Source organism: Rhizobium sp. BK098 (genome assembly GCF_014193155.1).
GTDB lineage: Bacteria > Pseudomonadota > Alphaproteobacteria > Rhizobiales > Rhizobiaceae > Rhizobium.
In genome coordinates this window covers 1-57,671 of sequence record NZ_JACHYY010000003.1, presented here as the reverse complement: position 1 = coordinate 57,671, position 57,671 = coordinate 1, and the positions used below count along the sequence as shown (strand labels likewise).

48 protein-coding genes and 3 pseudogenes (1 of these 51 running past the window's edge) are annotated in these 57,671 nt (G+C 59.1%); 28 read left to right on the top strand and 23 right to left on the bottom strand.

Features of this window, described 5'->3' with window-relative positions:
* The 4 genes from FHT73_RS09595 to FHT73_RS09580 form a co-directional block, all read right to left on the bottom strand.
* Nucleotides 1-383, bottom strand: the 5' portion of a protein-coding gene (locus FHT73_RS09595; protein WP_183711209.1) for a methionine ABC transporter permease. 271 nt of this gene lie to the left of the window's left edge; 383 of the gene's 654 nt are visible here — the first part of the coding sequence; it begins with the start codon at nt 381-383; the stop codon falls past the left edge of the window.
* Nucleotides 364-1,521 carry an ATP-binding cassette domain-containing protein gene (locus tag FHT73_RS09590; protein WP_112415677.1) on the bottom strand — a complete coding sequence of 386 codons (1,158 nt, stop codon included), beginning with the start codon at nt 1,519-1,521 and terminating at the stop codon, nt 364-366. Before FHT73_RS09590 ends, FHT73_RS09595 begins: the two co-directional genes overlap by 20 nt.
* Complete coding sequence (locus FHT73_RS09585; protein ID WP_183711207.1) at nt 1,509-2,312, bottom strand: MetQ/NlpA family ABC transporter substrate-binding protein; 804 nt, start codon at nt 2,310-2,312, stop codon at nt 1,509-1,511. Before FHT73_RS09585 ends, FHT73_RS09590 begins: the two co-directional genes overlap by 13 nt.
* 357 nt (nt 2,313-2,669) lie before the next feature.
* A complete protein-coding gene (locus FHT73_RS09580) occupies nt 2,670-3,341 on the bottom strand; it encodes a GntR family transcriptional regulator (RefSeq protein ID WP_015343694.1) in 672 nt (223 codons plus the stop codon).
* A gap of 338 nt (nt 3,342-3,679) precedes the next feature.
* Here FHT73_RS09580 and FHT73_RS09575 point away from each other — a divergent pair, with 338 nt between their 5' ends.
* The 13 genes from FHT73_RS09575 to FHT73_RS09515 all read left to right on the top strand — a co-directional run bounded on the left by FHT73_RS09575 (nt 3,680) and on the right by FHT73_RS09515 (nt 15,925).
* Complete coding sequence (locus FHT73_RS09575; protein ID WP_183711202.1) at nt 3,680-4,807, top strand: BMP family ABC transporter substrate-binding protein; 1,128 nt, start codon at nt 3,680-3,682, stop codon at nt 4,805-4,807.
* Between the two features lie 19 nt (nt 4,808-4,826).
* Nucleotides 4,827-5,957, top strand: a complete 1,131-nt coding sequence (locus tag FHT73_RS09570) for an ABC transporter permease (protein WP_183711201.1) — start codon at nt 4,827-4,829, stop codon at nt 5,955-5,957.
* A complete protein-coding gene (locus FHT73_RS09565; RefSeq protein WP_112398939.1) occupies nt 5,957-6,883 on the top strand; it encodes an ABC transporter permease in 927 nt (308 codons plus the stop codon). The genes FHT73_RS09570 and FHT73_RS09565 overlap by 1 nt, the downstream gene beginning before the upstream one ends.
* 11 nt (nt 6,884-6,894) lie before the next feature.
* Entirely contained in the window at nt 6,895-7,608 is a 714-nt protein-coding gene (locus FHT73_RS09560) for an isochorismatase family cysteine hydrolase (protein WP_183711199.1), read from the top strand.
* Nucleotides 7,608-8,663 (top strand): ring-opening amidohydrolase, encoded by a 1,056-nt coding sequence (locus tag FHT73_RS09555; protein WP_183711197.1) that lies wholly within the window; start codon nt 7,608-7,610, stop codon nt 8,661-8,663. The genes FHT73_RS09560 and FHT73_RS09555 overlap by 1 nt, the downstream gene beginning before the upstream one ends.
* A 1-nt stretch (nt 8,664) precedes the next feature.
* Nucleotides 8,665-10,215: an ABC transporter ATP-binding protein gene (locus tag FHT73_RS09550; RefSeq protein WP_183711195.1), complete on the top strand. Its 1,551-nt coding sequence runs from the start codon at nt 8,665-8,667 to the stop codon at nt 10,213-10,215.
* A complete protein-coding gene (locus tag FHT73_RS09545) occupies nt 10,215-10,883 on the top strand; it encodes an isochorismatase family cysteine hydrolase (RefSeq protein WP_112608373.1) in 669 nt (222 codons plus the stop codon). Before FHT73_RS09550 ends, FHT73_RS09545 begins: the two co-directional genes overlap by 1 nt.
* Nucleotides 10,876-11,229, top strand: a complete 354-nt coding sequence (locus FHT73_RS09540; protein ID WP_112410222.1) for a cupin domain-containing protein — start codon at nt 10,876-10,878, stop codon at nt 11,227-11,229. The genes FHT73_RS09545 and FHT73_RS09540 overlap by 8 nt, the downstream gene beginning before the upstream one ends.
* Nucleotides 11,226-13,028: an allophanate hydrolase gene (gene atzF, locus FHT73_RS09535; RefSeq protein ID WP_183711193.1), complete on the top strand. Its 1,803-nt coding sequence runs from the start codon at nt 11,226-11,228 to the stop codon at nt 13,026-13,028. Before FHT73_RS09540 ends, atzF begins: the two co-directional genes overlap by 4 nt.
* A gap of 256 nt (nt 13,029-13,284) precedes the next feature.
* Nucleotides 13,285-14,166, top strand: a complete 882-nt coding sequence (locus FHT73_RS09530) for an NmrA family NAD(P)-binding protein (protein ID WP_183711187.1) — start codon at nt 13,285-13,287, stop codon at nt 14,164-14,166.
* Nucleotides 14,167-14,193: 27 nt separating this feature from the next.
* On the top strand, nt 14,194-14,568 hold the full coding sequence (locus FHT73_RS09525; protein ID WP_183711179.1) for a hypothetical protein: 375 nt from the start codon (nt 14,194-14,196) through the stop codon (nt 14,566-14,568).
* A 68-nt stretch (nt 14,569-14,636) separates the two neighbouring features.
* The gene (locus FHT73_RS09520) at nt 14,637-15,353 is read left to right on the top strand and encodes an SDR family oxidoreductase (RefSeq protein ID WP_183711177.1); all 717 of its coding nucleotides are present in this window, start codon (nt 14,637-14,639) and stop codon (nt 15,351-15,353) included.
* Between the two features lie 110 nt (nt 15,354-15,463).
* Nucleotides 15,464-15,925, top strand: a complete 462-nt coding sequence (locus FHT73_RS09515) for a MarR family transcriptional regulator (RefSeq protein ID WP_112608363.1) — start codon at nt 15,464-15,466, stop codon at nt 15,923-15,925.
* Nucleotides 15,926-16,046: 121 nt separating this feature from the next.
* On the opposite strand, the pseudogene FHT73_RS09510 reads toward FHT73_RS09515, so the two are convergent.
* From FHT73_RS09510 to FHT73_RS09475, 8 genes and pseudogenes are all read right to left on the bottom strand, one after another.
* Nucleotides 16,047-16,205 (bottom strand): annotated as a pseudogene (locus FHT73_RS09510) (redoxin domain-containing protein); the annotation flags it as partial.
* A gap of 177 nt (nt 16,206-16,382) precedes the next feature.
* The gene (locus FHT73_RS09505) at nt 16,383-16,856 is read right to left on the bottom strand and encodes a MarR family winged helix-turn-helix transcriptional regulator (RefSeq protein WP_183711175.1); all 474 of its coding nucleotides are present in this window, start codon (nt 16,854-16,856) and stop codon (nt 16,383-16,385) included.
* Between the two features lie 161 nt (nt 16,857-17,017).
* Nucleotides 17,018-18,331 carry an MFS transporter gene (locus FHT73_RS09500; protein ID WP_112608357.1) on the bottom strand — a complete coding sequence of 438 codons (1,314 nt, stop codon included), beginning with the start codon at nt 18,329-18,331 and terminating at the stop codon, nt 17,018-17,020.
* A gap of 152 nt (nt 18,332-18,483) precedes the next feature.
* Nucleotides 18,484-19,515: a leucyl aminopeptidase gene (locus tag FHT73_RS09495; RefSeq protein WP_112336068.1), complete on the bottom strand. Its 1,032-nt coding sequence runs from the start codon at nt 19,513-19,515 to the stop codon at nt 18,484-18,486.
* A 42-nt stretch (nt 19,516-19,557) separates the two neighbouring features.
* Nucleotides 19,558-20,199, bottom strand: coding sequence for an N-carbamoylsarcosine amidohydrolase (locus tag FHT73_RS09490; protein ID WP_112410215.1), 642 nt, complete (start codon nt 20,197-20,199; stop codon nt 19,558-19,560).
* Nucleotides 20,200-20,210: 11 nt separating this feature from the next.
* Nucleotides 20,211-20,963 carry an Asp/Glu racemase gene (locus tag FHT73_RS09485; protein WP_348648134.1) on the bottom strand — a complete coding sequence of 251 codons (753 nt, stop codon included), beginning with the start codon at nt 20,961-20,963 and terminating at the stop codon, nt 20,211-20,213.
* A 71-nt stretch (nt 20,964-21,034) separates the two neighbouring features.
* Nucleotides 21,035-21,835, bottom strand: coding sequence for an alpha/beta hydrolase (locus FHT73_RS09480; protein WP_183711173.1), 801 nt, complete (start codon nt 21,833-21,835; stop codon nt 21,035-21,037).
* Nucleotides 21,832-22,968 (bottom strand): FAD-dependent monooxygenase, encoded by a 1,137-nt coding sequence (locus tag FHT73_RS09475; RefSeq protein ID WP_112410213.1) that lies wholly within the window; start codon nt 22,966-22,968, stop codon nt 21,832-21,834. Before FHT73_RS09475 ends, FHT73_RS09480 begins: the two co-directional genes overlap by 4 nt.
* 356 nt (nt 22,969-23,324) lie before the next feature.
* On the opposite strand from FHT73_RS09475, the gene FHT73_RS09470 reads away from it, so the two are divergent.
* From FHT73_RS09470 to FHT73_RS09420, 11 genes are all read left to right on the top strand, one after another.
* Nucleotides 23,325-23,849 (top strand): (2Fe-2S)-binding protein, encoded by a 525-nt coding sequence (locus FHT73_RS09470; RefSeq protein WP_183711171.1) that lies wholly within the window; start codon nt 23,325-23,327, stop codon nt 23,847-23,849.
* Nucleotides 23,846-27,394: a molybdopterin cofactor-binding domain-containing protein gene (locus tag FHT73_RS09465; protein WP_183711169.1), complete on the top strand. Its 3,549-nt coding sequence runs from the start codon at nt 23,846-23,848 to the stop codon at nt 27,392-27,394. The genes FHT73_RS09470 and FHT73_RS09465 overlap by 4 nt, the downstream gene beginning before the upstream one ends.
* Before the next feature lie 10 nt (nt 27,395-27,404).
* Complete coding sequence (locus tag FHT73_RS09460) at nt 27,405-30,092, top strand: carbohydrate-binding protein (protein WP_183711159.1); 2,688 nt, start codon at nt 27,405-27,407, stop codon at nt 30,090-30,092.
* A 5-nt stretch (nt 30,093-30,097) separates the two neighbouring features.
* A complete protein-coding gene (locus FHT73_RS09455; protein WP_183711157.1) occupies nt 30,098-32,326 on the top strand; it encodes a trehalase family glycosidase in 2,229 nt (742 codons plus the stop codon).
* Between the two features lie 373 nt (nt 32,327-32,699).
* A complete protein-coding gene (locus tag FHT73_RS09450; protein WP_112608343.1) occupies nt 32,700-33,776 on the top strand; it encodes an extracellular solute-binding protein in 1,077 nt (358 codons plus the stop codon).
* Complete coding sequence (locus tag FHT73_RS09445) at nt 33,766-34,680, top strand: ABC transporter permease (RefSeq protein WP_112608341.1); 915 nt, start codon at nt 33,766-33,768, stop codon at nt 34,678-34,680. The genes FHT73_RS09450 and FHT73_RS09445 overlap by 11 nt, the downstream gene beginning before the upstream one ends.
* A gap of 15 nt (nt 34,681-34,695) precedes the next feature.
* A complete protein-coding gene (locus FHT73_RS09440; protein ID WP_112608339.1) occupies nt 34,696-35,475 on the top strand; it encodes an ABC transporter permease in 780 nt (259 codons plus the stop codon).
* Nucleotides 35,462-36,511, top strand: coding sequence for an ABC transporter ATP-binding protein (locus FHT73_RS09435; RefSeq protein WP_112608337.1), 1,050 nt, complete (start codon nt 35,462-35,464; stop codon nt 36,509-36,511). The genes FHT73_RS09440 and FHT73_RS09435 overlap by 14 nt, the downstream gene beginning before the upstream one ends.
* 2 nt (nt 36,512-36,513) lie before the next feature.
* Nucleotides 36,514-37,110 carry a cysteine hydrolase gene (locus FHT73_RS09430; RefSeq protein WP_112608335.1) on the top strand — a complete coding sequence of 199 codons (597 nt, stop codon included), beginning with the start codon at nt 36,514-36,516 and terminating at the stop codon, nt 37,108-37,110.
* 100 nt (nt 37,111-37,210) lie between these two features.
* Nucleotides 37,211-37,642, top strand: coding sequence for a MarR family transcriptional regulator (locus FHT73_RS09425; RefSeq protein ID WP_246699036.1), 432 nt, complete (start codon nt 37,211-37,213; stop codon nt 37,640-37,642).
* Nucleotides 37,643-37,693: 51 nt separating this feature from the next.
* Complete coding sequence (locus FHT73_RS09420) at nt 37,694-40,039, top strand: glycoside hydrolase family 3 C-terminal domain-containing protein (RefSeq protein ID WP_183711155.1); 2,346 nt, start codon at nt 37,694-37,696, stop codon at nt 40,037-40,039.
* A gap of 162 nt (nt 40,040-40,201) precedes the next feature.
* Here the strand turns inward: FHT73_RS09420 and FHT73_RS09415 are convergent, their stop codons facing one another.
* The 4 genes from FHT73_RS09415 to FHT73_RS09400 all read right to left on the bottom strand — a co-directional run bounded on the left by FHT73_RS09415 (nt 40,202) and on the right by FHT73_RS09400 (nt 46,466).
* Entirely contained in the window at nt 40,202-41,776 is a 1,575-nt protein-coding gene (locus tag FHT73_RS09415; RefSeq protein ID WP_183711153.1) for a carbohydrate-binding domain-containing protein, read from the bottom strand.
* A 187-nt stretch (nt 41,777-41,963) separates the two neighbouring features.
* Nucleotides 41,964-43,256 (bottom strand): calcium-binding protein, encoded by a 1,293-nt coding sequence (locus FHT73_RS09410; RefSeq protein ID WP_112611535.1) that lies wholly within the window; start codon nt 43,254-43,256, stop codon nt 41,964-41,966.
* A gap of 154 nt (nt 43,257-43,410) precedes the next feature.
* The gene (locus FHT73_RS09405; protein WP_112611533.1) at nt 43,411-44,721 is read right to left on the bottom strand and encodes an HlyD family type I secretion periplasmic adaptor subunit; all 1,311 of its coding nucleotides are present in this window, start codon (nt 44,719-44,721) and stop codon (nt 43,411-43,413) included.
* Complete coding sequence (locus tag FHT73_RS09400) at nt 44,718-46,466, bottom strand: type I secretion system permease/ATPase (RefSeq protein WP_112611531.1); 1,749 nt, start codon at nt 46,464-46,466, stop codon at nt 44,718-44,720. Before FHT73_RS09400 ends, FHT73_RS09405 begins: the two co-directional genes overlap by 4 nt.
* 738 nt (nt 46,467-47,204) lie before the next feature.
* Here FHT73_RS09400 and FHT73_RS09395 point away from each other — a divergent pair.
* Nucleotides 47,205-47,981 (top strand): TylF/MycF/NovP-related O-methyltransferase, encoded by a 777-nt coding sequence (locus tag FHT73_RS09395; protein WP_183711151.1) that lies wholly within the window; start codon nt 47,205-47,207, stop codon nt 47,979-47,981.
* 183 nt (nt 47,982-48,164) lie between these two features.
* Here FHT73_RS09395 and FHT73_RS09390 read toward each other — a convergent pair whose 3' ends face one another.
* The 3 genes from FHT73_RS09390 to FHT73_RS09380 form a co-directional block, all read right to left on the bottom strand.
* On the bottom strand, nt 48,165-49,292 hold the full coding sequence (locus FHT73_RS09390) for an FAD-binding oxidoreductase (protein ID WP_112611527.1): 1,128 nt from the start codon (nt 49,290-49,292) through the stop codon (nt 48,165-48,167).
* A gap of 69 nt (nt 49,293-49,361) precedes the next feature.
* Nucleotides 49,362-50,882, bottom strand: coding sequence for an amino acid ABC transporter permease/ATP-binding protein (locus FHT73_RS29710; protein WP_112611525.1), 1,521 nt, complete (start codon nt 50,880-50,882; stop codon nt 49,362-49,364).
* A 71-nt stretch (nt 50,883-50,953) separates the two neighbouring features.
* On the bottom strand, nt 50,954-51,781 hold the full coding sequence (locus tag FHT73_RS09380; protein WP_183711149.1) for an ABC transporter substrate-binding protein: 828 nt from the start codon (nt 51,779-51,781) through the stop codon (nt 50,954-50,956).
* A 184-nt stretch (nt 51,782-51,965) separates the two neighbouring features.
* Here FHT73_RS09380 and FHT73_RS09375 point away from each other — a divergent pair, with 184 nt between their 5' ends.
* Nucleotides 51,966-53,045, top strand: a complete 1,080-nt coding sequence (locus tag FHT73_RS09375; RefSeq protein ID WP_183711147.1) for a LacI family DNA-binding transcriptional regulator — start codon at nt 51,966-51,968, stop codon at nt 53,043-53,045.
* A gap of 142 nt (nt 53,046-53,187) precedes the next feature.
* The gene (locus FHT73_RS09370) at nt 53,188-53,478 is read left to right on the top strand and encodes a hypothetical protein (protein WP_112611519.1); all 291 of its coding nucleotides are present in this window, start codon (nt 53,188-53,190) and stop codon (nt 53,476-53,478) included.
* Nucleotides 53,479-53,759: 281 nt separating this feature from the next.
* Here FHT73_RS09370 and FHT73_RS09360 read toward each other — a convergent pair whose 3' ends face one another.
* Nucleotides 53,760-54,401 (bottom strand): ABATE domain-containing protein, encoded by a 642-nt coding sequence (locus FHT73_RS09360; protein ID WP_112611517.1) that lies wholly within the window; start codon nt 54,399-54,401, stop codon nt 53,760-53,762.
* Nucleotides 54,402-54,451: 50 nt separating this feature from the next.
* Between FHT73_RS09360 and FHT73_RS09355 the strand changes: the two genes are divergently transcribed.
* Entirely contained in the window at nt 54,452-55,411 is a 960-nt protein-coding gene (locus FHT73_RS09355; protein WP_183711145.1) for an EamA family transporter, read from the top strand.
* Between the two features lie 262 nt (nt 55,412-55,673).
* Here the strand turns inward: FHT73_RS09355 and FHT73_RS09350 are convergent.
* The 3 genes and pseudogenes from FHT73_RS09350 to FHT73_RS29435 all read right to left on the bottom strand — a co-directional run.
* Nucleotides 55,674-55,775: pseudogene (locus tag FHT73_RS09350) on the bottom strand (IS630 family transposase); the annotation flags it as partial.
* A 161-nt stretch (nt 55,776-55,936) separates the two neighbouring features.
* Nucleotides 55,937-57,322 carry an amidase gene (locus FHT73_RS09345; protein ID WP_183711143.1) on the bottom strand — a complete coding sequence of 462 codons (1,386 nt, stop codon included), beginning with the start codon at nt 57,320-57,322 and terminating at the stop codon, nt 55,937-55,939.
* Nucleotides 57,323-57,339: 17 nt separating this feature from the next.
* Nucleotides 57,340-57,527: pseudogene (locus tag FHT73_RS29435) on the bottom strand (signal peptide prediction); the annotation flags it as partial.
* Between the last annotated feature and the right edge of the window lie 144 nt (nt 57,528-57,671).

Here is a 57,671-nt window from a genome sequence, read left to right as displayed (position 1 = left end):
CAGCCGATCGCCTGGGCAGCTTCGATCAACCCGCCGTCGACCTCGCGGAGGCTGACTTCGGCAATGCGCGCAAAAAACGGCGTAGCGCTGATGGAAAGCGGCACGACGGCGGCCCACACACCAATCGTCGTTCCGGTGAGCCATCGCGTCAATGGCAACAACGCCACCAGGAGAACGATGAACGGCGTGGCCCGAAAGCCGTTGATGATTGCGGCGAGAATGCCATGCAACCGCGGCGCATGGATGAGGCCGCCAGACGCCGAAAGCATCAGGAAGACGGCAAGAGGAATGCCGGCGATAAATGCGATGAGAGCAGAAGCACCGACCATCGCAATCGTATCGAGAAACGCCTGCCACAGGCGTTCATACATCATGGTCGACATAACCCAATACCCTGACTTGATGAGCAAGATCGGCAAATTGCAAGGGGACCGTCGGATTGCTCCCCGTCCGGCGTACTGCAATCAACAGCCGGCCGTGAACGCGACCCTCAATGCGGTCGAGCGAGCTCTGCAGCAACCGCACGGAAGCGCCGGTCGCGCTGGCTATTCTAGAAAGGTCGGGTTCCAAGCCACCCTCACCAGTATAGACCAGTTCCCAGATAGCCTGCGAATGCTCGTTGCGCGGCGAAGATCGCAGATGCTTGGCTATATCCTCCGGGATTTCGCGGTTGAGGGGTCGCAAGAGCGCCTGCGTGGCAGAATGCTGCGGATTGCCGAAAATGCGCCAGACCGGCCCGGCTTCGGCAATCTCACCCTGATCGAGAACAAGCACGTGGTCGCAGATCTCGCGGATGACGCTCATTTCATGAGTGATGAGAATGATGGTCAGCTTGAGACGGCGATTGATGTCCTTGAGCAGCCCCAGGATGGAAAGCGTCGTCTCCGGATCGAGCGCCGATGTCGCCTCATCGCAAAGGAGGATTTCCGGCCTATGAACAAGTGCGCGCGCAATGCCCACGCGCTGCTTCTGACCACCAGAGAGACGCGAGGGATAGGTGCTCTCCTTGCCCTCCAATCCCACCAGCGACAGGACTTCGGCCACTCTTTCTTCGATCTGCCGGCGCGGCACGCCTGCAACGATCAATGGCAAAGCGACATTGCCCCAGACAGTCTTGGCTGAGAGAAGATTGAAGTGCTGGAAAATCATGCCGATGCGTCGTCGCAACGCGACCAGCGCATCCTCATCGAGCACCGAAATGTCTTGTCCGTCTACCAAGACCTTTCCGCCGGTCGGCTTCTCCAGGCGATTTATAGTCCGCAGCAAGCTGGATTTTCCGGCCCCGCTTCGCCCGATGATACCGTAGATCGCACCCGCCGGCACATCGAGGCTGATGTTCTTGAGGGCATGGACCGGACCAGCCGCCGACGAATAAATCTTCTCGACACCGTCAAAAGCTACCGACCCTATCGGAGAGCCTGACAGCGGCTGACCGACAGCGGCGACGTGCTGCAAGGTGCCGCCGCTCGCCGCCGTCTTGTGTTCCGGATCCTGCCTTGTCCGCTCGATCAATTCAGCCATGGGAGCGTATAAAGCTTCTGATCATTGGCGAATGCTTTGCTGATTGCTGCCCGTACGGCCGGCGAATTCTGATAAAGCGCCACGAGCTCCTTAATCCCGGCATCATTTACCTTTTGTTTTTGTACTGCAAAAATGATCGCAAATTGCTTGTCGTCCACACCGGAATAGATAAGGCCCGAACTCGGATCGAAGGCCTTGGATGCAACGATGAAGTGCGGATAGCCCTGAGCCAAGTCGACATCACCGGTCACGCGCGCAAGCTGCGGACCCTCGACCTCGTTGAAGGTCAGCTCCTTAGGGTTGTCGACGATATCGTCGAGCGTGCCCTTGAAGCCCACGCCATCCTTGAGCTTGATAAGCCCAGCCTTTTGCAGCAGGAGCAGCCCACGACCTTGATTGACGGGATCATTGGCGATCGCAACCTTTCCGTTTTGCGGCACATCGGCAAAATTCTTGTACTTCAAAGAATAGATACCGATATTGGCGAGAACGCCGATGCCTGCGCTGACAAACTCATAGCCCCGTTCTTTGATCGCATTGTTCAGGAACGGCTGATGCTGGAAATAGTTGACATCGATATCGCCGGATTGAAGCGCGATGTTTGGCGTCGTCCAATCACTGAATTCGACAACCTGGATATCCAAGCCCTTGGCCTTAGCCTCAGGGATCACTGCCTCGATGGAGTCGGCATAAACGCCCGGCACAACGCCCACCTTGATTGTCTCGGCCTGTGCAACCCCCGTCGCTGCAAGTAGAATTGCTGAAAAAAGACCTGCAATATGAATTCTCATGGCATCCTCTCGGGTTCAATGACACGAAAGATAAAGACCACAAATTTTATAGGCAAAGACGGAAATACCCACCAACGAGCCTATATGGAATATTTTTTCTCCAGTCCGTCCGATTTGCCATGATGTCTCTCAAAACTGCATAGGTAAAAGCCGCAATCCTTCTTCTGCGCCCTATTGCATCGGGAGCGGGAAAAAGGTGGGCTAGCCTGTCGGCTTCGGCAAGCCGGACGATATCACGTCCCGGCTTCGCGATCGCTTCTGACCATGATGGATGAGGCGTTCCCGCATCGATAATGACGCACTCGCCGTTATGTCCTGTGACCCCTATGGGCTGGCGGTCACCTAGACTTCAAATCGCTAACGATGTTCGACAAAAGCAACGCTGGCATCGCTGACAATGGCGACATGCGAATAGGCCGCCTGTCTGGCAGCCTGGGCGTCTGCGCGCATGATTGCGGTGACGATGATATCGTGCTCATCGAAGGACTTGGCAAGGCGTCCGGGAAGGCGGAATTGTGCGCGACGGAAGGGGGCAAGCCGGGCGCGCGTTTGCGTCACAAGCTCGAGGATATGGTCGTTATGCGCGCCACGATAGAGCTGATTGTGAAACTCGACATTGTATGTGGCATAATCTTCCTCGGCGCCGGCACGCACCAGCCGCGCGGAAGCGTGATGTTGGCGCTCGAGGGTGCGACGTTCATCGACGGTCATTCGTTCCGCCGATAAGCGCGCGCAAATGGCTTCAAGCTCCGCCATTGCCTCAAACATCGAATGCAGATAGGCACCACTAACATTCGTCACAACAGCACTGCGGTTCGGTTCACGGCCGACAAGCCCCATCGCGCCAAGTTCGCGTAAGGCTTCGCGAACCGGGGTCCGTGATACCTCGAAGCGGGCCGCCAGCGTTATTTCGTCAAGCTTCTCGCCCGGCAGGAGCGCTCCCGTCACAATCATATCGGCCACAGCCCGCACCATCTGTTCGACGGTCGTTCCCGGCCTCACAACTTCCCTACGCTTGATCTGCTTCACAGAAATAGGCGAATCCTCAACATCTTGCATACAGATGTATGCACGAACGAACCAAAGTCAATTGTCAATTTAATTAGTTGTTTTTCAATGATATTTTTTAACAGAAAATCTCTGTCGAATTGGTCGTTGCGGCGCTCCTCGCAAAATGAAGATTAAAAAAAGTGCATTGCTTATTTCAGGGCATTATTTCAATAGAATCTGCATACACTTTTTGCGATCAAGATTTCTATTAGAATTTAATACAATGATATCATCTACTTAATATCTGGCATGATGATTGCATACACTTTCATGTGATCCTTTTTACGAACCGGGCGCCAGCCCCAAGGAGCATTCCCATGACCAGACTCCTTCACATGACTCGCCGCAACTTTCTCCAGGCTTCGGCTGCAGGTGCAGTCACCAGTGTGGCGCCGGGCCTTCTGTCATCTCGCGCCTACGCCCAAACCGCCCTCACCGTCGGCTTCATCTATGTCGGCCCAAAAGATGATTATGGCTACAACCAAGCCCATGCCGAAGGCGCTGCCGTCGTCAAGGCGCTTCCTGGCGTCACCGTAGTCGAAGAGGAAAACGTCCCTGAAACCGTCGACGTTCAAAAGACGATGGAATCGATGATCAATCTTGACGGCGCCACGCTGATCTTCCCGACGTCATTCGGTTATTTCGACCCGCATATGCTGGCCATGGCCGCCAAATATCCCAACATCCAGTTCCGCCACTGCGGCGGTCTCTGGCAGGCCGACAAGAACCCGGTCAATACCGGCTCCTATTTCGGTTACATTTTTCAGGGTCAATATCTGAACGGCGTGACCGCCGGTTATGCCACGAAGAGCAAGAAGATCGGCTTTGTTGCAGCCAAGCCGATCCCGCAGGTTTTGCAAAACATCAACGCCTTTCTGCTCGGCGCGCGCTCCGTCGATCCGGCCATCACCTGCCAGGTGATCTTCACGGGCGAATGGTCACTGGCTGTCAAGGAGGCCGAAGCGACCAACGCGCTGATCGACCAGGGGGCGGATGTCATCACCTGCCATGTCGACAGCCCGAAGGTTGTCGTCGAAACCGCCGCCGGCCGCGGTGCCTTTGTCTGTGGCTATCACGCCAACCAGAGCCCCCTTGCACCGGCGAAGTATCTGACTGGCGCGGAGTGGGCCTGGGGGAATGTGTACTCCGATTTCGTCAAGAAGGCGCAGGCCGGCGGAAAGCTCGGCAATTTCGTTCGCGGCGGCCTGAAAGATGGCTTCGTCAAGATGAGCCCGCTCGGCCCCGGCGTTTCGGATGAATCCCGCAAGAAATTCGAGGCGACGCTCGCCGAGATGATGGCGGGAAAATTCTCGGTCTTCAAAGGCCCGATCAAGGACAACAAGGGCAATGTCGTCATCACCGCGGACAAGAGCTTCGCCGAGGACGCAATCGAACTCGAAAGCATGAACTATCTCGTCGAAGGCGTTGTCGGCTCCACGGCCTGATTATCGAGGGAGAACCGTCATGACGGTTGAAGTCAACGAGCCCGTATTGTCGATCGTTCAGCAAAGGCGGGCGCAGCTGCGCCCGGCCCTCGAATGGCTCGCGCGACGGGCCGAGCCTGTGGTGATCACGCTTGGCGCAATCCTGGTCGGCCTCGCACTGTTCTCCCTCTTCATCCTGGCGGTCGGCAAATCGCCGGCCGACCTCTTTCGCTTCATGTATGCCGGCGGCTTCGGCAGCTGGTTTTCCATCCAGAACAGCTTGAGCCGCGCCTCCCCCCTGCTACTCACTGCGCTTTGCGTTGCGCTGCCGGCAAGACTCGGTCTCGTCATCATCGGTGGCGAAGGCGCCGTCGTCCTCGGCGGTGTGGCGGCCGCAGCGATCACATTGCCGATCATCGGCCTGTTGTCGCCGATCATCGTTCTTGTCCTCATGGCGCTTGCCGCCATGACGATCGGCGGCATTTGGATCGGTCTTGCCGGCTTCCTTCGCCATTATCGCGGCGTCAACGAAACCATCTCCTCACTGCTGCTCGCCTATATAGCCATCGCCTTGATGAACCAATTCGTCGAAGGACCGCTGCGCGATCCGGCAAGCCTCAACAAGCCCTCCACCAAGCCACTACCACACGACTATATGCTCGGCAATATTCCAGGCATGGACGTGCATTGGGGCCTCGTCATCGGCATTATCGCCTGTGTTTTCTCGTGGATATTGCTCGAGATGACCAGTTACGGCTTCGCCGCTCGCATCGCGGGCGGCAATGTTCGAGCCGCGCAGATTCAGGGCTTGCCCGTGGGGCGGCTAATTGCCGGTTTCACGGCAATTGCCGGCAGCTTCGCCGGCCTTGCCGGCATGATCGAGGTCGCCGCGGTCCAGGGCAGTGCCAATGCTTCGCTTGCCGCCGGCTATGGTTATACCGGCATCCTTGTCGCTTTCCTGGCGCGTCACAATCCGCTTGCGATCATCCCGGTCGCCATCCTTCTCGGCGGCATCGACGCATCCGGCGGCCTGATCCAGCGCCGCATGGGCCTGCCCGACGCGACCGTGCTCGTGCTGCAGGGCACGCTCTTCATCGTCATCCTTTTTGGCGAAACCTTCTACGGCCGCTTCAAGATCTTCAATCCCGACCTTTGGAAAAGGAGCGCATGATGGACGATACCGCAATCGGTCTCTGGGGCGTGCCCCTTGCCATTCTGGCCGGCGCGATCCGCGTCTCGACGCCCTTCATCTTCGTCAGCCTCGGCGAGACGATCACCGAGCGTTCCGGCCGCATCAATCTCGGCCTTGAAGGCACGCTCGTATTCGGCGCCATGACGGCCTATGCGGTCGCCGTGATGAGCGGTTCGGCCTGGCTCGGCGTGCTCGGCGCGATGGCAACCGGGGCGATCTTCGGCGCTGTACACGGCTGGATCTGCAAATGGCCGAAGGTCAACGACATCGCCATCGGCATCGCCATGATGCAATTCGGCCTCGGCCTCGCTTTCTTTCTCGGCAAGTCCTTCATCCAGCCTGTCGCGCCGCACCTGCCGGCGATCCCCTTCGGTTTCTGGTCAAACCTGCAGCCGGTACAGGCAGCGTTGAACATCAACATCCTTTTTATTCTCGGTGCAGCTCTCGCCCTCGTCCTCTGGTGGGCATTCAGGAACACCAGGATCGGCCTCATGCTGCGCGTCGTGGGCGACAGTACGGACGCGGCGCGCGCCATGGGCATCGACCCCGATCGTGTCCGGCTTCTTGCAACCGCTGTCGGCGGTTCGCTGGCTGCAATCGGCGGCGCCTATCTATCGCTCTACTATCCAGGCTCCTGGAATGAGCGCATCTCCTCTGGACAGGGCCTGATGGCCGTGGCGCTGGTGATCTTTGCGCGCTGGAACCCGATCGGCTGCTTCGTTGCCGCACTTCTCTTCGGCGGTGCCGGTGCGCTCGGCCCAGCTTTGCAATCCGTCGGCGTGACGCAGGGATATTATCTCTTTTACGCCGCTCCGTACGTGCTGACGCTCGTCATCATGATCATCACCTCCTCGCCCACCCGTGCGCTTAGCGGCGCTCCCGGCGCGCTTTCGCTCACCAAATAGGAAGATCAGCCATGAACAGTCTCGCAGCCGCAGCCATCGGTCAGAAACTGAGCTATATCGATGCCGATCCCTATAAGTGGCCCTATAATGGTGCCCTCGGACCGGACAACACAGCGCTCATCATTATCGACATGCAGACGGATTTCTGCGGGCCTGGCGGCTATGTCGATCACATGGGCTATGATCTATCGCTGGTACGCGCACCGATCGAGCCGATCAAACGGGTTTTGGCCGCCATGCGCGCCAAGGGCTATCATATCATTCATACCCGCGAGGGTCATCGCCCCGATCTTGCCGACCTGCCTGCCAATAAGCGCTGGCGCTCGCAGCGCATCAATGCGGGCATCGGCGACCCCGGCCCCTGTGGCCGCATCCTCGTGCGCGGCGAGCCCGGCTGGGACATCATCGAGGAACTGAAACCGATAGACGGCGAGACGATCATCGACAAACCCGGCAAGGGTTCCTTCTGTGCCACAGATCTGGAGCTGATCCTGAACCAGAAGCGCATCGAGAACATCATTCTCACCGGCATCACGACCGACGTCTGCGTTCACACCACCATGCGCGAGGCGAATGATCGCGGCTTTGAGTGCCTGTTGCTCGAAGATTGCTGTGGCGCGACCGATTACGGAAATCACCTTGCCGCCATCAAGATGGTGAAGATGCAGGGCGGCGTCTTCGGCTCGGTTTCCAATTCCAAGGCCTTGATCGAGGCATTGCCCTGATGCCTTCACTACGCGCCCATGTCTATCGTGTCTCTGCGCAAGGACCGGACGATACCTCCGGGGTCGAAGCGCTTTTTGCCGACGGCCTGGCGGCCAAGAATGTCGTAGCGATACTCGGCAAGACCGAGGGCAATGGCTGCGTTAACGATTTCAGCCGCGGCTATGCTACCCGCAGCTTCGAAACGCTCTTTCGACAGCACGGCGCCGATGACGTCTCGCTCGTCATGTCCGGGGGGACGGAGGGGGCACTCTCGCCGCACTGGACGGTGTTTACGCGAGAAGTGGTCGATGCGCCGGCCGAACGCGCGCTGGCGATCGGGGTTGCGCGTACGCCTTCGCTGCCAGCCCAACATCTCGGACGGCGCGAACAGGTTATGCTTGTGGCTGAAGCTGTGCGTGTGGCGATGCGTGACGCCGGCATCTACGACCCAAGCGATGTCCATTTCGTCCAGATCAAATGCCCGCTCCTCACGCTCAGCCGCATCAGCGCGGCTGAAGCCGAGGGAAAGACACTCGCCACCCGCGACACATTGAAATCGATGGGCCTGTCGCGCGGCGCATCGGCGCTCGGCGTGGCGGTCGCGCTCGGCGAGGTTGACGAAAGAGCGCTCCGCGACACCGACATCTGTTACAGCCATGAACTCTTCTCGCGCCGCGCCTCTGCCTCGGCCGGCGTTGAATTGACGGATCACGAAATCATCGTGCTCGGCATGAGCGATCGATGGTCGGGGCCGCTGGCGATCGACCATGCGGTAATGTGTGATGCCGTCGATGTAGCCGCGGTGCGCGAGGCATACGAACGCCTGCCGGCCAACAGCCGCCTCGCTGCCGTTCTCGCCAAGGCCGAACCGGATCCGACCGGAAAGATTCGTGGGAAGCGCCATACGATGCTGGACGATTCAGATATCTCAGGCACGCGCCATGCGCGCGCCTTCGTTGGCGGCGTGCTCGCTGGCCTCTTCGGCATCACGGATCTCTACGTCTCCGGCGGCGCCGAACATCAAGGGCCTCCCGGCGGGGGTCCCGTCGCCATCATTGTCGAAAAGGAGCATTGAGGTGAGCATAATTCGCGATACCCCTCTTCCACAGGCCGGCAAGGCGGTCGGCATCGAAACGCTCGACATGACCATGCGTTTTGGCAGCTTCACAGCACTCGACCACGTATCCGTAAGTATTCCTGCAGGTACCTTCCACGCGCTGCTCGGTGAAAACGGCGCGGGGAAATCGACGCTCGTCAAGTGCATCATGGGCTTCTATCACCAGACCTCAGGTTCCCTGTCTGTCGACGGTCGCGAGGTGGCGGTCGCCTCCCCGAAGGACGCAGCTACTTATGGTCTTGGTATGGTTTACCAGCATTTTACGTTGGTGCCGTCGCTCACAGGTGCGGAAAATCTCGTCATCAGCCGCACCGAAGTACCCGCCATCGTCAACTGGGCCAAAGAGCGTAAGGCGCTTGCGGCCTTCATGGAGCGGATGCCCTTCAAGATCCCGCTCGACCGGCGGGTCAGCGAGCTTGCCGCCGGCGAAAAGCAGAAGCTCGAAATCGTCAAGCAGCTTTATCTTGGCCGCAACTTCCTCGTACTTGACGAACCAACCTCGGTGCTGACGCCGGCGGAGGCAGATGAGATGCTCGGCCTGGTGAGGGGCATGACCGAACGCGGCGAGTTGACCGTTTTGATGATCAGCCACAAATTCCATGAGGTGACGAAATTCGCCGACGCGGTCTCGATCCTGCGACGTGGCAAGCTTGTCGGCGGCGGCAAGGTCGGCGAACTCTCAACGGCGGATATGGCGGCGATGATGATCGGCGACATCAAACTCGCTGAACTCGATACTCGCATTCCCGTCGCAGATACAGCAAAACCGGTGTTGCAAGTCGAACGGGTCAAGGCTCCGGACCGTTCCGGCCTGAAGACGATCGAGATCGACAAGCTGACGGTGCGTTCCGGCGAGATTGTCGGCATCGCTGGTATTTCCGGCAATGGCCAGAAAGAACTCACGGAAATTCTCGCCGGGCAGCGGCCGACCGAGACTGGAGCGATCAGCGTCAACGGCGAGATCTACGGTGCAACGCGGCCCGAAACACGAAAGAACAACGTCCGCTTCATTCCGGAAGAGCCCCTGCAAAATGCCTGTGCGCCGCGCATGACCGTCAGCGAAAATCTCGCCTTCCGCACCTTCGACCTGACGGAGACCGGCACTGACGCGATCTGGCTAAACAGGGGCCGGATGAAGAAGCGGGCGACATCGCTGATTTCCGACTTCAAGGTGAAGACAGCATCATCCTCTTCGCCGATCGCGGCCCTTTCTGGCGGCAATGTTCAGCGTGCCGTGTTGGCGCGGGAGCTGACGGGCGACGTTGATCTGTTGATCGTCTCCAATCCCTGCTTCGGCCTCGATTTTTCTGCCGTCGCCGAAATCCGCGCCCGTATCATGCGTGCCCGCAACGCCGGGGCGGCCGTGCTGCTTTTGTCGGAGGATCTCGACGAACTTCTGGAAATGTCGGATCGCATCATGGTGATCTCCGAAGGCAAGCTCGTCTACGAAACACCGGCGCAGACCGCCGATGTCTCGGTGATTGGCGCTCACATGGCGGGACATCACTGATGACCGACGTCAAGGCTCAACCGTTCCCTTTCCCGCTGCGACGCGAGACCGTGGCATTGATCGTCATCGACATGCAGCGTGATTTTGCCGAGCCCGGCGGCTTCGGCGCCAGCCTCGGCAATGATGTCAGCCGCATCACGAGGATCATCCCCGATGTGAAGCGGCTGATCGCGGGTTTCCGTTCAGCCGGCCTGCCGGTGATCCATACGATGGAATGCCACAGACCTGACCTTTCCGACCTGCCGCCCGCCAAGCGCGACCGCGGCAATCCTTCGCTCAGGATCGGTGACAAGGGACCGATGGGCCGCATCCTGATTGCCGGCGAGCCTGGCACGGCAATTCTTCCCGAGCTCGCACCCATCGATGGCGAGATCGTCATCGAAAAACCCGGCAAGGGCGCCTTCTACGCCACCGGACTCGGCGACATCCTGAAGCGTAAGGGTATCAAGCAGCTTGTCTTTGCCGGTGTCACCACTGAAGTCTGCGTCCAGACCACCATGCGCGAGGCCAACGACCGCGGCTATGAATGCCTCCTCGCCGAAGAGGCAACCGAAAGCTATTTCCCCGAATTCAAGTCTGCCGCCATCGCAATGATCCAAGCGCAGGGCGCTATCGTCGGCTGGACGGCGCATATCGATGACATTCTGGAGGCCATCAACCATGCCTGAAACGACTCGCGAACTGTTGACGGCGGGTGGCTGGAAAGAACTGGAATTCGGTCCCTTCCGACCTGACGTGACGATCCACTGGATCCGTCCCTTCGAAGGCGACCAGCCCGGCGTGGCACTGCTGAAATACGAGGCCGGAGCCTCGGTGCCGCGCCATCGCCACGAAGGGCTCGAAACCATCCTGGTGCTTGAGGGCACCCAATCCGACGAGGCTGGCGACTACGGCAGGGGCAGCTATGTGGTGAATGCTGCCGGCACCGAACATTCGGTCTGGAGTGATACCGGTTGCGTCGTGCTCATCCAATGGGACCGACCCGTCAAAATACTCGAAGAGAAAACAACATGAGAGCGGGACCAGCTTTCGACATCGCCTCCCTACACGCAGCCTACCAGAACGGTCTGACGGCCGCCGACATGATCGGCACGGTGTTTGCGCGCATTGCCGAGGTGAACGATCCCGGCATCTTCATCCATCTTGTCGACATAGGGGATCTGCTCGTCGAAGCTGAAGCGCTAGGCGCCTTCGACCCGGCGACAAAACCGCTTTGGGGCATTCCCTTTGCCGTAAAGGACAATATCGACGTCGCCGGCATGCCGACGACCGCTTCGTGCCCCGACTACGCCTATATGCCCGACACAGATGCCACCGTTGTTCGCCTGCTGAAAGAAGCCGGTGCTCTGGTAATCGGTAAGACGAATCTCGATCAATTCGCAACTGGCCTCGTCGGCGTCCGCACTCCGTATCCCGTTCCGCGCAACGCCATGGATGCCGATTTGGTGCCAGGCGGATCGAGCTCGGGTTCAGCCGTGGCGACGGCGCAGGGTATCGTCAGCTTCGCGCTCGGCACCGATACTGCCGGATCGGGTCGCATTCCAGCCGGCCTCAACAATATCGTCGGCATGAAACCCAGCCTCGGCGCATTGTCGACAAGCGGCGTTATTCCCGCCTGCCGCACGCTGGATTGTGTTTCAATCTTCGCGCTGACGGTCGACGACGCCTGGCGGGTATTCGAGGTTGCCGCATGTCACGATGCCAAGGACGCCTATTCGAAAACCATTCCGGCCAATGGGTTTAGGCAAGCACCGCCGGTCCTGACCATCGGCGTGCCGGCGAAGGCCGACCGGTTGTTCTTCGGTGACGCCGTCATGGAGGCTGCCTATGACGAGGCCTTGCTTATGTTGACGAAACTGGGCCATCGCCTGGTGGAAGTATCATTTGGCGATTTCTACAGGGTGGCAAACCTGCTTTATGAAGGCGCCTGGGTGGCGGAGCGCTATGCGGCGGTCAAGGATTTCTTCGACGCCAAGGAGGCGAGCTTCCATCCCGTCACCCGCGGGATCTATGGCGGCGCCAAGCAGCTTTCGGCCGCGGACGCCTTCAAGGGTCTCTATGCGCTGCAGGCCTTGAAACAGAAGGTTGCTCAGCTGATCGCATCGGTCGATCTCTTTTGTGTACCGACGGCGCCGACACATTACACACATGCCGACCTCGAGGCCGAGCCGATCCGCGAAAATTCTCGTCTCGGCACTTACACCAACTTCGTCAATCTGCTCGACATGTGCGGCATCGCCGTGCCAGCGGGCATACGCAGCGACGGTCGTCCAGCCAGCGTGACCCTGCTGACATCGTCGGGACGCGACGGCCTCACGGCTTCGCTTGCTCGTGACATTCACGCAAGCAGCGGCTTGACGCTCGGCGCAACCGGATGGCTGCAGCCGAAGCCGAACGATACGATCAGCGTTGACGAAGCCGGGCTGATCGATATCGCGGTGGTCGGCGCCCATCTCTCCGGCATGCCGCTGAACGCACAACTCCTTGCCCTCGACAGCCGCTTTCTGCGGAAAGCACGAACATCGGATTGCTATCGGCTTTACGTCTTGCCGGGGCAGAAGCCGGCAAAGCCGGGACTTATCCGCGTTCCACAGGCGACCGGCGGTCAAATCGATGTCGAAATCTGGCAAATGACGCCGGCCGCGTTCGGCCAATTCGTTGCGACCATCCCCTCACCCCTCAGCATCGGCACCCTTTTTTTATCGGATGGCACGTCGACCAAGGGATTTCTGGTCGAAGCCACCGCCATCGCCGACGCGACGGATATCACGCATTATGGCGGATGGCGCACCTATATCGCTGCGACGGCGTAAGGCTTCAAAGAAGCGCCGATAATGCGCCACCGCACATCTAAAGAAGTTCCTGCAAATCCATTTTTCAGATGAAGATTAGGAAACGGATTGGAACCCGCGACCTCGGTCATTCGACGCCTTCAGTGACGGTTCACGGTCGCTCCAAAAACGGTCTCTCTTAAAAATGCAAATGCTACCTATTGACGATAGGAGTATATGCTCTTATTTTCGCCTTTATAGGAGCATATGCCCCTATATAAAGAACAGGAGCGAGATTATGAGTGAAGCTGAGGTACTTGTAAGCGGAGCAACCGGACGGACCGGCGGTGCCGCAATCGATGAATTACTTAAGATGGGCAAGTCGGTGCGCGCCTATGTGCGTTCGGACGATGAGCGAGCAACCGCCCTCAGGCAGCGGGGAGTGGATATCGCTGTCGGAGATTTCACCGACATCGATGACATCCGCGCTGCCATGGAAGGCGTCCGATCGGCCTATTTCCTGCATCCGATTGCGCCAGGCATCATCGGCGCCGCGGCCTATTTCGCACAGGCCGCAAAGGAAGCGGGCGTCACAGCAATCGTCAACATGTCGCAGATATCGGCGCGCCGCGAATCGGCGAGCCACGCGGCGCAGGACCATTGGATTTCCGAGCGGGTCTTCGACTGGTCCGGCGTGCCAACGACCCATCTTCGTCCCACCTTCTTTGCCGATTGGCTCGTTTATCCGCATTTCGCAAAGGAGATATGGGCGACGAAAAAGATCGAGTTTCCCTTTGCCAACGGTCGTCACGCACCGATCGCGACCGATGATCAGGGGCGGGTGATTGCGCATCTTTTGGCAAATCCGCGGGGGCATGAGGGCAAGATTTATCCCCTCCATGGACCGATCGAGATGAACCATACCGAGATCGCCGCCGCCATGAGCGAAGTGCTCGGCGCACAGATCGACTATGCGCCGACTTCGATCGACGTGTTCAAGGACAAGATGGAAAATCTCTACAAGTTTCCGCCTTTCCTCGTGCAGCACCTGGTCGAAGTCGCCCAGAACTATCGTGATGGCATCTTTGCGGGCACGAACGATGCTGTTGAGAAAATCACCGGAACGCCAGCACTCTCGGTCCAGCAATTCATCACCAACAATCGTGCCGCCTTTGCGTGAGCACCGTCGAGGTAAGGAGCTTGAACAATGTCGAATATTCAAGGCGAGCGTCACCCGTTTCTGGACGACCTGACTGCGGACGCGGAGCTGACAAGCTCCGTGCTGCGAGGTCCCGTCATCGGACGCGACGAGATCAAGCTGGCCGTCAACACAGTCGGGGCCTTCTACGCTTCGCAGGATCCCACGTTTCTCGAGACTGTCGGTGCGCGCCTCTTTCTTGAATACGAGGCGGTTCTGACAAGCGGGGAAAGGCTGAACGCCACCGTCGTCGTCGATCGCAACTCGGATGGTTCGGTGCCACGTGTCAGCGTGCGGATGAGCCCGCTTGGTGCTGTGTTATCTCTTGCCGCCAATCTTCGCGAGGCACTGTCCGGCCAATTGCCGGAAGACCTTTTTCTTTAAACCGAACGCCCACGGGCAGGTATCGATATTGGATGCCCTGATCTGTGGCTTTAGAGAGGTAATTTGTCATGGATGTCACCAACGCCACCGTCTTCATTACCGGAGCTAATCGTGGCCTGGGCCTCGCCTTCGCACGCGAAGCCCGTCGTCGCGGAGCAAAGAAGGTCTATGCCGGCATGCGCAATACGAACGGCTTCGACGAACCGGACATCATTCCCGTCCGGATCGATGTCACGGATAAAGCATCAATCGCTGCGGCAGCAGAATTGGCGACGGATACCGATCTGCTGATCAACAACGCGGGCATCGCTGCTCTTATCGACGGGCCTCTGGCAAACGATGTCGAAGAGCAGTCGCGACGTCTGTTCGATACCAACTATTATGGCGTCGTCCGCGTCACGCAGGCCTTCGAGCCGATCCTGTCGGCCAAGCCGCGTGCTGCCATCATCAACGTGCTATCCGATATCGTGTGGCTTCCGCGGCCTATTTTGACACCCTATGCTGCATCAAAGGCGGCGGCATGGAGCTTCACGAACCAGCTTCGCTTTCACCTTCAGGATCGTAGCATCCAAGTTCTCGGTCTGCATGTGGGTTTCGTGGATACCGACCTGACCAATGGCATCGATGTGCCAAAAGCCAGCCCGGGAGATGTGGTGCGCCAAACCTATGAAGCGCTCGCCGCCGGCAAGAGCGAGATCATGGCCGACCAGGGAACGGCACTGCTGAAGAGCACGCTCGCTGCCGAGGTACCCGGTTATATCACGCCGCCGGCAGGATTGTTCTAAGCGCCAAAATGGTGGAGAAACCGCCAAGCCGCAGGCTATGTGATGCGGAGGCCTTGGCCTTTGCGCCATATAGCCTGCGGACAATAAGCAGGATTCGAAAGGAAAGCGACATGTTGTCGGCGAACCAACCGCTTGGAATCGATCAATGCAATTGCTCCGCCATGAGAAAGGCGAGCCGACAGATCACGCGGTTCTACGATGCCCATCTTGAGCCCGTCGGGCTGCGTATCACGCAGTTCCTGACCCTGGCGGCTCTCGACGAAGCTGACGGTGCCACCGTCAACGCTCTCGCGGAACGGCTCGATATCGAGCGGACGGCGATGGGAAAGATGGTTGGCTTTCTGGAACGCGACGGTTTCGTCACGATCAAGCCATCACCCACGGACGGTCGAGTTCGTATCATTGAACTCACGGACGAAGGCCGACGCCTGCACGAGAGAGCGGCTCCTCTCTGGCGGGATGCGCAGCAAGAATTCGAACGACTGAACGGTGGGACCAATGTGGCAACGCTCCGGCAAAGCCTGAGAGAGATTGTCGTTGGCGACTTGCCGGCCGTCTCGTCCGGAGACTGAGCCTTCGGAAGAGGCCCGCCGATCACGGACCAATCAAATGGACGAACGTCAACGGGAGCGGGAAAAGGCTGGGGGTAGGCTGTGAGGTCGAGCTTTGCCTGTTTGAGACGACCGTATGGCACTACACGCCATCCACCGAGATGTCGATGAGGTGTGCACCATGGGCGTAGAACTCGACGTGTGCGGCGTTGTCGAGGGCCATCTGATCGCCGCAGACGGGACTCCAGTTGGCGGGATAGAAGGCCAGGATCACAGGAGCACCACGAAGGTCTTCCAGAGCTACGGTCTGGTCTCGATAGTCTCACAGTCGTGGCGCTAACACGCAGCTGACCAAATCGAGGAAGATCCCAATTAAGCGCAAAGCGACGAAATTACCGGTCTCCCTCAGATTGCAGTAACGAGAGATGCTGGTGGAGCATATTTGTCGAAAGCGTTGGTGATACGACATTGCGGCATCTCAGCCCTCGCCCGGTTCATCTTCCGTGATCTTTTTCAACAGGAACAGTAGCGCGACCCGTTCGGCAGGGTTAAGCCGTCCCATCGTCTTTTCGCTGATGATATGCGCGTTCGGATACATGGAGCGCAGGACAGCTTCACCCTTCGCCAGCAGCGAGATGATAACCTTGCGGCCATCGGCAGCATCCTTGGAGAGATTGATGAGACCACGCGCCTTGAGACGCTCCACGATGCCGCGAATAGTTGCCTGATCGACCGAGGTTGCCTTCACCAACTCGGCCTGCGAACTCGGGCCACGGTCGTGGAGCGTACAAAGGGTGACAAACTGCACGGAGGTCAGGTCGGGATCGCTAGCATTTTCCTGGAAAATCGCAAGATGCCGCTGATAGGCCTTGCGCAACAGATGTCCAACCTGCTCGGTCACCTGATAGCCCGCCCGCGGGTCCGCTTCTCCGAAGTCGCTATTTTCTGTCATGCTCGCGTCGTCCGCTCCTATTGACGCTTCTAATCCTCCAAAATCCAGCAAATCGCAAGCGGGCCGAAGCGCAGCGTGACATGGAGGAGAGGCGGACGAGCAATCGCTTCCTGAGAGAATCCCCGTGAACGGCATAGGGCCCGACCACGGGGGCTGCTATTCTATTCGAGAGCCATGTTTCTGGATTCAGCATTGATGAAGGCTACGCTGGCTGCCGCAAGCAACAGAAGACCGGAGATGACACCGAGCGCCAGACCAAAATTCGAGGTCATGACCGGCGCGACAATCGACGGCGCCAGAAGCCCCCCGAAACGCGCGACGGACCCGGACAAGCCCATACCGCTGGCGCGAAGCGTGGTCGGATAGATTTCCGGCGTGAAGGCGTAGATCGCGCCCCAGGTGCCGAGCAGCGCAAAGCTGAGCAGCAGCGTTGCGGAAATGACGATCTCGACCGACTGGCCCAGCCCATAACCCAATGTGCCGATGGCGCTCAGGATCAGGAAACCGATCAGGGTCGGCTTGCGGCCCCATTTCTCGACGCCGTAGGCTGCCAGCGCATAGCCCGGAAGCTGGGCGATCGCCAGCACGAGGAGGAACAACTGACCGCGCATGAAGCCGAAGCCTTCTCCTGCCAGCCGCACCGGCAGGTAGACAAACACGCCATAGTAGGAAACCGAGATCAGCATCCACGCCAGCATCAGGAAGATGGTCCGACGCCGAAGCTCCGGCGACAGCAGCGCGGCAATCGACTTGCGCTGTGGCGCCTGTGGCGTCAGCGGTGCGATCTCGACGACGTTGCCGTTGGTGGCGGCGACGCGCTGAAGAACCTTGCGTGCCTCTTCCGATTTTCCCTGTTGGCTGAGATAGAGTGGTGACTCCGGCACATAAAAGCGCAGGAAAACACCGACAAGCGCCGGCAGACCGGTCACGAAGAAGATCGTGCGCCAGGGCTCTCCGCCCTGCGAACCGGCGACCAGTGCGAGAAGCGCCAGTGCCACAGTTCCCACAGCCCAGAAGCCTTCGAGCAGCACGAGCCAGCGACCGCGTCGGTCTGACGGAAGAAACTCAGCCATCATGGCGTAGTCAACCGGAAGCGTTCCACCCACACCGAGACCTGTCAGGAAGCGCGCGACGAGCAACCAGTGCAGATCAGGAGCAAAGGCCGATGCCACACCACAGATCGCATCGAGAATGATTGCGATGAACAACACCGGCCGACGGCCGATCCGGTCGGCAAGGCGACCAAAAGTGAACGCGCCGACGAGCATGCCGAGAAAGAAAAACGTACCGGTCTGGAGCGCCTGTGGAACGGTGATGCCGAAGCTTGCGGCGATTGAAGGTGCGGTGAAGCCGATTGCCAACACCTGCATGGCATCAGCGGCCCAGACAAGCCCGAAAATGATGAACAGACGCTTCTGGAAGCTGCCGACGCCGGCCGCCCTAAGACCCTGTTCCACGGTGATTGGAGTTTGCATGTTACCCCTCGTTCCTTTTTATTTGGGATTACAGTCGAAGCGGTGATCTTCGCCACCTTGGCGCCAGTGAATTGACGCACGAACTCATCCGTTCCGGTCGCGCGACCGGAACGTTGGGATTGACCGAATATGCCGGAAACCCGACGCTTCTATCAGTCGAACTTTGCCTGCATTTCCTTCACGGCGATTTTGCCATTGAGCACCATCGGCTCATCATCGAGGAACAGTGAACAACCGCGCATCGGAATATCCAGATGGCAGGCAGTGTCGTTCGGGCCGCCGAGCTCGTTGTTCGGACCGGTGGAGAACATGACGTTGCCGTAAAAGGAGCGAGCTTCCATGCCCATGCCGCCCGGGAATTCTCCCGGCACCATGCGATGCCACTTGGCGTTCTGGTTCAGACCCCAGCCGACATGGCTCATGCCCATACCGCGCGGATCGTTGAAGCCTTCCATGTAGGACTTGACCAGATCGGCATCGAGCCCGCCTCTGATGTCGGTGATCCAGCCCTTTTCGATCGTGTAGGTGATCGGGTCGCGAACGTAGATGTTCTGCGGCAGCAGGATATCGCCCGGTGCAACGACGATTGTGCCATCGACGCCATCATCGTCACCGCCGGTGAAGACGAAGCCGGACGGCCAGTGGTCCCAGCGGCCTGGCTCGTCGGTGCATGCATATTCGGTGATGGCAGGATAGGTATTGAGCTTATAGGTGACGTCGGTGCCGTGTGGCGAGGTGATCCGCATGACCTTCGCCTTGGAGAGCAGGTCACCGGCGAACTCGACGCGCTCACGCAGTTCCTTCGTCGGCAGCATGCGGGCGAGAACTTCCGGCGGTTCGACAGCGGTCAGGATGCGCGTCCCGGCTGCCTGGATCGCCATCTGCTCCGGGCTGAAGAGCAAGAAGATGCAGTCGATCAGCATGTCGGCGGCCTTGAGAGCCTCAACCGCTTCCGGCATGGAGGCGAGGCCCGTTTGGCCGACCGCCCATGCACCTGCCGGCGGCACTGGCGGCAAACGCATGTGATACATTTTGGCGCCGAGACGCATGCCTGCCGCCATGAAGGCGTCAGCATAGTCCAGACGCTCGTTACCCTGTGTCAGGACGATAAGTTTTTCGCCCTCGTGGACGCCCGACATCTTCAGCTGATGCAGGCAGATTTCCGTGAAGCTGAATTGATCCATGCTCGTTCCCCTTGTTGGTTTAAGGCTCAGGTGCTCTTGCGGTTACGGACTATTGGGCTTGACCTTGGCGATTTCGGTAATCGCCTCCTCCCGTGAAACGACGTCGCCATACTTGCTATCGATATCGAAGAGGTTGGCATTGTGCGGGTCCGGATGGCGGTCGCCGACGCAATCACGCACGACAATGGCCCGAAACCCGTGCTGCACGGCATCGACCGCGCTGGCGCGGATGCAGCCGCTCGTCGAGCATCCTGCCATGATGACGGTATCAATGCCCTGCGCATGCAGGTGGGAAGCAAGGCTGGTGCCGAAAAAGGCGCTGGCATATTGCTTGACGATGACAAGCTCGCCGGCCGCCGGCTCCACGCCCTCGCAGAATTCGGCCAGCACATTGCCTTCGACCATGGCCTTCATGACTGGCGACTTCTTGACCCACATGCCGCCATCGGCGCAGTTTTCCGCAAGATAGAGAATGCGTGTGTGGATCACGGGGATGCCTGAAGCCCGGGCGGAGGCGATCAGCGCCGGTGTTTGTGCCACCGCTTCGACGACGCCGGGTGCATAGAGCGGCGCTCCTTCGATCGTGTATGCCTTGAGAAAATCGATAACGACGAGCGCTGGCCGCTGGCCGAAGCCGATGCGGTTGCCCCAGACACCCTGATAATTGGCTTCGGCAGTTTGCATTGTCGTCTCCCTTAGTAGGCGCCGGACAGAAGCGCGCCGGCGCCCGGCACAACGGCTTCCAGCCCGAGCGATTTCAGCATGCAATAGGTCGTGGCGACGGCGGCGGTCAGCACCGGCTTGCCGGTCATGGCTTCGACCTTCGCGATAACAGGCAGCGAAGGCATCTGGACGCAGGCCGAAAGGACGATCGCATCGACATCCGTCAGGTCTAGCGTCTGGACGATGGCCGGAAGATTTTCCGGGTCGTGCCGGGCGACATCGAGATTGTCCGGGATTTCCAGCGCGCGCCAGTCCATGACCTCGAAGCCCTCTTCGCGGATATAATCGACCACGAGCTCCGTGAGCGGCTTCATATAGGGCGCAACGACGGCAATCTTCCGTGCATTCATTACCTTTAGGCCCTCGATCAGAGCACCGGCGCTGGTAACGACTGGAATGTTCGCGCCGTTTTCCTGCGTGCGCCCCGTCAGGCGCTTTTCCGACTGGCGGTGGTAGCCGAGACCCATAGCCATGATGGCAACAAGGCAGGCATAACCCAGCACATCGACGCGGGCATCCGAAAGCTCGACGGCGCAGCGGTCCGATTCCGCATCCATCGCCGCCAGCTCTTCCTTGACGACCTTCTTCATCCGCATGCGGCTTGAATGGAACGTGAAGCGTTCAGGCCGGATGGACTGGCGGGCGGTCAGCATGGCCGGAATTTCGGTTTCCATCGTGGTGTTGGAACTCGGAACGATCTGGCCGATACGGTAATATTTCTGCACGGATGAAATCCTCTGCTGCATGGAAGGCGAAAAACAGGCAAGCGGCGAAGCAAAACGCTCCGCCACCACAATCAGCGGGACAGGAAGTCGCCGAGCGCCAGGAAGAAGCCGTCGAAGTCATCCCACGGGATCATGTGACCGGCGTCTGGCACGCGGGTGATCTGCAGCGACGGATTGAGACCCTTGATCTCTTCTTCGTCGGCCGCCTGGATCACGCCGCCGCGGCCCGCGACCATCAGCATCGCGGGAACGGTCAGGGTGGCGAAATCAGGCAAGATGTCGATGTCGTGGAAATCGTTGAACGCCCTGACGATCCCAGGCGCATAGCAGGTATGGAGCCATTCGGCGCGCAGCTGTAGCTGTTCTCCGGTCCAAGTCGGGCAGAACGCCTTCATCGCCTCGGCATCCATTCCCTTCTCGGCCAGTGCGATCGAATCCGTATACCACGGCAGCTTGCTCGGATACGGGCGACGACCGGGGCCGGAAACCGGCGGATCAATCAGCGCCAGACGACTGAAGGAACCGGGGGAGCGGTTGGACGCCCGCATCGCGATGCGGGCGCCCATGGAATGGCCGAGAATGGCGGGCTGTCTCAGTTCGAGCTCGCTGGCGAAGGCGATCACATCATCGGCCATCGCATCGAGGCCGTAGTCGAGGTCCGGGCCCGTCGACGAAAGACCACGGCCGCGGACATCAAGAACATAAACGTCATGGTGCAGCGACAGGCTTTCGGCAACGAAACCCCAGGTGATTGCCGGCGATGTTATGCCGGGAACCAGAATGACCACCGGCCCCTTGCCGCCATAGCGCAGATAGTGCTGGCGGATGCCGTTGGCGAAGACATTCGCACCATGGAGGAACCGGCTGCTCATGCTGCATTCTCCGTGCGCAGCGGTTCGGCATAGACGTCATAGCCGTATACCCAGGACGGATCCTCCTGCGTCAGCAGGAAGGTATTGGCATTGGAGACGCTCTGCACGCGGGTTGCGCGATCACGGCGATTGGCTTCGTAAAGGCCGAACGCGGTGGCGAAATCGTTGACGCCGGTCTCCTGGAGGCAGCGCGTCAACATGGCGGCATCCTCGATGGCCATGGCCGCACCCTGCGCCATGTGCGGCTTCATCGGATGGCAGGCATCCCCCAGCAGGACAAGTCGGCCGCTGCTCCAAAGAGGCAGCGGGTTGCGGTTGAACAGCGGCCACTTGGTGACCCCGTCCGTGCTTTCGATCAACGCTTGGATGATGGGGTGATAACCCTCGAACTCGGACGCCATTTCCTCGCGACTGCTGGGTACGAATGCAGTATCGAATTCCCAGGCCGGATGAGGCACACCGGTGACGTAGTAATATTCATCGCGACGAGCCGTCGTGTAGTAAACCATCATGTGGCGGTCCGGACCCCACCACTTGACGCAATCTTCGAAGGTCAGGTTGTATTTCCGCAGCTTGTCGGAGGAAATCAGCGCACGATGGCCGACCCAGCCGCTGTAGTTTGGCTTCTCCGCACCAAGCAGCGTTTCGCGGACGCGTGAATTGATGCCGTCGGCGCCGATCACGATGTCCGCCCTTACAGACGTGCCGTCTTCGAACTCGATGAGAACATCCGTGCCATTATCGTCGATACGGGTCAGCTTCTTGCCGAAATGCAGTGTTCCTGGCTGCAGAGCATCGCACTGGATGCCCTGAAGATCACCGCGGTGCACAGTGCAGTAGGTCGCGCCGTAACCTTCAAGCGGAATACGCGACAGATAGTCGCCACTGATGCCATCACGGCTGAACCAATGACTAGGCGTGCTGCTGATGCTGACAACCTTTTCGGCAACGCCGATGCGCTCGAAGATCTTGAGGACATTCGGCCCCATGTGGATGCCAGCGCCCAGCCGCGAAAAGCTCGGCGCCTGTTCATAGACGTTCACGTCGAAGCCGGCATGCTGGAGCAGCGCTCCCGCCACGGCGCCGCCGAGGCCGGCGCCAATAATCGCGATTCTTTCCTTGCTGCTGGACATGGCCGACCCTTCTCGCCGTCACCTGGACGCGTAAACTGAAATTGGAAGTATGACAAATTTTGTAGCGCATACGCTGTAAATAGCAAGTACAGCATCTGCACTTTTGCAAAAATTCCTTCTGGCTTTTCCGCAAAATATGATTATCGTCGCTGTCGCCGGCACATGCATACGCATGGAGAAACGGTCATATAAAGTGCATACGCTTTATAAATGAGCAAGGAACAGCAAATGCGTGACGTGATCTGCAATCGCGTCATTATGAATTGCAGGCACCAGGAAGAGGCCTTCAGCATAATGGCGTATTTGAGTATCGGCGGCCTCACTTTGGCCGGTGACTGCGCAGTGGAGCGGGGCTTTTGAAAGAGGCCGCCTCATTCAGCCTGAACGTCAACGGCACTGTCAGCGACATCGAAGCCGGCGGCGCAACGCCGCTCCTTTACATCCTCAGGAACGATCTCTGCCTCAACGGACCCAAATACGGGTGCGGCCTCGGCGAATGCGGCGCCTGCGCGGTCCTCGTCGACGGCCGGCCCGTACGCTCGTGCACCGTGCCGCTGAAGGCGATCGGCGACCGCAAGGTCACGACGCTTGAAGGGCTGGGAAAGCCCGGCCATCTACATATCGTCCAGCGCGCCTTTATCGAAGAGGCCGCGGCGCAGTGCGGCTACTGTCTGAATGGCATGATCATTGCCATCGTTGGCCTGCTGGAAGCGAAGGCGGAGCCCGACGAGAGCGATATTCGCGCGGCGCTCCGGCATCATCTCTGCCGCTGTGGCACGCATATGGAAATACTTGCCGCAGCACGCCGCGCCGTCGCCTATGCGAAGGCCGAAAAGCCCGCGGGCTCGGGAACGGAAGACAGGATCGAGGTTTCGCCATGAGCATCCACCGCGAAACGCCGAGAGCTACCTACCTCGCCACATCAGACATCCTACTGATCGTCTCCGATGCATCCCTGGGCGATGCAGCCGAGCTCTACATCGCCATCGATAGCGACGGTCGCGTCAAGGCATTCAACGGGCATGTCGATCTTGGAACCGGCATCCGTACATCGCTGGCGCAGATCGTCGCTGAGGAACTGCATGTTCCCTTCGAGCATGTGGAAATGGTGCTGGGCGCGACTTCCGCCGCCCCCAACCAAGGCGCCACCATCGCCAGCGAGACGATCCAGATCACCGCCGTGCCGCTTCGGCAGGCCGCGGCAACGGCGCGTCATCACCTCATGGCGAAGGCTGCTGCCCTGAAGGGCACCGCGGTCGAGCACCTTGTCCTTGAAGACGGCGTCATCCGCGCCGGCAACGGAGCGAACTGGAGCGTCACCCTCGGCGAACTCGTCGCGGGAGAGCATGTGCGCCTGTCGATCGACGCCAGTGCGGAGCTGAAGCCCGCGTCTGCCTACCGCATCGTCGGCTCCTCGCGACCGCGCGTGGACATCTCGGCCAAGGCAACCGGTCAATGGACGTATGTGCATGACGTGCGCGTGCCCGGCATGCTGCATGGCCGGGTCATCCGGCCGCTCTATGCCGGCTTTGATCACGGCGAGCATGTCGGCAACAGCCTCATATCCATCGACGAAGGCTCGATTGCCCATATCCATGGTGTTGTCGGCGTCGTAGCCATCGGCGATTTCGTTGGCGTCGTCGCAACGCGCGAGGAGATCGCCATCGAGGCTGCGAAGACGCTGAAGGTCTTGTGGCGGGAGCCGCCGCAGCGGCCGGATCTGAATACGCCGGAGATGGCGCTGCGTGCTAATCCCGCCACGCCGCGCAAGCTCATCGATCGCGGCAATGTCGAAATGGCTCTCGCCGGCAGCGCCGAACCCATGAACCGCACCTATATCTGGCCCTATCAAATGCATGGCTCGATCGGGCCGTCCTGCGCCGTGGCCGATTATAGCGAGACCGGGCTGACCGTCTGGTCGGGCACGCAGAACCCCTTCCCCATGCGTCGCGATCTGGCACTCCTCCTCGACATGCCCGAGGACATGATCCTCGTGGAGCGCCTGGAAGCCGCCGGCTGCTATGGCCGCAACTGCGCCGACGATGTGACTGCCGATGCCGCGCTTCTGTCCCGCGCCGTGCGCGCGCCAGTGCGCGTGCAGCTCACGCGCGAGCAGGAACATGTCTGGGAGCCAAAGGGCGCTGCCCAGATCATCGACGTGCGCGGCGGCCTCGATCTTGAGGGCGGTCCTTCGGCCTATGATTTCGAGACGCGCTATCCGTCCAATCTCGCACCGACATTATCGTTGATCCTGACCGGCAAGGTCCCGCCGGTGTCCGACGTAGTGCAGATGGGTGACCGAACGGCGATCCCACCCTATGCCTATGGCAATCTCCGGGTCACCGTCCACGATATGCCGCCGATTGCCCGGGCCTCGTGGTTCCGCGGCGTTTCCGCGATGCCGAACACCTTCGCGCATGAATGCTATATTGATGAACTTGCGGCCGCGGCCGGCGTCGATCCGATCGAATACCGGCTGCGATACCTTCACGATCCCCGTGCCGTGGACCTCGTGCACGCCCTGGCAGAGCGGGCGAAATGGGTGCCCCACACGAAATGGGGCACGCTTGGCGGCGAAGGCGACCTGCTTTACGGCCGCGGCTTCGCCTATGCTGTCTATATCCACGGGCCGTTTCCGGGCAAGGCTGCCGCCTGGGCGGCCTGGGTGGCCGATGTCGCCGTCAACACCAAGACCGGCGAGATCGCCGTAACCAAGGTGATCTGCGCACAGGATTCCGGGATGATGATCAATCCCGACGGCGTCCGGCATCAGATCCACGGCAACGTCATCCAGTCAACCAGTCGTGTGCTGAAGGAGCGCGTCGAGTTTTCCTCCACCGCCGTCACCTCGAAGGAATGGGGCGGCTATCCGCTGATCACCTTCCCCGAATTGCCCGATATCGACGTGCTGATGGTTCCAAGACAGGACGAGCCGCCGCTCGGCGTCGGTGAATCCGCTTCCGTCCCGAGCGCATCGGCCATCGCCAACGCGGTCTATGATGCCATCGGCATACGTTTCCGCGAACTGCCGCTGACACCGGAAATGGTGCTGGCGGCGCTGAAGGGCGATACGTCCACGCCGCCTCCGGCAGCGCCCGCGAAAAGGAAGCGGTGGTGGAATATCGGCATCTCGACTGCCGGAGCCGCGGCGGCAATTTCAGGGCTTGTGGCGATGGCATCCCCATGGCGGCCGGCGATCGCCACGATCGAGCGGCCGGACGTGAATGTCTACAGCGCAGCGACGATCGAGCGCGGCCGCCTGGCCGCCGCGGCAGGCGCCTGCAATGTCTGCCATGTCGGCAACGACGGCACGCCCTTCGCCGGCGGTCGACGCTTCGACACGGCATTCGGCACGGTCTATGCCACCAACATCACGCCGGACGTGAAAAACGGCATCGGCGCCTGGTCCTACACCGCCTTCGAGCGGGCCATGCGTGAAGGCATCAGCCGCGATGGCCATCACCTCTATCCGGCACATCCATACACATCGTTCGCTGCCGCTGAGGATGCTGACCTGCAGGCGCTCTATGCCTACATGATGACGCAGACGGCAGTGGCAGGAAAGGCGCCGGAGACAAAGCTGAAGTTTCCCTACAGCATCCGCATGATGATGGCAGGGTGGAATGCGCTGTTCCTGAAGTCGACGCCCATGACCTACGACCAGACGCGCAATGCCACCTGGAACAGGGGCGCCTATCTCGTCGAGACGCTCGGCCACTGTTCCGCCTGTCACACCGAACGCAATGCGCTGGGTGCTGAAAAGACCGGAAGTGCCCATCTCGCGGGCGGCTTTGCCGATGGCTGGGAGGCGCCCGCGCTCAACGCCATGGCCAAGGGTCCGGTTGGCTGGACAGAAGATGCCTTCTACGACTACCTGCGCACGGGCCACTCGCGCGACCACGGCAGCGCCGCCGGTCCGATGGCCCATGTGGTGGAGGTCATGCAGCCATTGCCGGACTCGGACATCCGCGCCATGGCAAATTATCTGGCCGGCCTGAATAAGGACAGCGACCCTTCGAAGGCCGTGGCCCAGAGCCAAGCAGCGATTGCAGCCAGCGAGGCGGCAAACGTCAGTGCGGGACTGGTTTCGCCCAAGGGCGAGCGCATCTTCAATGGCGCCTGCGCCACCTGCCATACCGGCAACACGGTCCTCTCATCGCTGGCGCTGAACAGCAATCTGCATGCCGATACGCCCGACAATCTCATCCAGGCGATCCTCGGCGGTGTCGAAGCGCCGGCGATCCTTGCGGAAACCACCGGCCGCGAAGCGCCGGAAGTCATGTCCATGCCGGCATTCCGCGATACGCTGAACGAGATGCAGCTGAAGGATCTCACCGACTACCTGCGCGCCCGTTTCGCGCCGGACAAGCCGGCCTGGAGCGACACATCGGCGGCATTGCAACGCATTGCCGCCACCGCACACTGAGGAACACACATTGCCCGAAACAGCGGCCATTGCGGATATCGAAAGTCAGGTCCTCTTTGAGCGCCCGACTGCCGCATTTCGTCCTTCAGCCTACTGGTTCTGGCATAGCATTCCCGATGAGGCGACCTGCCGGACACAGCTTGCCGATTTCCAGGCGAAGGGCATCGGCACCATCCTGATCCAGGCGCGACTCGCCCTGCCGCGCGAGCAGTACCTTTCACCGCACTATCTGTCAGCCTACAGGCAGGCAGCCGACATCGCGGCTCAACTCGGGCTCAAGCTTGGCATTTATGACGACTATAACTGGATCAGCGGCCATGCCGGTGGCAGGACGGTAGAAAGGCGTGACGAACTGCGCGAGCGTCACCTGTTCTGGTCGTCTTCGGTAGATAGGCAGGGCACGATAAGCAGGATCCATCCGGCATTCACACTGAAGATGGGCGCCGACATCATTGCCTGGCAATATGAAGGCGGGCGCATCGAATGGTGCGAATGGACTGTCGAGACAGCAGTGCTGCATCCCTCCGGCCCAATTGAGGCATATGATCAGATCGTCGACGTGACATCGCAGGTCAGCATCACAGGTTCCGATCGTGCGTCCTGCAGCTATTCCTATGAAGGCGCGGTCGCATTCGGCTGGACGCTGACGGTCTTCATAAGCGCGCGTTCCGCGACATCACGGATCATCAACTATCTGCTGCCGGAGGCAGCCCAGCGTTTCATCGACGTTGGCCTCGAACCCATCGTCACAGTTCTTGGCAAGCGCGTGCCCGATCCCGTTGGATCTGTATTCTACGATCAGCCGGCCCCCGGCTTCTATCGCTGGGACCAGATGGCGGGAAATCTCGGCAACAGCCTGCTGTTTGCGCCTGCGCTGAAAGACTGTGTCCTGTCCAAGACGGGCGTGTCGTTCGCCGTCGCCCTTCTCGCGGTGGTGCGCAACGTTGGGCCGGAAACCTTGCGGCTGCGTGCGTTGTTTCACGCAGCCTATTCCACCTTTATGAACGAGGCATTCTTCGGCACGCTCAGGGGCTGGGCGGAAGGGAAAGGGATCGTCCTCACGGGGCATGAGATCCTCGCTCATGTCAGCTCATGGGCGCCCAATGGCGGCTTCACAAACATCGATCCGCGCGTCGCGCCGGCGGTGGACTTCTTCGGCATCGACGCCATCAGGCACGAAACGGCCGTGGACGCAAACAATTTCACGCCACAGTTGGCTCCCAAGATGGGTGATTCCGTCGCCCGCTCGAACGGGCGCAGCCGCTGCGTCGTCGAGATCTATTTCAGCGCCGAACGCACTGAAGTGCGCGCTGCCGGCCAATGGGAGGTGACGCTGGAGGCATCGCGCGCCCAGGCGATCCGGCTTGCCTGCCTTGGCACACGGCAGTTCCTCTGGCACGGCGTCTACCAGACCGATGGACTCGACAACGACCCGACGCCCTTCACCAATCCGCGCTTCGACTTCGCGCCCGGCATCAACTTCGAGCCGTGGTGGCCCTATCACGACCTCTTCGCCGAAGAGATCGCACGCGTTTCCGCCTTCATAGAGGCTGCAAAACCGCGAGCGCCGGTTGCTATTCTCTATCCTCTATACACTGCCTTTGCCGAAGGGCCTCACCACGGCCATGCCACCCATATCGGCGCCTGGTGCGAGCAACTGTTGGCGCAGGGCTGCGATTTCATGTTCGTGAGCGAGGCGGATATCGCAAACGCGGCTATAGAAGATAGACGGCTGCTTGCATCCGGTCTCGCGTTCGACGCGGTGGTGCTGCCTTCGGTGACGGTACTGGAAACGGCTGTTACGATTCAAAAGCTCGATGCCTTCACGAAGGCCGGCGGTCGGATCTGGTCTTCGGGCGAAACCGTCTCCACGGTTTGCACGGGCGAGAGAGTCTCCGACTCGGTTGGCGTCACGTCGCACACCACAGCGATACCCAATGCCGAAACGGTGTCCGCCCTCCTGTCGACCCTGACGCTCGACGGTCCGCAGATTTCGGGCCAAAGGCCGTGGCAATGGATCGGTCGTGATGTTGACGGCTGGTGGAGGATGGTCGTTTTCAACGATGGCGCAGAAGATATCAGCTTTGACATCCTGCTCGGAGATGGCTTCGATTATGCGATATGGGACGCGGAACATGGGTCTGTCGAAGCCTTCGCCGCCGTTCACAAGCTGACCGTAGAGTTGGAACCGCACGAAGTTCGCTGCATCCGTCTCCGTCAAAACGGACAGGCGGCTGGCCCCATCGGCCATCTATCGAGCCGACCGACGCTTGAGCGAAACCGGCTCATTGCTCTGGCAGACGGCTGGACATTCGCGCCCGGCCAAGATCAGGCCTTCGTGCCTATTTCCGTTGACAGCGGCTGGGAAGAGCAAGGCTTTCCGGCCTTCAGCGGCACAGGCATCTACCGGCTTTCCTTCACAACGGAAACCGAGGCCGACTGGATGCTGGAACTGCCGACCGTTTATACGGCGGTCACTGCTTATATCGATGGAACCGAAGCGGGACGCCGTGGCTGGCGGCCCTATCGCTTAGGGCTCGGCCGCCTTGCCGCCGGCACCCATGAACTCGAGCTTCACGTCGCCAACACGGCAGCAAACCGCTATTACGACAACACACCCTATCTCGGCAGCGGCCCGGACAAGAGCGGGCTGACAGCTACACCCCTGCTCATACCGCTGCAAAACAGACCGGAATAAGAACCATGCTGAAACATTCTACCGTTCCCTTGATGCGCGCCTGGAACAGCTGGTCCGACAGACCGGCGGAAATGGTGTTTCTGCCGCTCGGTGTGCGCATCACGCCCGTTCTCTATTCCACGCGCAGCCGGACGACGTCAGCCATCGAGCCGCGTCGCGACACGGTGCGGCTCGGCCGCCATGCCATCGACGGATCGTTGATCGAACTGGAAACGGAGCATAGCGGAACCACCGTCGCCTTCAGAACCGAGAAGTCCGATCCCTTCGCGGTTCGCGGAAATTGGGAGGGCAAGGCTGGTGGCGAGTGGGGACTGCGCTTCTGGCTGACCGTGGCGATTTCGGCTGACAGCGGAGAGGTGGTCACGCACGAAGCCGGCCGCAACGTCACACTCGTCAAGATCGGCACGCGTTTCGTCGCGGTTGCAACGGCGGAGGCTCCGGTGCATGTGACTGGCCATGACACGATCAACGACCTGCGCGCCGATTTCGAGACGAACGGATATTTCTACACTGCGAGCCGGAAAAACGAGGCGCCAGTGATCGCCTTGCGCTTCAATCTGGAAATGATGCGCCAGGGAGCCTATGCCGCCGCCGTGGCCGACAGCGCCGAACTTGCGATCGTCAAGGCACAGACCTGCCTCGCGGCCGGCAACCCGAGCACCGCTCCCACCGCCCATAGTGGAACCTACGAAGGATCCCTGGACGCGATCCGCGACGTCGTCGCCTGGAACACGATCTGGGATGAGACCAACTCCCGGCCCTATACGGCTGTGACGCGTATCTGGAATCTCGGCAAATTCGCCGTCTGGTACAATGATCAGCTGTTTGCCGCTCTGCTGGCCGGTGTCTTCGACGCTGATCTCGCTCGCGAGAATATGGCAACGGCGATGGCAAGCGCCACCCCCCAGGGCAATATCGCCTGCATCGTCACCTCGAATGATGCCTGGGTGGACCGCAGCCAGCATCCAAACGGCGCGCTCGTTGCCTGGCAGCTTTACCAGCGCACCGGCGAGCGTTCGCTTCTGGCGGCAAGCTATGATGCGCTGGCCCGCAATCAGCGTTGGTGGCGCGAACACCGCGATCCCGACGCCTTCGGCCTGCTGTCCTGCGGCACATCGGACGTCGGCGAAGGTCTCTATAAGGGCACGCACTTTGCCGCGCGCAACGAAACAGGCATGGACAATTCGGCCACTCATGACGAGGCCCTCTACGATCCCATCACGCGTACCCTGTCGACATTCGATCTCGGGCTGAATTGCGCTGCGGCGCTTGATGCTGAAATGCTGTCGAAGATGGCAAAGGTTCTCGGCAAGGAGGATGATGCCCGCGAATTCGCGGCCATCGCCGAACGCTGCCGCAAGCTGATCTCGGAAAACCTGTGGGATGAAAGCCGCAACATCTTCGCCAACCGGCAGCGCCACGGCGGCTTTGTGCGGTCGCTTTCGCCGACCAGCTTCTATCCCCTGCTATGTGGCGCAGCCACGCCCGAGCAGGCCGATAAGTTGCTCCAGTACCTCAGCGACGAAACCACCTTTGGCGGTGACTACGTCCTGCCGAACGCGACGCGTGACGATCCCGCCTTTGCCGACAATGTCTACTGGCGTGGTCGCATCTGGCCGAACGTCAACTACATGGTCTGGCTCGGGCTGCGCCGCTATGGCTTTGCAGCAGGGGCAAGCAAGCTCGCGCGGCAGAGCTACGAGCTCTTCATGAAGTCCTGGAGCAAGGACCGGATCGCGGCGGAGAACTACAACGCCACGACTGGCGAGGCGATGGACCAGGGCGATACGGATCCCTTCTACATCTGGGCCGCAATGCTGCCGCTGATGGCTGTCGGCGAGATCATCGACTTCGATCCGTGGAGCGGCTGGACCCTTCACAATGCCGGCGCTGACCTTTCTGTCGGTCCGATGCTGTCGCCTTCAGGAATGCTTTCGGTCTCGATCGCCGACGGCCTGCTGGAAATGAGCCTGGACGGCCGCGCATCGCTGAAGACTAACCTGCAAACATCGTTCACACAAATCGCTGTCAGTGATGCACGCTTCTCCTGCATTCTCGCTCCGACGGGCAGCGACGGGTTTATTGCCCTTCCGAATGTCGAGCGAGACCGCATCGTCGTAGCACGTCTCGATGGCCAGGAAGTTCGGTTCGAGGCGAGTACCGATGGCGCGCGTCTCGAAATCGCAAGGGCCGCGCACGGCCGGAAACTGGATGTCTATTTTTTGACAGTGTGAATGGTATTGACGCCCGATGGAACTTGACAGGCGCCGATCAGCCATATTACTTTGCATACAAATAAAAAAAATGCCGGAAGAGCATGAGGGTTGAACGGAATTGCCTATCGGGAGCGACACGCTCACGATAGCAACTTTATAACGGCAATGCCTGATAGAATGGCTGGGATTTAACGCTGCACCGAAAGGCGCTGGGACAACCCGTACGTTCCAATTGGGTATGACCAGTCGTCAGCCTCACGTCAATTTAGTTTGCATACAAATCATATGGCCGCTTTTTGATAGGCGGACTGCCGATGATTTGCGTGAAGCCTGAGGTCGTCGGCTGTCGCCGCGGCCGTTGACAAGAGTAGATTTTCAAGAGGGGTTCCAAATGACTGCAATCACAAGACGCAACACGCTGAAGCTGATGTCCGGAGCGGTGATTGCCGGCGCTGCCTTCTCGGCCATGCCGCGCATGGCCTTTTCCGCCGGTAAGATCACGGTTCTAAACTGGCAGGGCTACGGCACTGACGAAGCCTGGTCGATCAAGGCCTTTGCCGAGAAGACCGGCATCGAGGTCGTCCACGACTACTACAGCTCCGAGTCGGAAATGCTGACCAAACTGCGCACCAACCCGGGCGCCTATGATCTCGTCGTTCTCAACGCTGCGCGCTGCGCGCAGGCAACCGCGGAAGACCTCCTGCAGCCGATCGATTTCAGCAAGGTTCCGAACGCTGCCACGATCGACGCAAATCTGCGCTCCAACGCCAACTTCCTGAAGGATGGCAAGGGCTTTGCGGTGCCATGGGTCTGGGGCATGACTTCGCTCGCCATCCGCGACGGCATGCCTGTTCCAGACAGCTACAAGGTTCTGGCGGATCCCGCCTACAAGGGCCGTGTTGCCATGGACGACGATGCGATTATCTGCGTTGCCGCCGGTGCCCTGATGACCGGTCAGGACATGAATAACCCGAAGGATCTCGGTGCCATCCGCGACGCGTTGAAGTCCATCAAGCCGAACGTCAAGCTGCTGTGGTCAACGGAAGACCAATGGAACAAGTCCTTTGCAGCCAAGGAATTCGACCTTTCGCTCTTCTGGTCGGGCGGCTCTGTCCGTTCAAAGCGCAATTCGAAGCTGCCTGTCAATTTCGTCGTTCCCAAGGAAGGCGGCATCGGCTGGGTCGATGGTCTCGGTATTCCGGCGTCGGCTCCCAACGCCGAAGGCGCACTGGTCTTCGCGAACTGGCTGATCGACCCAACCTTCTATCTCGAATGGGCCACCAAGGTCGGTGCACCGGCATCGTCCAACTCCGCAGCACTTGCAACCCTTCCGGCCGACGACCTGAGCCGCCAGGTTCACAAGCCGGAATACCTGAAGACCATGGGCATCATGTCGGCTCTGCCGGATGACCGTCGTGAAGCCTTCAACAACCTGTGGCAGGAAGTGAAAGCCTTCTATGCAGAATGACAATCTGACATCGGCGTCAGAGCGCGGACCTTCGGGTCCGCGCGTGCGGCGTCCCCTGCCGTCCTGGGTGTCAACGACGGCGCTGCTGATGCCAACCTACGGCTGGCTGACGCTTGCCGTCTTTCTCCCGCTGCTGACCATGTTGGTCTTCAGCTTCATGGCGGCAACCCCAATGGGCAAGGCGCCGATCGTCTTTACCCTGAAGCAGTATCGTGCCTTCATCGACCAGCCTTATCTGATCGGTATTGCTTTCACGTCGCTGCTTATCGGCTTCTGGACGACGTTTGCCTGCGCCGTGCTCGGCTTCCTGGCAGCCGTTGCGCTTGCTCGTTCCACCTTCGGAAAGACGCGCGAGATGCTGCTCATCCTCATTCTGCTGCCATTCTGGACGAATGGCCTTGTCCGTATCTTCTCATGGACAATGGTGCTGCGCGAAAACGGCTTCCTCGACACCATCTTCCACATGGTCTTACCGGATGCTGGATCGATCGGATTCCTCTATACGCGCTATGCAGTCGTTGTTGGCCTGGTACATGGTTATCTGCCTTACATGATCCTCACCTGTTATATCGCGCTGGTTACGATCGATGACGCGATCATCGAAGCGGCCGCCAGCCTTGGTGCGCGCTGGTGGACCATTCTCTTCAAGATTCTCGTGCCTATGGCTGCTCCAGGCTTGATCTCGGGTGCCGTATTGACCTTCGTCCCGGTCATAGGGTCCTTCATGGAGCCCCGAATCCTGGGCGGCCGCGTGGGCGTCACCATGGGCACCGTCATCGAGGACCAGTTCACGCAGGCCTTCAACTGGCCGCTCGGCGCCTCGCTGTCCTTCACGCTGCTTGCCGTCGTACTTGCAATCTTCGGCACGTTCTCCGGCGTCCTGCGCCGCGGCACGGCAGCTTAAAGGAGGGAACACCGAATGAGATCGCTTGGTCGTTTCTATCTGATCGTCGTACTGGTCTTCCTCTACACGCCGATCCTCGTGATGATGGCGATGGGCTTTAACGCCTCGCCTCTCTACGAACTGCCGTTCAGCTTCTCGACCCGCTGGTACGAGGCGCTCTGGAACAACAGCATCCTGCTCACTGCTGGCATGAACAGCATCATCATCGCCATCATTACGGCGGTTGTCGCAACCACGCTTGGCACCATGGCATCTGTTGCCCTGTCGCGCAGCACGTTTCGTGGCAAGAGCTTCCTGCAGATCATGCTGCTGCCGCCGATCGCCATTCCATGGCTGATCACCGGCACGGCGATGCTGATCTTCTTCTACTGGACCGGTATCGGCCGCGGCATGCACGCGATTATCATCGGTCACGTTGCCCTTGCCATCCCTTATGTGGTCCTGGTGGTGGGAACCGGCTTCCAGACAATCCGGGCCGATCTCGAAGAGGCAGCCATGAGCCTGGGGTCCACCCCCGTTCATGCGTTCTTCTCCGTCACCCTGCCGCTGCTTTACCCCAGCATCCTGGGCGCCGCCTTGTTTGCCTTCGCGGTCTCGCTCGACCAGTTCGTGATTTCCTATTTTCTCGCAACGCCCGGCTTCACCACGCTGCCGGTTCAGATCTACTCCTCGATCCGCAAGGGCTTCACCCCTGAAATCAACGCCATATCGACCGTACTTCTGCTCGGCTCGATGACCGTGATCCTGATTTTCGCGCGCTTCGCCAAGCCCGGAGACACCCGTGACAAACGTTAACGTCAATTCCGTCGCCAAGACCTACGGTACCACGCCGGTTCTGGCCGATATCACCACCGAATTCCCAGAGGGCTCGTTCACCAGCCTTCTTGGGCCTTCAGGCTCTGGCAAGACGACGCTCCTGCGCATCATCGCCGGCTTCATCAAGCCCAACCAGGGTGTGGTGACCATCGGCAGTAGGGATGTCACGAACGTACCCGTATGGGGTCGCAACATCGGCATGATGTTCCAGTCCTACGCGCTGTTCCCGCACATGACGATCGCCCAGAACGTGGCCTTCGGTCTCGAGCGGCGCGGCATCAAGGGTGCCGCCGCGCGCAAAGAAGTCGATCGCGCTCTCGAAATGGTTCGCCTGCCGGGCTTTGGCAACCGGATGCCAAAGCAGCTTTCGGGCGGCCAGCAACAGCGTGTAGCGCTGGCACGCGCCATTGTCATCAAGCCGAGCGTGCTGCTGCTTGACGAGCCGCTGTCCGCGCTCGACCGTAGGTTGCGGCAGGAGATGCAGGTCGAACTGCTGCGGATCCAGCGCGAGAGCGGCCTGACGACGATCTTCGTCACCCATGACCAGGAAGAAGCTCTGACGCTGTCCGACAAGGTAGCCATTCTCGACAAGGGTCGCATCGTTCAGATCGGCGCGCCCGAGACTGTCTACGAGAAACCTCTGACGCGTTTCGCCGCGGAGTTTTTGGGTGATTCCAACTTCCTTGTCGGCACCGTCGAGAACGGTGCGGTGCGGCTTTCCGACGGCACGACGGTGCGCAGCGCAAGCTCCCTGCCCGGCAATGGGACCAAGGTCACGCTCGCAGTGCGCCCGGAGAAGATGTCGATCTTGGCGGGGAATGCCGAAGGCAACAGCCTCACGGCGCGGATTACCACGGTCATCTACGCTGGACCGGTGCTCTCCTATCTCCTGGAGACCAAAGACGGTCTGCCACTAAAACTCTTCGTTCAGAACCGAGACGGCACCGTCCTCAAGGAAGGTGACAGCGTGACGCTGAACTGGTCGCCGGAACACACCGTCTGCGTTGTGGATTGACAATGACGAGGGCACCGTTGTCTCATAACACGTTGCATGTCGTCATCGACATGCAACGGCTCTTCGCCGAGGAAACGCCCTGGTTTACGCCAGCCCTCGCAGGCATCATGCCGAATGTGCAGCGGCTTGCCGAGGCCAGGCCTGAAAGGACGGTCTTTGCCCGCTTCATCGTCGCGCAACGTCCCGAGGAGGCGAAAGGCCGATGGCAAGCCTATTATGAGCGCTGGAAAACGGTAACTCTGGACGAACTCGATCCGGTGATGCTGGATCTCGTTGCACCGCTGGCTGCGCTCGCGCAGCTGGGGTCAATCGTCGACAAGGAAACCTTTTCGATCTTCGGAGCGCCCGGCTTTATCGATCGTCTTGATAGCGAAGGCGTCGATACGCTTGTGTTCACCGGTGTCGAGACTGATGTCTGCGTGTATGCGAGCGCATTGGACGCGATCGATCTCGGCTACAGGGTGGTCCTCGCCAGCGACGCTCTGGCGAGCGGCGACATGATGGCACATGAGATGGTACTGACGCGTCTGGCACCGAGGTTTTCGGAGCAGATTGAAATTTTGACAACTGAAGCCATTCTGGGTTTGTGGACTGTATGACGTTGATTTGGATTGCCCGATTCGGCGGCAGCAAGCCCGGCTGAGAGACAAGATGGATATTCCACTCAAGGACAAGGCCCGGGGAGCGAAGGGTGCAGATATGGCAGCGAAACCGAACCACACCCAATACGCACTGGGCGAGCAGATCGGCTTCTTCCTGCGCCAGGCGAACCAACGCCACGTCTCGATCTTCGCCAGCCTGATCTCCGAGAAGCTGACGACCACCCAATGGGCGGCGCTCGTCAAGCTCAAGGATCTGCAGCCCTGCTCGCAAGGTAATCTCGGTCGCGAAACCGCAATGGACATGGCGACCATCAAGGGGGTCGTCGACCGCCTCGTGAAGCGTGGCCTGGTGCACACCGCGCCCGACCCCGCAGATGCACGACGCCTGGTCTTGACACTGACCGACGAAGGCGAGGCCACTGTAGAGCGTAATCTCTCCATTGCGCTGGAGATTTCGCAAGAGACCCTGGGGCCGCTGACAGCTGCCGAGCGCATGATGCTGATGGAACTGCTCCAGAAGATCTGTTGACGGCATCACACGCGGTCCGCGCCCATTCACTCAGACGGAGGAAGACACACCATGCCCGGAGCGGACGATGGGGAAATCAGAGCGCTAGTCACCTCCATGACCACGAATGAGAAAGTCGCTCTCGTCAGTGGCCAAGGCCTCTGGAGAACAGCCGCAATCGAAAGGCTGGGGATCGACTCGATTCTGATGACGGATGGCACCTACGGCGTGCGCTACTCGACAACCCAGATAGATGCCGGCACCGGCGATGAAGAAAGTCTCGCCGCATTCCTCGACCTGATTAACCAACAGGCCGACGATAAAGGCGGCATGTTCGGCACGACGCGACCGGCCACCTGCTTTCCGAACGGCAATCTCGTCGGCTGTTCCTGGGATGTGGACCTGCTGTATCGCATGGGCGAAGCGCTTGCCCTCGAATGCCGCAGCCTGGGAATTCATCTCCTGCTCGGACCGGGTATCAACACACGAAGGACGCCGCTCGCCGGCCGCGCCTATGAATACTACTCGGAGGATCCGGTCATCAACGGCGATCTTGCCGGCGCTCTGATTTCCGGCCTGCAGGACAACGGTATCGGTGCCTCGCTGAAGCATTTTGCCTGCAACAACTCGGAAATCGATCGGACAACGACAAGTTCCGATGTGGATGAACGGGCTCTGCGGGAGATCTATCTCGTAGGCTTCGAGCGGGCGATCCTGAAGAGCCCGCCCTGGACCGTGATGAGCGCCTATAATCCGGTGAACGGCGTTCAATCGGCGGAAAGCCACTGGTTGCTGAAACACATCCTGAGGGATGAATGGGGATATGACGGGCTTATCCTGTCTGATTGGCACGCGATCAAGGATCGGCCCGCATCGCTTAAAGCCGGTACGGACCTCGACATGCCGGAAAGCAAACCTCGCAAGGCACGGCTTCTGTCGGCTATCGAAGATGGCAAAGTCGCCGACGACATACTCGATCGGGCTTGTGAACGGGTTATCGGCCTCGTCCGCCGCTGTCAGGCCGAGAGGCTGCCCGCAGCCCCTGTCGATCTGGACCGCCATCACGCCCTCGCCCAACAGATCGCAGCTGAGTCGATCGTGCTGCTGCGCAACGAACAGCAGACACTGCCGCTCGATGCGGCCGCTACCGGCGAGTTACTCGTGGTTGGCGATGGCGCGGTGGTCCCGACGATCCAGGGATCGGGGTCGGCGACGACCAATCCTTATCGCGTCGACAGCCCGTTGGAACGGATCGCAGCGCGTGCGGGAGAACATGTGAAGGTACGTCATGTGCCTTTCCCGACAGCGCAAGGTATTCCGACGGAGAGTGAAACACAAGCCGTTCTAGATGCTGCGACGACAGCGGACGCAGTCATCATCTTCACCGAGAACGAGAAGTCGCGCAACGGCGAAGGCAATGATCGCGACACCTTGAAACTGGCGGCCGGCCACGACAGCCTGATCCGCTCGCTCACTGAGGCCGGCCGGAAAGTAATCGTCGTTCTAACGACACCGGATGCGGTCGAAATGCCGTGGCTGGCTGCCACGCAGGCCGTGCTGGCCTGCTTTTATCCTGGCCAGGGCGGCGGCGACGCGATTGCCCGCATTCTGTTCGGCGAACAGAACCCTTGCGGAAAACTGACGACGACGATGCCCATCCGCATCGAGGACATTCCCGGTTGGCACACCTATCCCGGTGAGAACAGCCGGCATGTCTACAGCGAAGGAATTTTCGTCGGCTATCGCTTCTATGACCTCAAGGCAGTGACGCCCCTGTTCCCCTTCGGTCATGGCCTAAGCTACACGCGTTTTTCTTACGAGAGCATGGCACTCGACAGGCAGGAAATCGGCCCGTCGATGGACTGCAGGGTGAGCGTCACCATCTGCAACATCGGCGAAGTGGCTGGCAAGGAAATCGTCCAACTCTACGTCCGTCCGGTAAAGCCCGGCCTCCGGCGGCCGATCCGGGAACTCAAGGCGTTTACCAAGGTCGAGCTTCAACCGGGCGAAGCCAAGGTCGTGACCCTGGCGCTTTCCGCTCGGGATTTCCAATATTTCGATACCGCGCGCGGTGCATGGGTGCTCGATGCAGAAGCTTTCATCATCGAGGCGGCGGCTTCCTCGCGCGATATCCGCCTCCAAAACCGACTCGCTTGCCGTTCCGAGCGCTTCCCTCCGGCAGCCCTTTCCGCGCTTTCGCCGCCAGCGCTAGTATTCGCGAATGAACGGGCGATACCTGCGTTGAGAGAATTGCTGGCGAGGAAGCTCCGCATCTCCGGCGATGAAGCGATGGCCATCCTCGAAAAGCTCAACGGCTCTTTCCTGGGCTTCTACGATACCTTGAGCTGGTATGTCGGTGACGCAATCAACGAAGCTGACATCACAGCGCTCTTTGACACCCTGAATCGAGCGCCTTGACGGAAGCTGTAGCTTTACTCACCCAGACCTTGAGGGTCAGCCCACGTGACGGCGGATTAAGCTAGTTTTCTTCAGTCATCTGGAATATTTGCAACAGAGCCCGTTCAAAAACGGTGCATGGCGCCAATGATCTGAATGCACCAACAGTGATCACCACCGGCCTCAGACATCGAAGAAGTTAAAGTGGAACGCGCTGACACCCATCAAAGCATGTTGCGCGCCGGAGACATCCGCGCCGTTGTAGGTAGCACCATCCAAATACAGATTTCGGTCGGTGGTGGGTGTCCCGCCCCACGCGTCGTTCAGGAACGTCACGCTCGCGTCATGGACACCTTTGTCCCAATCACCCTGCACCACCAAGTGATCTGACTGGCCAGAGCCGTGAAGAAAGTGCGCCGTCTGTATATCACCGATTTGCTTTCCGTCGACGGTAACCCTGTACTGGGCGTCGCCAAGATAGGCATCCTCGCTGATCAACAAAACGAGTTTGTCGGCTCCGGTACCGATCGTGGTCCCGCCGCTCGCTGGCGGAGGAACGGTTACCGGAGGCGGCGGGGTGGTAGCGGGAGGGTCAGAAACTATATTGAAGTGGAATGCACTGACACCCATCAAAGCATGCTGCGCGCCGGAGACATCCGTGCCGTTGTAGGTAGCACCATCCAAATACAGATTTCGGTCGGTGGTGGGTGTCCCGCCCCACGCGTCGTTCAGGAACGTCACGCTCACGTCATGGACACCTTGGTCCCAATCACCCTGCACCACCAAGTGATCTGACTGGCCAGAGCCGTGAGGAGAGTGCGCCGTTTGTATATCACCGATTTGTATTCCGTCGACGGTAACCCTGTACTGGGCGTCGCCAAGATAGGCATCCTCGCTGATCAACAAAACGAGTTTGTCGGCTCCGGTACCGATCGTGGTCCCGTCGCTCGCTGGCGGAGGAACGGTTACCGGAGGCGGCGGAGTGGTAGCGGGAAGGTGAGAATACACGCGGATATAATCGATCTGCTCTGAAATCGGCGCTTTGGTAACATCCGCATTGTTATTGGGATCGTCCTGCGTGGCCAGATCGGCCAAGAGATACATTGGCCCATGCATATCACTGGGTGTGGCCTTCGTTCCCATAAGCTGACCATCGACGTAGAAGCCTAGGGTATCGGCATTCCAATCCAATCCATATGTATGAAAACCGGATGGCTGAGCGAGCTCGCTATAGACCTGCAAATTTTGTTGCCAGTTAAGATTCGGCGCGGCGTCGGTTGTGTGAATACCGCTATATATGCCCTTCTCGAAACTTCCATAGTTTTCGACGACATCAAGTTCCTGCCAGTGCCCGGCATTATTGGGATCGGCTATCATATGGTCCGGTAGAAGCCAGAATGCGGCCCATGCTCCCGGAAGGTTCGAGAAATCAGCCCGCATCTCGAAGTAGCCATATGTTTGCGAAAAATGCCCTTGCGTCGTGATCAGGCCGGACTCCCAGCTGCCGGGGAAGCCGGATGCGGTGCGGTCGGGCACGGCCGTAATCGTCAACACACCGTTGTTCACCTCGAAAGGATCGTAACCCGACGAAGGGTCAACGAATGAAGAATGACCAAAGCCGATATCGGAATTGGCGTCATAGCGCCATTGCGGACGGATATCGGCCCAAGTCGTGCCGTTACCAGTCTGAGAAATGCTGCGTGTGTTGAACTCGTCGTCAAACGTCAGTTGGTATTGGGTAAGATCGATCGTAGACATCTCTACCTCCACGACAAATTGGTCCGCTCCGGTTTTCGCCATTGCGTGGACCGCCAACATGCAATGCCAACAAAATGCAAATACGCGACAATACAGGGGGGTACTATATCCCGCTGTCCGATGGCACCCTCGTCAAATTGACGCTGCTGCCTCTCGGCTCATCCCCAAAGGGCCTTCACTCCGCTGCTTATGCAAACAGAAAGTCATGCGCCAGCAGCGCATGCTGACTGTGCACGACCACACCACCCGTACCGAATGCAATCGTGGTGTCGTGCGTAACTGGATCGAACGCTGAGATAATATTAAGCTGACTGAAGTCTTTGATTCCCAGTGCCGAGACGTCGATATGGTCGACTCCCCAATTCGATCCTGGGCCGCAAGCGCCTTGACCAAAATCCTCGATTTTGTCACTGCCGTTACTGGGCTTGAATATAAACGTATCATTTCCACCTTCGGCGTGGCCGACCATTACCTGTGCATCACCCCACATGTCCTCGTTGCCGTTGCCGCTGATCAGGGTGTCGTTGCCGCCATGGGAATTACCGGACATCTTCACCGCGTCGCCAATCAGAGTAATAGGCCCGTCCGTGTGACGAACCGCAGAGACGTTCAGCACGTCGTCGCCTCCATGTGCATGGCCCGACATCGTTTGCGCATCGCCTATGAGTATATCATTCGCGGTTTGTTGCGCCTTAACAATAAGACTGTCATCGCCACCACGGGCATTATCCGACATGCTATTCGCATCGCCATAGGCCAGAACGGCCCCGACGGAAGCAACGTTCATTGTATCGTTGCCGCCGATGGCATGATCGCGGAGATCACCACCAGCATCGCCGTAAAACGTTACGCTGTCTTCGAGGCCTGTACTAAGAACATCATTGCCGCCATGCGCATGGCCGGACATGTTCTTGCCCGCATCGCCGTAGAATGTAACGAAGCCCTCGGAGCTACCGTCCGTGACTGTGTCGTTGCCGCCGACAGCATGATCCTTCATGTTGCCGCCAGCGTCGCCATAGATTGTGAAAGTGTTCTGAAACGCAGAAAGCTGAAACGTATCGTTGCCTCCCGCTGCGTGCCCTGACATATCCTTTCCGGCGTCACCATACATGGCGACCGTGATGTTGGTTGGGCTTGGAGCTACGCTGAAAACGTCGTTGCCGCCTTTAGCACCGTCAGAGAGGCTTCCTCCCGCGTCCCCATACAAATTGGTCGTAGTACTGCTTGATCCGGTTATCTGGACGAACAGAAAATCGTCGCCACCGATCGCGTGATCAGCGATGTTTCTAACGGCATCGCCATAAAAGCTGCCCGAGCCATGTATGGTCAGATTATCGTTGCCGCCCGTGGAGTGATCCAACAGGCTGCCTCCGGCATCCCCGTAAAGGATGTTCGTCGAATCCGGCGCTATCAATATATCGTCCGAGCCGATTTGATGATCGGTTAAATTCGCCGTTGTTATGGGAATTACTTTAACCATCGCGACCCCTCCAAGCTTAAATGAAATTTCACCTTGCGACCGAACCCCCCTGAAATCAAGGGTCAAATCAAGCTCGCCCCCTATCCTATTGATCCTGCAGACTAGGTTTTTTAGCTGCAGCGAACTAAGCGAAGCGAAATAGGAGAGCGCAGCGCTATTCTTCGCGAAAGGCTCGCGCCATCTGATCTGCCATCGGCTTCGTTAGATAGGTCAATACTGTTCTTTCGCCGGTCTGCAAGAAGGCCTCGACCGGCATCCCGGAGACGGGCGTCAACTTCCCGAGCCGACCCCACTCTTCCTTCGATATGCTAGCGCGAAGGACGTAATAAGTTGCACTGGAATGCTGGTCAGTAGTCGGCTCGGCCGAGATCTTGGTGATTTGCGCGTTCAGTTGAGGCGTATCCCGCTGATTGAACGCTGAAAACCTGAGCATGACCGGCTGCCCGACGGTCACCTGGTCGATATCCTGCGGCGACAGTTTAAGCTCGGCGACAAGCGCATCCCGATCCGGCACAATCTGCATAATGGTTTCTCCGGGCGATATCACGGCACCCGCCGCATGCACGCTCAGATGATCGATGATACCGGCCTGTGGTGCTCTTATGTCGATCCGCTTCAGATCATCCTTTGCGGCGACCAGTCGCTCCATGAATTGCCCGGTGTCGCTCTGCGTTTGACGCAGTTGCTCCGAAACCTCGGCGCTGTGATCGTCGTCAACTTGCGTGATTTGCAGCTCCGTCTCGGTCATCTTGCCTTTCGCCTGTGCGATGCTTGAAACGAGATTACCGAGTTCTCCGGTCAAGCTGGCACTTTCGCGCTGTAGCGCATAGACCTTCGCCGCAGGGATGATGCCCTTATCGAACAGCCCTTGAAGGCTGGAAAGCTCCTTGGCGATCAGATCGATCTCCCTGCGCTTGCCATTCTCTTGCGCAACCAGACCCTCCACCTCCTGGCTCAGTTGCTGGATACGCTCGCTCAGCTGTGATTTGCGGCTTTGCCTGGATGCTAATCGATCTTCGAACAGACGCGTCTCGCCGGCGATCGTGCGCGAGACTTCGTCTTCGTCGGCCCGCGAAAGCAGTTCCGCCGAAAAGGCGATCGCTGGCGCGCCGTCGCGCTCCGCTACCAGCCGCGCCGTTCTCGCGGACAGTTCATCCAATCGTTTTCGTATGATCGCGAGATTGGCGTTCGTTTGCGTATCGTCGAGATGGATCAAAAGCTGCCCAGCATCGACACGATCACCGTTTTTGACTTGAATGTCGCCGACAACTCCCCCTTTGAGATGCTGAACTGATTTTACATAGCTGTCGACCGCAAGCGTTCCGGGGGCAATGACCGCACCCGAGATCTCGGTGGTCGCAGCAAGGCCACCTATCACGCCGACGAGCAGGACGATCGTCCCAAACGCCGCAACGGAAAGCCGGCGTATCGAACGCTCGCTGGGTGACGGCTTTTCTGTACTCATGACCCGGCGTCCTCGCCGGCGACCATCAGGCGGACTGCACTCTGTTTGATTGGTTGCTTCACCGGCTTTCCGAGGACCATGTCCTTAGGTCCAAACGCCTGCAGCCGTCCCGCGGCGATGACCATCAACATGTCGGCCGCCACCAAAGCGCTCGGCCGGTGGGCGATGACCATTGCGATGCCGCCCCGCGCACCAACGCCGAGGAGAGCTTGGGTCAGAGCCGCATCGCCTTCTGCATCGAGATTGGAATTGGGTTCATCCAGCACCACCAAAAACGGATCGCCATAGAGCGCTCGCGCAAGCGCAATGCGCTGCCGCTGCCCAGCGGAAAGCCGGGAGCCGCCCTCCCCGATCATCGTATCGAAGCCCTGCGGCAACTCCACGATCATGTCATAGACGCCGGCAGACTTTGCAGCAGCGACAACCAATTTCGATGAAGGCTGCTTTTCAAAGCGGGCGATGTTCTCGGCAATCGAACCATCGAAGAGGCTGACATCCTGTGGAAGATAGCCGATGTGGCGCCCAAGTTCCGAGGGATCCCATTGCGCGAGAGCGGCGCGATCAAGGCGTACCGCGCCGATCGTCGTCGGCCAGAGGCCGGTGACCGCGCGCGCAAGGGACGACTTTCCCGAGGCGCTGGGACCAATGACCCCCAATATGGTCCCGGCCGATATGTCAAACGAGATGTTACGAAGGATGAGTTCACGGCTTCCCGGGGAGGCGAGGCTCAGACCGTCCACCGTCAATTTTGATCTGGGTGCCGGCAAGCTGATGCTCCGCTCTCCAGCAGGCAGGATTTCAAGCAGTTTGACAAGGCGCAACCAGCTTTGCCGGGCGGCAACGAATGCCTTCCATTGGCCGATAGCAAGCTCCACCGGTGCGAGCGCCCGGCTAACCAGGATCGAGCTTGCGATCATGATGCCACCCGTCGCTTCCTGCCGGATGACGAGGATTGCGCCGACCGCAAGCACAGCAGACTGAAGCATCATGCGAAGGATGCGGGAGGTGGTCGTCAGGATTCCGGTTACGTTGGCGGCGGCAAGTTGATTTTCGAGATAGGCGCCGTTCAGATCGGCCCATCGCTCCGCCATCCGACCGACGAAACCCATTGCGACAACCGCTTCCCAGTTTCGTCGTGCACCTTCAGCAAAAGCAAGGCGCGCTGCCGACTGTTTGGCCGCCTCGGCTGCCGGACGTTGCGACAAGATCTCGGCAAGAACGGTCAGAACGATGAGGACGATGGCACCGCAGGTCGCGGTCAGCCCGATCCAGAAGTGGAAAAGAAAGCACAATCCGAGATAAAGCGGTATCCATGGCAGGTCGAACAGGGCGATCGGACCGGTGCTGGAGAGAAAAGATCGAACTCTGTCCAGATCGCGAACCGACTGCATTCCATCGCCTGCCGCCGGCATTACTTGTGGTTGAAGCACCAGCGAGGCAAAGACCTTACCGTTCATCCGCTCGTCCAGCGCCACGCCAACGTGCGCCAGAAGCATCGAACGCAGCAGCTCAAGAGCGCCGTGAAACACGAAAAGGGTTGCAGCGATGATCGCAATACCGACCAGTGTCGAAAGGCTGTGGCCGGGAATGACCCGGTCGTAGACCTGAAGCATAAAAAAGGAACCTGTCAGGGCCAGTACGCTGATCACGGCACTCGTAATCGCGATGCTGAAGAACGCCTTTCGAAGGGACGTCAGTACCGCCATCAGAAATGTTCGAGGCAATTTTTTCGACGGAAGAGCCATGTAGCTTCAGTCCTTCATTTATCGCCGCCCGAGGATAAATATCGAAATTGATTATTATTACGAAACTACATGTATATCTATTCACAAATACAGCAAAATATCCAATTCTTATTTATATATACAACTTCGAAGTCGATCTGAAGTGTAACACAACTCGGCGCACGACTCGCCACGCCTACTGGAAGCGACACTTTTGAGATGAAAAGTGGCCGCGACTCTGGTGCACAAGTCTATCAAACAGTGGCTGACATGGTGGTGTTCCGCTGCAGGCAAACGCGTTCGGAAGATGATCTAAGCTCTTTATGGGGATCGAACTGTCGAACCCGACTTTAAGAAAGTTCTTCATCTCAAATTTTTCGATAGCATACATCGGCTTGATCTCGATGGAGTGCCGGAGGCCGAGAACGGAATGTCAGCTTATGATCGCAAGCCATAGTGAATAGAACAGCCTCTGGACTAGCCGCCCAGCTTTGCCGATGCGAACTTACTTCCGGCAGGTGTCGCAGATTCACTCTTCTCGTGATGGCGATCATCCATTCCTCCCCACTATGGTTTCCTTGGATAGAGCGAGGCCACGGATCCCTCCGGCTTAACAGCCACTACGCACTTAGAGATCTTACGGGCTCGCAACGCCTGTGGGAGCAGAATTCAAATTTGCAATTCTCGCTGCCAACTGAACATAGAAAGTATAATGTCATGATGATATTGTCATCACGGGAGAACATTGGGAGGATTAACGTGGACAATTTCTTTATCACAAGAAATTTCGATTGGGGTTTACGGAGATCATCTCATGCCGATCGAGCGCTTAATCTCATAACAAGGCGCTTCGGCATCGAATCGCGAACCGCTTCTTTTGTCGATGCAGCCTTATACCGGATAACAGGCATGAAATTTTCTGCTGTGCATTCAGGTGTTTCCACCAATGTCGAGCAGAGAATGAACATGTTCCATCTGGTCTCCCAGACAATCGCCTATGACGTGGAGGGAGACCTGGTGGAGGTTGGCTGCAATCAGGGCCAGTCCTCCGTGCTGATCGCAAAGGTGATCAGCGATTTCGGATCTTCAAAGCAGCTTCATGTTTTCGATAGTTTCGAAGGCCTTCCACCGGCGAGCGATGTGGATGGCGCTTCTTACAGGGAGGGCGATCTCGCGACCTCGGAAGAGGTTCTGGTTCACAATTTCAAATTGCATGGATTACGCCTCCCGATAATTCACAAAGGCTGGTTCAAGGATACGTTGGCCGATGGGCTGCCAAAAAAGATAAGCTTCGCCTATCTGGACGGAGATCTCTACGACTCGATCATGATCAGCCTGGAAAATGTTTATCCGCGGCTTTCGAAAGGTGGGATTTGTCTTGTTGATGACTATTGCGACACCGAGATCAATCCGGACGGATGGAACTATCTTCCCGGTGTAAAAAAGGCCTGTGACGATTTCCTGTGCGACAAGCCCGAACAGATGTCCTACATCTATTCAGGGGCATTCACGCATGCCTTTTTCCGCAAGCATTGAATGGCGGCGTCTTTCGCGATCAACATGACGTGATCTTCGCACGGTAAATCACTGACCTTTACGATTGTTCCATCTATTCCGTGCGTGGGGCGTCCGCCTATATCCGACATGTTTCTGAGGGTGTGATCCTCGCCCTGTTCCTGCAATGGCGAGGATCGGAAGATCCGGCACTTTCCGATCGCACTACCTCGCAAAGCGTTCCGGCCGGAAGGAAGCCAGAAGCGGATGCCGTTTGCCGGTAGCGATCTCGTCGGCAAGCAACTCGCCCGCGATCAAGCCGAGAGTAGCACCGCTATGGCTGAAAGCGACGAAGTACCCCGGGATCGCCTGCAATTCGCCGAATACCGGCTCGCCATCGCCCGGAATAGGTTTGAGGCCGACGCCGTAGTCACCGATTTCGAGCTTCGGATTCCCTTCCAGCACCTTGGAGGCTTCAAGTAGCAAGCCTTCGAGCGTTGAGGGCTTGATTTCGTAGCTACCGTCGACATTTTTGATCACCTCTTCCTCCGACCAGGCCGAATCCAGCGCAAAGGCGCCGTCGGGTGTGGGGCGGATGGCGACGCGCGGCGTGTTGAGGACCGCCTTCAGCGGGTGCTTGATCGGCTTTGTGCGAACGAGAAGCGCAATTGGGGTGTCATCACCGATATGCTGGCCTGCCTTCGCAACGATCGCCGGCACTTCACCACCAGCCGCCAGCAGCACGGCATCCGCGGCCCAATCGGCACCGTTCGCTGTCGTAACGCCCGTAGCGCGGCCATTCCGCACATTCACCGTTGCCCGGCCGGCATCGGTGACGACTTCGCCGCCCATTGACCGGAACTCCTCGGCAAGAACACCGATCAGCGATGGCAGGTCGACCCAACCCTCCCCGGGATTGAAGATCGCTCCCTGTCTGGTCACAGAGCCGGCATCGACGCCAGGCGTCGCCTTGGCGATCTGATCGGGCGTCAGCAACAGCGCGTGATAGGCCAGGTCACGCTCATACTCGAAAACAGCGGCAATGTCGTTGCCGGCATCATCAGCATCCCAGGTGAGACCACCATCGAAGCGCAGCCAGGCCGCATCCGGATATTTGGTGGAAAGTGTGCGATAACGGTCGATCCCAGCCAGGCGCAGCCGATGATAGGCGTCTGACCGACGCCTTGCGGAATTGAGCCAGGCGAGCGAGCGGCCGGATGCGCCATTTGCCAAAGGACCGTCATTGATCAGCGTTGTTTGAACGCCAAGCCGAGCCAGATGAACGGCCGTGGAAACTCCGAAGATACCGCCGCCGACGACAACGACTTTCGAAGGGCGAGTGGGAATATTCATGCTTAGAAACCTTATCAGACGTGAATGTTGCAATCGAAAGGCCGTCGGAAGTCTCGCCGACCCTGTTTGTCAGAGAACCTCAGCGAGGAAGCGCTTCAGGCGTTCGCTTTGCGGATTGTCGAAAATCTGTTGCGGCGTGCCGGCTTCGACGACGCGGCCTTCATCCATGAAGACGACCTGGTCGGCCACTCTGCGGGCAAATCCCATTTCGTGGGTGACGACCGCCATGGTCATCCCCTGGCGTCCGAGATTGGCCATCAAATCGAGAACGCCCTTCACCAGTTCGGGGTCAAGTGCGCTCGTAACTTCGTCGAAAAGGATGACTTCCGGATCCATGGCGAGAGCCCGGGCGATGGCGACGCGCTGCTGCTGGCCGCCGGAAAGGCCGGCGGGCCGATGGTCCTTGCGTCCGGCGAGCCCGACCTCGGCGAGGCGGCTTTCGGCAATCCGGCGAGCCTCGTTTCTTGGCATCTTCTTGATCTTCGTCAGCGACAGCATGACGTTTTCAAGCGCCGTGTGATCCGGAAAGAGATTGAAGTGCTGAAAGACCATGCCGACGCGGCGGCGCAGGCTTTCCGGCTTCATCGACAGAATGCTTTCGCCATCGAGCTGGATATCGCCGCGTTTTGGCTCCACCAAGCGGTTGATGCATCTGAGCAGCGTCGACTTGCCCGAACCCGACGGGCCGATAATGCAGGTTACGGTGCCCTTTGCTATGTCGAGATCAATGCCCTTCAGCACTTCGAGGTCGCCGTAGGACATGCTGAGATCGCGGATTTGAACAGCCCCTCCCTTGAAGCGCAAGGCGCCGGAAGCCTGAACATTCGAAGCCGCCTCGAGTTCGCCGACCTCGACAAGACCGCTTGTCGCACCGGAACTGCGGCCCTGCCGCCCAAGACGCAGGCGTGCATCGATATAGTTGACTAGGTGCGTCAGTGGAACGGTGATGACGAGATAGAAGACGCCTGCCAGCAATAAGGGTGAGAGATTGCCGGTGACGACGGCCTGGTCCTGGCCGACGCGAAAAATCTCGCGCTCCGAAGCCAGCAATCCTAGAAAGTAGACAAGGCTCGAATCCTTGACGTTGCCGATGAACTGGTTGACGAGGGCCGGTAGGACGCGCCGTACGCCTTGAGGGATAATAATCAGCCGCATCCCCTGCCCGTAGCTCATGCTAAGCGCACGGCAGGCCTCCATCTGCCCACGTTCGACGCTTTGAATGCCGGATCGGAAGATCTCGCCGATATAGGCGCCGGCGATCAGGCTGAGTGCGATGATCCCCAGCGGAAAGGGCGACGGACCGAAGATCTCGCGGCCGATGCGGGCAAAGCCCTGGCCGATGATCAGGATCGTCACGATCGCCGGCAGGCCGCGAAATATATCGGTGTAGATGCGCGCCGGCAAACGCAGCCAGCGCGACTGCGAGATACCCATCACGGCCAGCACCATGCCGATCACAACGCCGAGCACAGTGGAGGCTGCCGCCAGGATAAGTGTGTTCTTCAGTCCGACCGTGATCATGCTCGGCAGGACTTCGGCCATCGCATTCCAGTCAAGAAAGCTGCGACGGAGGTTTTCAAGCCAATCCATTCAATTCCCCATGAAATTCGCGAGGCAGGTCAATGGCCGCCGCCCAGAGCACCCGGACGGCGGCGCAGCCTTTACTTCTTGGGAAGATATTGATCGGGCATCGGCGAGCCGGGGAACCACTTCTCATAGAGCGTCTTCCAGGTGCCGTCCTGCATTGCCTCATGCAGCGCCTTGTTGAGCGCCAGACGGAAGGCGTCGTTGCCCTTGTGGACGACGAAGCCCGCCGGTGCGTCGAAGGATGGGATATTCACCGCGATTTTCAGCGTGGGATAGCGTTCGCCATATTGCTTGGCGGCTTCATAGTCGAGGAAATGCGCGTCGATGGTGCCGTTGTTCAGCGCCGCCACGGCGGAATTGTTGTCCGGAAATTTGACGAGGTCCGTGCCGGCAAAATTCTTCGTCGCATAGATCTCCTGCAGCGTACCTTGCACGACGCCGAGGCGCTTGCCCTTAAGGCCGGCTGCATCCTTGATCGAGGCATCCGATGTCAGAACCGAGAGATAGCCGGCGAGATAACCATCGGAGAAATCGACCGTCTTCTTGCGTGCCTCGGTGGTTCCGATTGCGGCAACGGCGACGTCGAAACGCTGGTTGGCAACGGAGGGCAACAAGGCAGAGAATTCCTGGCCGGTGAACGTCACCTTGTCCTTGGGAAAGCCCATGCGCGAAACGACGTTCAGAAAGAGTTCGATATCGAAGCCGGTGAATTGGCCATCGGCGGTCGTGAAGGTGTAGGGCTTGGAATCGCCCATCGTGCCGACGCTGATGACGTTCGGATCGATCAGATTATAGGGATTGTCGGCCGCAACTGCTGGGACCGCGCTTGCTGCGACGAGGCAGGCCAGCAGGCCGGCGCCCAAGGGCAAGGCAAAGGCCGAGAATATGGCAGATAGTTTCATGTTCGTTCTCCGCTCTGAAGGATGCTCTTATTGGCATTCATGCATGCGCGCCCATCCCTCACCCATCCATCGGAAAGAGGTCATCTGGACAAGAGACCGGTTTCATACTAAAAAGAGACCGGTCTCACCTTATTTGTTACCGTGAGATTGACCGTCCGTCAATAACTCTTGTAATCGTCGTCGAATGGAAGAATCCCTCACCTCGAAACGCTCCGTCACTGTCGCCGATGTCGCAAGAGCCGCGAATGTCTCAAAGGCGACTGCGGCGCGCGTGCTCGGTGGCTATGGTGTCGTCAGCGACAAGGTTCGCGAGCAGGTGCTAGCCGCGGCGACGGCACTCGAATATCGACCGAACGAACTCGCCCGAAGCATGACCACAGGCAAATCCGGCATCATCGGTGTTGTGGTCGGCGATATAGAGAATGCTTTCTTCAGCCTCGCCGTCAGAGGGATCAGCGATGTCGCACGCATGGCTGGTTTCAACGTCATCATCGCCAATTCCGGCGAGGAGATCGAGGCGGAGAAGTCAGCGGTCGACCTGCTCATTGGCAAGCGTGTCGATGGATTGATCGTGACGCCGGCACGATGCGATCGGATGGAGCATCTCCAGGATATACGCCGCGTCGGCGTGCCGCTCGTTCTATTTGACAGAACCATTCCGGAACTAGGCGTCGATGCGGTCACCGGTGATGATTTTGACGCTGCCGCGAGCGCGACCCGCCATCTTATCGACATGGGGCATCGGCGGATCGCCTATATATCGGCGATGGATGCTGAGAGCGAATTCCTTGACGATATCAGCAGCATTTCCAATTCCGCGGTGCGCGAACGCGTGGAGGGGGCTCTGAGGGAGCAAGCCGACGCCGGCATAGAGGAGGCTCGGCATTACGTGCGTCTCGGCGCCACGGACCAGCCGAAAACGGATGGTGTCGTCGAGCGCCTGTTGCAAGACGCAGCTCCCCCAACCGCCCTCATCGCTTCGGACAGTCTCGTCGGCCTTAGAGTTTTCAAGTCTCTGCAAACCCTCGGGTTATCGATACCGCGCGACATCTCGATGATTTCGTTTCTGGACGCCGATTGGACGACCGTCACGACACCGCCGATCACCGTCATCGACCAGCCTGTCTACGAGATGGGCAAGGAGGCGGCCGAACGGCTGATTTCGCGCCTGAGCGGCAAGGACATTCCTGTCGGACGCGCTACCATAAAAACAAGTCTGATTCCGCGCGGATCAGTCGCCTCGCTGTCTCGCAGCGACCATTAGCGCTGGACTGACGCAACTCGGCCAACTCGGCCGCCGCGACGATATCAATCATTGCGTGCTCCTTTCGTTATATTCCATGCTCGAAGGAACTTTTAGCTCGCCGATCGAGTTGCTTGGATCGGAGTTAGGAGGATCATCAGATATGGAAATGCAACGGTCTTTCGAACGGCGCCGGCCGACCAGAGGCGTCCCCTATAGTCTGGCGGATTTCCAGAAGAAATACGGACTCGATGACGTGACGGCCGAGGACCTGTTCGTTCGGTTCGGCCCTTCTTCGATCGAGCTTGATCTGCTCATGGCGGCGAAGCGCAAAACACTTTCCTTCGATGTCCTGACGAACGAGATGCCCTTACGATCGGCTTGTCCGAAGGAAACCAATCCGTCTTCAGGAACGAGGAGAAACTTCAACGGCCGGCAACGAAGAACAAAATGACGAAAAGCGCCGCGAGCGCGCCTACAGGATTTGGGAGGAAGAGGGGAGGCCAGAGAGAGCTGCCATCTCGACAACTGGCAATGGGAGGAACCGCACTGACCACGACCCTTAGTCTAATTGCGGGCGAGCTTCTTCTCCAAGGCAAGTAGGAAGCCGGAAATGCGGCGGCCGCAATCATTCGTCCTCCATACCGATAGCCTTCATCGCATCGACGCGGCGTTTGCGATCGATCCGCATGATGCTGACTTGTTTGCTGACTACCCAGTATAAGAGAACATTGGCTAGCTGGAGGGACTATCGCTTTTACCGCGCGAACGTCGATAATGCCGCTGCGCCTTTGCACGGTTCCCGCAATCTCCCATCGAACACCAGCGCCTGTTCATCGCCCTGCTCTCGTCGACGAACAGCCATCCGCAGCCGCGGTCATCCTGGCACTGGCGGATAAGATGCGCTTTAGGACCGGTCATGAGGTTCGCCGCCGAAATAATGATGGGTTTGAGCAGATCTGAATCGCTGGCTTCATCGATACGCCAGACCATTTCACCCGCCATCCATTCGAGCCTTATTCCATCTGCGGGCCGAGCCAAAAACACGTTGAAATACTCGAGAGCCTCGATCGGCGGGGCGACATCGGCGATGCGAGCGACGAGGAGTTCGTAGATAGTTTCGCGCAGTGCAATCGCCGCCTCATAGGCTTTGGCGCCATCATCTTGATATGTGTGCCAACGCGCACTCATCGGGTCCGACTGGTGTTCACTCCCAAGCAGGTTGGCAGTCAGCCAGCGCAAAAGTGCTTGCGCATCGGGAAGCCGTTCCTCACGAGACGAGCGCAACCGCCAAGCTGCTGTGTTCACAAACCGGATCGCCAATTCCTCTTTGGGGCCGCCGTCGGCGCTTGAATGTCGATATTCTTTGGAACTCATGATCTTGATCCTGGTTTGGTCTCTAACCCTATAAAAGGTTAGGATCAGCCATGATGCTTTCAAGGACACATATCACGCTTGGCGCGGCCTTTGCCGCGATCTATATCATTTGGGGATCGACCTATCTTGCCTTAGCTTTGGGTCTGCAAACGCTGCCGCCCTTTCTTCTGATGGGCATACGCTGTTTGATCGGGGGCACCATTCTCTATGCCTATGCGAGGGTAAGGAGTTCCGAAGCTCCATCCGTTACGATGTGGGGCGTCGCGGCAGTTTGTGGCTTGCTGTTCTTCGTTGGATGCCACGGCGTTCTGGCATATGCGCAGCAACGCGTTCCATCCGGCGTGGCCGCTCTGCTCCTGGCAACGATCCCGTTCTGGATCGTGCTCCTGCAGGCTTTCATTCCCGGAGGTGAGCGGCCGACCGGGATGAGAGCGGCACTCCTCGTTCCCGGCATCGCAGGCGTAGCTCTCATCGCATGGCAGGAAATATCTTCCGGCGCGAGCGCGGTGCACCCCGTCGATTTGATTCTCCTGCTGGGGGCCTCCTTCTCATGGGCGGTCGGAACAGTCATATCGGAGCGCCATTCCGCAAAATTTGCCTCGGCGGGGCTCTCTGGGATCGAACTGCTCGCCGGCGGCGTTGCCTTGGCCGTCATCAGCGCGCTGTCGGGCGAGTTGGAGGCTGTGCAGCCGACCCGGATCTCCGCAGTTTCGCTAGGTGGCTTGGCCTATCTGATTCTGTTCGGCACCGTGATAGCCTTTGCCGCATATACTTGGCTGCTAAGGCGAATATCGCCTTTGTTGGTCGCCACTTACACATTCATAAACCCGATCATCGCCGTCGCCATTGGCTACACATTCCTTGGGGAAAGCGTAACGACACCCGTCCTCGTTGGCGCAGCCATGATCGTTGTTTCGGTTGCCGGGATGCTGCTGCTCCAATACAAATCAACCAGGAAGGACGGGACACCCCATTTTCGCGAGACTGCAGTATCTCAGCGGCGTCTCTGAAAGAGGTTCCCCGCTTTCTCGCCTATCGCAAGACCGGCCGCGAGGATTTTTCGATCGGATTTGGACGCTGCGTGACGATAGCGCCAAAGGCCGAGGTGGTATGATTTAGCCCTTATAGCAAGGCTTGGCGGCGGCGGTTGTGCCGCCGAGCCACGTGAGCAACGCTTGGTCTTTTCTAATCAGTTTCAAGGATTATAGCTGGCAGGAGGGACATGAAATGAGAAGCAAGGTGGCGTGGACGAACAACTGCAGCGCCTCTAAGGATCATGACGACGTCGCCGGGTTTGAGAACAGATAGGAGTTGGCGTTCGACATAGGCTCGAAAGCACTGGCCATTGATCGGTCCGTCAAAGAAACAGGGTGCAACGGGCCTGGATCAAGACCGGTCTGCCAGGACTACTATCTGCTTCGTCGACTGAGAAGAGATGCGACCCGCCGAGGCACGGCGTCGGCAACAACCTCACTGCCGGGGCGACTACAGGGCCGCATCGCGCCGCAGCCGCGCCCCGACATCGGTTGTTTTCATCAGTACATTCTTGAACGGTCTACATTAGTTATTGCCTCTTCCAGCGCCAGAGCGGCCCCCAGCAATCGCTCATCATGGTTCTTGGGAGCCGACAGCAAAAAGCCGACCGGCATGCCCGCTTCGCCGGCCCCGCAAGGCAGGGAAACGCCGCACCAGTCAAGAAAATTACCGATCGCCGTATTGCGCAGCGTTCTGCCATTGATCTTTACGAACAGCTCGTCATCAGCTTCCAGGGGGCCGAGCGCCGGCGCGACATGGGCAACCGTCGGATAGGCGATGAACTCATTCGGCCCAAGCGTTGCAGCTACCTCCTTGATCAGTTGCTCACGCACTTTGAGCGTTTCCAGATAGCCGACCAGCGTCGTCTTCTCTCCAAGGCGTGTCCGCGCGACAACCCGCCGATCCATGGCTTGAGCCTCCGGCCCCGCCAAGCGACGATGATGGAGCACGAAGGCCTCGGCAGTAACCAACGGCCCATACTCGGCCATCAGTTCAAAGAGCCTTTCGAAAGCTGGAAACGCGGCTCGCCGGATCTTAACGCCGGCGGCACTCAATCTCGTCAGCGTCGCCTCGAAAGCTGCAAGAACACCATCCTGCGCATCATCCATGACGATATTTGTCGGCACCACGATGGAAAGCCTGGCGGCTTCGGCGCGCTCTATCTCGGGGACAAAGCGCCCGCGCATTGCGGCATCGACCCATATCGCATCCTGGACGCTGCGGCACAAAGGCCCTAGCGAGTCGAGGCTCGTCGACAGCGGAAAGACGCCGGCCATGCTGTAGCGGCCATGGCTTGCCTTATAGCCGACAAGGCCGTTGAAAGCAGACGGTATGCGCACCGAGCCGCCGGTATCCGTGCCGATCGCCACCGGCACGAGACCGGCCGCAACAGCAACGGCGGAACCCGAGGACGAACCGCCGGGAATTCGCGGCACATCCGTTGCCAGCGGGTTTAGCGGCGTACCGTAATGCGGATTGAGGCCGAGACCGGAAAAGGCGAATTCGCTCATATTGACCCGGCCGACGGCCACCATGCCCGCCGCTTGCAGCGCCCTGACGACATCGGCATCGTGTTCGGCAGGCGCGGCATCCGCAAGCACGACCGAGCCAGCCGTCGTCGGCAGGCCGGCGATGGCGAAGAGATCCTTCCAGGCGACGGGAATGCCATCCAGCAGCCCGCGCGAACGCCCCTCGCGCAGCCTCTTGGACGAAGCAGCCGCCTCCTCCTTCGCGCGCCGCTCCAAAAGCTGCGTGAAGATCGCCTGGTCCTTATAGGTCCGGATCGCGTCGAGAGTCTCCTCGGCCAGCGCGACCGGGTCGAGACTGCCGGACTGGATCAGGACCGAGAGTTGCGCGATCGATTTGCTGAGGTGTGTCTTTGTCACAGGTCCTGCTCTCCTTCTCAGCCAACCAGCTGCATCCAGCGGCGCACGAGATAATTGTGCTCATCCATTGTCGTATTCCAGACGGCAATGCAATTGGCGCGCTGCCAATAGATCCGCCGCTGCGCACCGATCCTTTCCTGATCCGCATCTGGCCATCCGGGCCGGGCAAGTCTTCGGTGGCCGCCGCGCCTTCATACCAGTAGTCCGGTGGCGTCGCCTTAACTAATTCTGGCCGAAGGAGGGGCTTGTGCGCGGAACGTCAGAGCACGCTGGACAATGCGATTTCACGCCAGGTTGTGACGGCATCGGCGCGGAGTTGGCGGTGGGCTGCGGCAGTGTGACATTTCCG

Excerpts from the sequence above, each read along its gene's own strand:
- FHT73_RS09590 (WP_112415677.1), bottom strand. The coding sequence starts at position 1,521 with ATGGCTGAATTGATCGAGCGGACAAGGCAGGATCCGGAACACAAGACG.
- FHT73_RS09585 (WP_183711207.1), bottom strand. The coding sequence starts at position 2,312 with ATGAGAATTCATATTGCAGGTCTTTTTTCAGCAATTCTACTTGCAGCG.
- FHT73_RS09575 (WP_183711202.1), top strand. The coding sequence starts at position 3,680 with ATGACCAGACTCCTTCACATGACTCGCCGCAACTTTCTCCAGGCTTCG.
- FHT73_RS09570 (WP_183711201.1), top strand. The coding sequence starts at position 4,827 with ATGACGGTTGAAGTCAACGAGCCCGTATTGTCGATCGTTCAGCAAAGG.
- FHT73_RS09565 (WP_112398939.1), top strand. The coding sequence starts at position 5,957 with ATGGACGATACCGCAATCGGTCTCTGGGGCGTGCCCCTTGCCATTCTG.
- FHT73_RS09560 (WP_183711199.1), top strand. The coding sequence starts at position 6,895 with ATGAACAGTCTCGCAGCCGCAGCCATCGGTCAGAAACTGAGCTATATC.
- FHT73_RS09555 (WP_183711197.1), top strand. The coding sequence starts at position 7,608 with ATGCCTTCACTACGCGCCCATGTCTATCGTGTCTCTGCGCAAGGACCG.
- FHT73_RS09545 (WP_112608373.1), top strand. The coding sequence starts at position 10,215 with ATGACCGACGTCAAGGCTCAACCGTTCCCTTTCCCGCTGCGACGCGAG.
- FHT73_RS09540 (WP_112410222.1), top strand. The coding sequence starts at position 10,876 with ATGCCTGAAACGACTCGCGAACTGTTGACGGCGGGTGGCTGGAAAGAA.
- atzF (WP_183711193.1), top strand. The coding sequence starts at position 11,226 with ATGAGAGCGGGACCAGCTTTCGACATCGCCTCCCTACACGCAGCCTAC.
- FHT73_RS09530 (WP_183711187.1), top strand. The coding sequence starts at position 13,285 with ATGAGTGAAGCTGAGGTACTTGTAAGCGGAGCAACCGGACGGACCGGC.
- FHT73_RS09525 (WP_183711179.1), top strand. The coding sequence starts at position 14,194 with ATGTCGAATATTCAAGGCGAGCGTCACCCGTTTCTGGACGACCTGACT.
- FHT73_RS09520 (WP_183711177.1), top strand. The coding sequence starts at position 14,637 with ATGGATGTCACCAACGCCACCGTCTTCATTACCGGAGCTAATCGTGGC.
- FHT73_RS09515 (WP_112608363.1), top strand. The coding sequence starts at position 15,464 with ATGTTGTCGGCGAACCAACCGCTTGGAATCGATCAATGCAATTGCTCC.
- FHT73_RS09505 (WP_183711175.1), bottom strand. The coding sequence starts at position 16,856 with ATGACAGAAAATAGCGACTTCGGAGAAGCGGACCCGCGGGCGGGCTAT.
- FHT73_RS09500 (WP_112608357.1), bottom strand. The coding sequence starts at position 18,331 with ATGCAAACTCCAATCACCGTGGAACAGGGTCTTAGGGCGGCCGGCGTC.
- FHT73_RS09495 (WP_112336068.1), bottom strand. The coding sequence starts at position 19,515 with ATGGATCAATTCAGCTTCACGGAAATCTGCCTGCATCAGCTGAAGATG.
- FHT73_RS09490 (WP_112410215.1), bottom strand. The coding sequence starts at position 20,199 with ATGCAAACTGCCGAAGCCAATTATCAGGGTGTCTGGGGCAACCGCATC.
- FHT73_RS09480 (WP_183711173.1), bottom strand. The coding sequence starts at position 21,835 with ATGAGCAGCCGGTTCCTCCATGGTGCGAATGTCTTCGCCAACGGCATC.
- FHT73_RS09475 (WP_112410213.1), bottom strand. The coding sequence starts at position 22,968 with ATGTCCAGCAGCAAGGAAAGAATCGCGATTATTGGCGCCGGCCTCGGC.
- FHT73_RS09465 (WP_183711169.1), top strand. The coding sequence starts at position 23,846 with ATGAGCATCCACCGCGAAACGCCGAGAGCTACCTACCTCGCCACATCA.
- FHT73_RS09455 (WP_183711157.1), top strand. The coding sequence starts at position 30,098 with ATGCTGAAACATTCTACCGTTCCCTTGATGCGCGCCTGGAACAGCTGG.
- FHT73_RS09450 (WP_112608343.1), top strand. The coding sequence starts at position 32,700 with ATGACTGCAATCACAAGACGCAACACGCTGAAGCTGATGTCCGGAGCG.
- FHT73_RS09445 (WP_112608341.1), top strand. The coding sequence starts at position 33,766 with ATGCAGAATGACAATCTGACATCGGCGTCAGAGCGCGGACCTTCGGGT.
- FHT73_RS09440 (WP_112608339.1), top strand. The coding sequence starts at position 34,696 with ATGAGATCGCTTGGTCGTTTCTATCTGATCGTCGTACTGGTCTTCCTC.
- FHT73_RS09430 (WP_112608335.1), top strand. The coding sequence starts at position 36,514 with ATGACGAGGGCACCGTTGTCTCATAACACGTTGCATGTCGTCATCGAC.
- FHT73_RS09425 (WP_246699036.1), top strand. The coding sequence starts at position 37,211 with ATGGCAGCGAAACCGAACCACACCCAATACGCACTGGGCGAGCAGATC.
- FHT73_RS09420 (WP_183711155.1), top strand. The coding sequence starts at position 37,694 with ATGCCCGGAGCGGACGATGGGGAAATCAGAGCGCTAGTCACCTCCATG.
- FHT73_RS09415 (WP_183711153.1), bottom strand. The coding sequence starts at position 41,776 with ATGTCTACGATCGATCTTACCCAATACCAACTGACGTTTGACGACGAG.
- FHT73_RS09410 (WP_112611535.1), bottom strand. The coding sequence starts at position 43,256 with ATGGTTAAAGTAATTCCCATAACAACGGCGAATTTAACCGATCATCAA.
- FHT73_RS09405 (WP_112611533.1), bottom strand. The coding sequence starts at position 44,721 with ATGAGTACAGAAAAGCCGTCACCCAGCGAGCGTTCGATACGCCGGCTT.
- FHT73_RS09400 (WP_112611531.1), bottom strand. The coding sequence starts at position 46,466 with ATGGCTCTTCCGTCGAAAAAATTGCCTCGAACATTTCTGATGGCGGTA.
- FHT73_RS09390 (WP_112611527.1), bottom strand. The coding sequence starts at position 49,292 with ATGAATATTCCCACTCGCCCTTCGAAAGTCGTTGTCGTCGGCGGCGGT.
- FHT73_RS29710 (WP_112611525.1), bottom strand. The coding sequence starts at position 50,882 with ATGGATTGGCTTGAAAACCTCCGTCGCAGCTTTCTTGACTGGAATGCG.
- FHT73_RS09380 (WP_183711149.1), bottom strand. The coding sequence starts at position 51,781 with ATGAAACTATCTGCCATATTCTCGGCCTTTGCCTTGCCCTTGGGCGCC.
- FHT73_RS09375 (WP_183711147.1), top strand. The coding sequence starts at position 51,966 with ATGGAAGAATCCCTCACCTCGAAACGCTCCGTCACTGTCGCCGATGTC.
- FHT73_RS09370 (WP_112611519.1), top strand. The coding sequence starts at position 53,188 with ATGGAAATGCAACGGTCTTTCGAACGGCGCCGGCCGACCAGAGGCGTC.
- FHT73_RS09360 (WP_112611517.1), bottom strand. The coding sequence starts at position 54,401 with ATGAGTTCCAAAGAATATCGACATTCAAGCGCCGACGGCGGCCCCAAA.
- FHT73_RS09355 (WP_183711145.1), top strand. The coding sequence starts at position 54,452 with ATGATGCTTTCAAGGACACATATCACGCTTGGCGCGGCCTTTGCCGCG.